The sequence below is a fragment of the Rhizobium sp. AAP43 genome (assembly GCF_001296045.1).
Classification (GTDB): Bacteria; Pseudomonadota; Alphaproteobacteria; order Rhizobiales; family Rhizobiaceae; genus Allorhizobium.
On sequence record NZ_LJHS01000037.1, the window covers coordinates 1 to 56,272 of the forward strand.

At 62.3% G+C, this 56,272-nt stretch carries 56 protein-coding genes; 25 read left to right on the forward strand and 31 right to left on the reverse strand.

What is annotated here, in order from left to right; all coding sequences use genetic code 11:
- Window positions 1-145 precede the first annotated feature (145 nt).
- The 3 genes from IP76_RS17610 to IP76_RS17625 all read right to left on the reverse strand — a co-directional run bounded on the left by IP76_RS17610 (window position 146) and on the right by IP76_RS17625 (window position 2,967).
- Window positions 146-1,264, reverse strand: a complete 1,119-nt coding sequence (locus IP76_RS17610) for a phage portal protein (RefSeq protein ID WP_197278378.1) — start codon at window positions 1,262-1,264, stop codon at window positions 146-148.
- Between the two features lie 588 nt (window positions 1,265-1,852).
- Window positions 1,853-2,158 carry a Dabb family protein gene (locus IP76_RS17620; protein WP_054159553.1) on the reverse strand — a complete coding sequence of 102 codons (306 nt, stop codon included), beginning with the start codon at window positions 2,156-2,158 and terminating at the stop codon, window positions 1,853-1,855.
- A complete protein-coding gene (locus IP76_RS17625) occupies window positions 2,155-2,967 on the reverse strand; it encodes a glycoside hydrolase family 19 protein (RefSeq protein WP_156318624.1) in 813 nt (270 codons plus the stop codon). The genes IP76_RS17620 and IP76_RS17625 overlap by 4 nt, the downstream gene beginning before the upstream one ends.
- A 210-nt stretch (window positions 2,968-3,177) precedes the next feature.
- Here IP76_RS17625 and IP76_RS23655 point away from each other — a divergent pair, with 210 nt between their 5' ends.
- Window positions 3,178-3,309 carry a hypothetical protein gene (locus IP76_RS23655; protein WP_306765491.1) on the forward strand — a complete coding sequence of 44 codons (132 nt, stop codon included), beginning with the start codon at window positions 3,178-3,180 and terminating at the stop codon, window positions 3,307-3,309.
- Between the two features lie 496 nt (window positions 3,310-3,805).
- Here the strand turns inward: IP76_RS23655 and IP76_RS17630 are convergent, their stop codons facing one another.
- The 11 genes from IP76_RS17630 to IP76_RS17675 all read right to left on the reverse strand — a co-directional run bounded on the left by IP76_RS17630 (window position 3,806) and on the right by IP76_RS17675 (window position 16,482).
- Window positions 3,806-4,162 carry an endonuclease domain-containing protein gene (locus tag IP76_RS17630; protein WP_054159554.1) on the reverse strand — a complete coding sequence of 119 codons (357 nt, stop codon included), beginning with the start codon at window positions 4,160-4,162 and terminating at the stop codon, window positions 3,806-3,808.
- Window positions 4,163-4,747: 585 nt separating this feature from the next.
- Window positions 4,748-6,214 (reverse strand): DNA-packaging protein, encoded by a 1,467-nt coding sequence (locus IP76_RS17635; RefSeq protein WP_245281497.1) that lies wholly within the window; start codon window positions 6,212-6,214, stop codon window positions 4,748-4,750.
- 252 nt (window positions 6,215-6,466) lie between these two features.
- Entirely contained in the window at window positions 6,467-6,913 is a 447-nt protein-coding gene (locus tag IP76_RS17640; RefSeq protein ID WP_245281498.1) for a hypothetical protein, read from the reverse strand.
- A gap of 106 nt (window positions 6,914-7,019) precedes the next feature.
- Window positions 7,020-7,478, reverse strand: coding sequence for a hypothetical protein (locus tag IP76_RS17645; RefSeq protein ID WP_054159555.1), 459 nt, complete (start codon window positions 7,476-7,478; stop codon window positions 7,020-7,022).
- Window positions 7,479-7,913: 435 nt separating this feature from the next.
- On the reverse strand, window positions 7,914-8,117 hold the full coding sequence (locus IP76_RS23170; RefSeq protein WP_156318625.1) for a hypothetical protein: 204 nt from the start codon (window positions 8,115-8,117) through the stop codon (window positions 7,914-7,916).
- A gap of 87 nt (window positions 8,118-8,204) precedes the next feature.
- Window positions 8,205-9,356 (reverse strand): GGDEF domain-containing protein, encoded by a 1,152-nt coding sequence (locus IP76_RS17650; RefSeq protein ID WP_245281499.1) that lies wholly within the window; start codon window positions 9,354-9,356, stop codon window positions 8,205-8,207.
- Between the two features lie 295 nt (window positions 9,357-9,651).
- Window positions 9,652-9,855, reverse strand: coding sequence for a heavy-metal-associated domain-containing protein (locus IP76_RS17655; protein WP_054159557.1), 204 nt, complete (start codon window positions 9,853-9,855; stop codon window positions 9,652-9,654).
- 121 nt (window positions 9,856-9,976) lie between these two features.
- The gene (gene cueR, locus IP76_RS17660; protein WP_054159558.1) at window positions 9,977-10,381 is read right to left on the reverse strand and encodes a Cu(I)-responsive transcriptional regulator; all 405 of its coding nucleotides are present in this window, start codon (window positions 10,379-10,381) and stop codon (window positions 9,977-9,979) included.
- 111 nt (window positions 10,382-10,492) lie between these two features.
- The gene (locus IP76_RS17665) at window positions 10,493-13,270 is read right to left on the reverse strand and encodes a heavy metal translocating P-type ATPase (protein WP_054159613.1); all 2,778 of its coding nucleotides are present in this window, start codon (window positions 13,268-13,270) and stop codon (window positions 10,493-10,495) included.
- A gap of 101 nt (window positions 13,271-13,371) precedes the next feature.
- Window positions 13,372-14,535, reverse strand: a complete 1,164-nt coding sequence (locus IP76_RS17670) for an ATP-binding protein (RefSeq protein ID WP_054159559.1) — start codon at window positions 14,533-14,535, stop codon at window positions 13,372-13,374.
- Between the two features lie 261 nt (window positions 14,536-14,796).
- Window positions 14,797-16,482, reverse strand: coding sequence for a PAS domain-containing methyl-accepting chemotaxis protein (locus tag IP76_RS17675; RefSeq protein ID WP_082352594.1), 1,686 nt, complete (start codon window positions 16,480-16,482; stop codon window positions 14,797-14,799).
- Window positions 16,483-16,890: 408 nt separating this feature from the next.
- Here IP76_RS17675 and IP76_RS17680 point away from each other — a divergent pair, with 408 nt between their 5' ends.
- The gene (locus tag IP76_RS17680; protein WP_054159560.1) at window positions 16,891-17,694 is read left to right on the forward strand and encodes a hypothetical protein; all 804 of its coding nucleotides are present in this window, start codon (window positions 16,891-16,893) and stop codon (window positions 17,692-17,694) included.
- A gap of 41 nt (window positions 17,695-17,735) precedes the next feature.
- Here IP76_RS17680 and IP76_RS17685 read toward each other — a convergent pair whose 3' ends face one another.
- Window positions 17,736-18,986 carry a GGDEF domain-containing protein gene (locus IP76_RS17685; RefSeq protein ID WP_245281500.1) on the reverse strand — a complete coding sequence of 417 codons (1,251 nt, stop codon included), beginning with the start codon at window positions 18,984-18,986 and terminating at the stop codon, window positions 17,736-17,738.
- 339 nt (window positions 18,987-19,325) lie between these two features.
- Window positions 19,326-21,560 (reverse strand): transglycosylase domain-containing protein, encoded by a 2,235-nt coding sequence (locus tag IP76_RS17690; protein ID WP_054159614.1) that lies wholly within the window; start codon window positions 21,558-21,560, stop codon window positions 19,326-19,328.
- Window positions 21,561-21,833: 273 nt separating this feature from the next.
- Here IP76_RS17690 and IP76_RS17695 point away from each other — a divergent pair, with 273 nt between their 5' ends.
- Window positions 21,834-22,301 (forward strand): YcgN family cysteine cluster protein, encoded by a 468-nt coding sequence (locus IP76_RS17695; RefSeq protein ID WP_054159561.1) that lies wholly within the window; start codon window positions 21,834-21,836, stop codon window positions 22,299-22,301.
- Window positions 22,302-22,354: 53 nt separating this feature from the next.
- Here IP76_RS17695 and IP76_RS17700 read toward each other — a convergent pair whose 3' ends face one another.
- Window positions 22,355-22,606: a hypothetical protein gene (locus IP76_RS17700; protein ID WP_054159562.1), complete on the reverse strand. Its 252-nt coding sequence runs from the start codon at window positions 22,604-22,606 to the stop codon at window positions 22,355-22,357.
- Window positions 22,607-22,970: 364 nt separating this feature from the next.
- On the opposite strand from IP76_RS17700, the gene IP76_RS17705 reads away from it, so the two are divergent.
- Complete coding sequence (locus IP76_RS17705) at window positions 22,971-23,657, forward strand: hypothetical protein (RefSeq protein ID WP_054159563.1); 687 nt, start codon at window positions 22,971-22,973, stop codon at window positions 23,655-23,657.
- 46 nt (window positions 23,658-23,703) lie between these two features.
- Here the strand turns inward: IP76_RS17705 and IP76_RS17710 are convergent, their stop codons facing one another.
- Window positions 23,704-24,597, reverse strand: coding sequence for an NAD(P)-dependent oxidoreductase (locus tag IP76_RS17710; protein WP_054159564.1), 894 nt, complete (start codon window positions 24,595-24,597; stop codon window positions 23,704-23,706).
- Window positions 24,598-24,910: 313 nt separating this feature from the next.
- Between IP76_RS17710 and IP76_RS17715 the strand changes: the two genes are divergently transcribed.
- On the forward strand, window positions 24,911-25,753 hold the full coding sequence (locus IP76_RS17715) for a DMT family transporter (RefSeq protein WP_054159615.1): 843 nt from the start codon (window positions 24,911-24,913) through the stop codon (window positions 25,751-25,753).
- Window positions 25,754-25,873: 120 nt separating this feature from the next.
- On the opposite strand, the gene IP76_RS17720 is transcribed toward IP76_RS17715, so the two are convergent.
- The gene (locus tag IP76_RS17720; protein ID WP_054159565.1) at window positions 25,874-27,154 is read right to left on the reverse strand and encodes a hemolysin family protein; all 1,281 of its coding nucleotides are present in this window, start codon (window positions 27,152-27,154) and stop codon (window positions 25,874-25,876) included.
- 373 nt (window positions 27,155-27,527) lie between these two features.
- On the opposite strand from IP76_RS17720, the gene IP76_RS17725 reads away from it, so the two are divergent.
- From IP76_RS17725 to IP76_RS17755, 7 genes are all read left to right on the forward strand, one after another.
- Complete coding sequence (locus tag IP76_RS17725; protein WP_054159566.1) at window positions 27,528-27,893, forward strand: type II toxin-antitoxin system RelE/ParE family toxin; 366 nt, start codon at window positions 27,528-27,530, stop codon at window positions 27,891-27,893.
- Entirely contained in the window at window positions 27,877-28,200 is a 324-nt protein-coding gene (locus tag IP76_RS17730) for a DNA-binding transcriptional regulator (protein ID WP_054159567.1), read from the forward strand. The genes IP76_RS17725 and IP76_RS17730 overlap by 17 nt, the downstream gene beginning before the upstream one ends.
- 113 nt (window positions 28,201-28,313) lie before the next feature.
- Window positions 28,314-28,793, forward strand: a complete 480-nt coding sequence (locus IP76_RS17735; protein ID WP_082352601.1) for a DUF3833 family protein — start codon at window positions 28,314-28,316, stop codon at window positions 28,791-28,793.
- Window positions 28,790-30,001, forward strand: a complete 1,212-nt coding sequence (locus tag IP76_RS17740; RefSeq protein WP_245281501.1) for an FAD-dependent monooxygenase — start codon at window positions 28,790-28,792, stop codon at window positions 29,999-30,001. The genes IP76_RS17735 and IP76_RS17740 overlap by 4 nt, the downstream gene beginning before the upstream one ends.
- 232 nt (window positions 30,002-30,233) lie before the next feature.
- Window positions 30,234-30,875 carry a TetR/AcrR family transcriptional regulator gene (locus IP76_RS17745; protein WP_054159569.1) on the forward strand — a complete coding sequence of 214 codons (642 nt, stop codon included), beginning with the start codon at window positions 30,234-30,236 and terminating at the stop codon, window positions 30,873-30,875.
- The gene (locus tag IP76_RS17750) at window positions 30,868-31,215 is read left to right on the forward strand and encodes a DoxX family protein (protein ID WP_054159570.1); all 348 of its coding nucleotides are present in this window, start codon (window positions 30,868-30,870) and stop codon (window positions 31,213-31,215) included. The genes IP76_RS17745 and IP76_RS17750 overlap by 8 nt, the downstream gene beginning before the upstream one ends.
- Before the next feature lie 188 nt (window positions 31,216-31,403).
- Entirely contained in the window at window positions 31,404-31,781 is a 378-nt protein-coding gene (locus tag IP76_RS17755) for a PH domain-containing protein (protein ID WP_054159571.1), read from the forward strand.
- 35 nt (window positions 31,782-31,816) lie between these two features.
- Here the strand turns inward: IP76_RS17755 and IP76_RS17760 are convergent, their stop codons facing one another.
- On the reverse strand, window positions 31,817-32,377 hold the full coding sequence (locus IP76_RS17760; RefSeq protein ID WP_156318627.1) for a hypothetical protein: 561 nt from the start codon (window positions 32,375-32,377) through the stop codon (window positions 31,817-31,819).
- A 226-nt stretch (window positions 32,378-32,603) separates the two neighbouring features.
- A complete protein-coding gene (locus tag IP76_RS17765) occupies window positions 32,604-33,473 on the reverse strand; it encodes an SDR family oxidoreductase (RefSeq protein WP_054159573.1) in 870 nt (289 codons plus the stop codon).
- Between the two features lie 117 nt (window positions 33,474-33,590).
- On the opposite strand from IP76_RS17765, the gene IP76_RS17770 reads away from it, so the two are divergent.
- Window positions 33,591-34,493 (forward strand): LysR family transcriptional regulator, encoded by a 903-nt coding sequence (locus IP76_RS17770; protein ID WP_054159574.1) that lies wholly within the window; start codon window positions 33,591-33,593, stop codon window positions 34,491-34,493.
- A gap of 209 nt (window positions 34,494-34,702) precedes the next feature.
- On the opposite strand, the gene IP76_RS17775 is transcribed toward IP76_RS17770, so the two are convergent.
- Window positions 34,703-36,619: a diguanylate cyclase gene (locus tag IP76_RS17775; RefSeq protein WP_054159575.1), complete on the reverse strand. Its 1,917-nt coding sequence runs from the start codon at window positions 36,617-36,619 to the stop codon at window positions 34,703-34,705.
- A 379-nt stretch (window positions 36,620-36,998) separates the two neighbouring features.
- Here IP76_RS17775 and IP76_RS17780 point away from each other — a divergent pair, with 379 nt between their 5' ends.
- Both IP76_RS17780 and IP76_RS17785 read left to right on the forward strand, forming a co-directional pair.
- Entirely contained in the window at window positions 36,999-38,912 is a 1,914-nt protein-coding gene (locus tag IP76_RS17780; RefSeq protein ID WP_054159576.1) for a potassium transporter Kup, read from the forward strand.
- Window positions 38,913-39,011: 99 nt separating this feature from the next.
- Entirely contained in the window at window positions 39,012-39,818 is an 807-nt protein-coding gene (locus tag IP76_RS17785; RefSeq protein ID WP_054159577.1) for a hypothetical protein, read from the forward strand.
- 36 nt (window positions 39,819-39,854) lie between these two features.
- Here the strand turns inward: IP76_RS17785 and IP76_RS17790 are convergent, their stop codons facing one another.
- The gene (locus IP76_RS17790) at window positions 39,855-40,487 is read right to left on the reverse strand and encodes a CatB-related O-acetyltransferase (RefSeq protein ID WP_054159578.1); all 633 of its coding nucleotides are present in this window, start codon (window positions 40,485-40,487) and stop codon (window positions 39,855-39,857) included.
- A gap of 402 nt (window positions 40,488-40,889) precedes the next feature.
- Between IP76_RS17790 and IP76_RS17795 the strand changes: the two genes are divergently transcribed.
- The 3 genes from IP76_RS17795 (at window position 40,890) to IP76_RS17805 (ending at window position 42,800) form a co-directional block, all read left to right on the forward strand.
- On the forward strand, window positions 40,890-41,189 hold the full coding sequence (locus IP76_RS17795; protein ID WP_054159579.1) for a GIY-YIG nuclease family protein: 300 nt from the start codon (window positions 40,890-40,892) through the stop codon (window positions 41,187-41,189).
- A gap of 482 nt (window positions 41,190-41,671) precedes the next feature.
- Window positions 41,672-42,259: a DUF1214 domain-containing protein gene (locus tag IP76_RS17800; protein ID WP_054159580.1), complete on the forward strand. Its 588-nt coding sequence runs from the start codon at window positions 41,672-41,674 to the stop codon at window positions 42,257-42,259.
- Complete coding sequence (locus IP76_RS17805) at window positions 42,252-42,800, forward strand: hypothetical protein (protein ID WP_054159581.1); 549 nt, start codon at window positions 42,252-42,254, stop codon at window positions 42,798-42,800. Before IP76_RS17800 ends, IP76_RS17805 begins: the two co-directional genes overlap by 8 nt.
- A gap of 146 nt (window positions 42,801-42,946) precedes the next feature.
- On the opposite strand, the gene IP76_RS17810 is transcribed toward IP76_RS17805, so the two are convergent.
- Window positions 42,947-43,162, reverse strand: coding sequence for a hypothetical protein (locus IP76_RS17810; RefSeq protein WP_054159582.1), 216 nt, complete (start codon window positions 43,160-43,162; stop codon window positions 42,947-42,949).
- A gap of 335 nt (window positions 43,163-43,497) precedes the next feature.
- Between IP76_RS17810 and IP76_RS17815 the strand changes: the two genes are divergently transcribed.
- Window positions 43,498-44,700 carry a DUF2336 domain-containing protein gene (locus IP76_RS17815; RefSeq protein WP_245281502.1) on the forward strand — a complete coding sequence of 401 codons (1,203 nt, stop codon included), beginning with the start codon at window positions 43,498-43,500 and terminating at the stop codon, window positions 44,698-44,700.
- 15 nt (window positions 44,701-44,715) lie between these two features.
- Here the strand turns inward: IP76_RS17815 and IP76_RS17820 are convergent, their stop codons facing one another.
- Window positions 44,716-45,063, reverse strand: coding sequence for a DUF1491 family protein (locus IP76_RS17820; RefSeq protein ID WP_054159583.1), 348 nt, complete (start codon window positions 45,061-45,063; stop codon window positions 44,716-44,718).
- 136 nt (window positions 45,064-45,199) lie between these two features.
- On the opposite strand from IP76_RS17820, the gene IP76_RS17825 reads away from it, so the two are divergent.
- Both IP76_RS17825 and IP76_RS17830 read left to right on the forward strand, forming a co-directional pair.
- Window positions 45,200-45,520 (forward strand): type II toxin-antitoxin system PrlF family antitoxin, encoded by a 321-nt coding sequence (locus IP76_RS17825; protein WP_054159584.1) that lies wholly within the window; start codon window positions 45,200-45,202, stop codon window positions 45,518-45,520.
- Window positions 45,513-46,004 carry a type II toxin-antitoxin system YhaV family toxin gene (locus tag IP76_RS17830; RefSeq protein ID WP_054159585.1) on the forward strand — a complete coding sequence of 164 codons (492 nt, stop codon included), beginning with the start codon at window positions 45,513-45,515 and terminating at the stop codon, window positions 46,002-46,004. The genes IP76_RS17825 and IP76_RS17830 overlap by 8 nt, the downstream gene beginning before the upstream one ends.
- Before the next feature lie 221 nt (window positions 46,005-46,225).
- On the opposite strand, the gene IP76_RS17835 is transcribed toward IP76_RS17830, so the two are convergent.
- The 3 genes from IP76_RS17835 to IP76_RS17845 all read right to left on the reverse strand — a co-directional run bounded on the left by IP76_RS17835 (window position 46,226) and on the right by IP76_RS17845 (window position 50,440).
- Complete coding sequence (locus tag IP76_RS17835; protein ID WP_082352596.1) at window positions 46,226-47,722, reverse strand: methyl-accepting chemotaxis protein; 1,497 nt, start codon at window positions 47,720-47,722, stop codon at window positions 46,226-46,228.
- A 134-nt stretch (window positions 47,723-47,856) separates the two neighbouring features.
- Window positions 47,857-48,921 carry a peptidoglycan-binding domain-containing protein gene (locus IP76_RS17840; RefSeq protein ID WP_054159586.1) on the reverse strand — a complete coding sequence of 355 codons (1,065 nt, stop codon included), beginning with the start codon at window positions 48,919-48,921 and terminating at the stop codon, window positions 47,857-47,859.
- Window positions 48,893-50,440 carry a HAMP domain-containing sensor histidine kinase gene (locus IP76_RS17845; RefSeq protein ID WP_054159619.1) on the reverse strand — a complete coding sequence of 516 codons (1,548 nt, stop codon included), beginning with the start codon at window positions 50,438-50,440 and terminating at the stop codon, window positions 48,893-48,895. The genes IP76_RS17840 and IP76_RS17845 overlap by 29 nt, the downstream gene beginning before the upstream one ends.
- Window positions 50,441-50,899: 459 nt before the next feature.
- Here IP76_RS17845 and IP76_RS17850 point away from each other — a divergent pair, with 459 nt between their 5' ends.
- Entirely contained in the window at window positions 50,900-51,388 is a 489-nt protein-coding gene (locus IP76_RS17850) for a DUF5330 domain-containing protein (protein WP_054159587.1), read from the forward strand.
- 253 nt (window positions 51,389-51,641) lie between these two features.
- Here IP76_RS17850 and IP76_RS17855 read toward each other — a convergent pair whose 3' ends face one another.
- The gene (locus IP76_RS17855; RefSeq protein ID WP_054159620.1) at window positions 51,642-52,250 is read right to left on the reverse strand and encodes a short chain dehydrogenase; all 609 of its coding nucleotides are present in this window, start codon (window positions 52,248-52,250) and stop codon (window positions 51,642-51,644) included.
- A 106-nt stretch (window positions 52,251-52,356) separates the two neighbouring features.
- Between IP76_RS17855 and IP76_RS17860 the strand changes: the two genes are divergently transcribed.
- Together IP76_RS17860 and IP76_RS17865 are read left to right on the forward strand one after the other, a co-directional pair.
- A complete protein-coding gene (locus IP76_RS17860; protein ID WP_054159588.1) occupies window positions 52,357-53,250 on the forward strand; it encodes a LysR family transcriptional regulator in 894 nt (297 codons plus the stop codon).
- 659 nt (window positions 53,251-53,909) lie between these two features.
- On the forward strand, window positions 53,910-54,260 hold the full coding sequence (locus tag IP76_RS17865; protein WP_054159589.1) for a hypothetical protein: 351 nt from the start codon (window positions 53,910-53,912) through the stop codon (window positions 54,258-54,260).
- A 193-nt stretch (window positions 54,261-54,453) separates the two neighbouring features.
- On the opposite strand, the gene IP76_RS17870 is transcribed toward IP76_RS17865, so the two are convergent.
- A complete protein-coding gene (locus IP76_RS17870) occupies window positions 54,454-55,098 on the reverse strand; it encodes a hypothetical protein (protein ID WP_054159590.1) in 645 nt (214 codons plus the stop codon).
- 262 nt (window positions 55,099-55,360) lie between these two features.
- Window positions 55,361-55,648 (reverse strand): hypothetical protein, encoded by a 288-nt coding sequence (locus tag IP76_RS17875; RefSeq protein WP_054159591.1) that lies wholly within the window; start codon window positions 55,646-55,648, stop codon window positions 55,361-55,363.
- Window positions 55,649-55,719: 71 nt separating this feature from the next.
- Here IP76_RS17875 and IP76_RS23360 point away from each other — a divergent pair, with 71 nt between their 5' ends.
- Entirely contained in the window at window positions 55,720-56,187 is a 468-nt protein-coding gene (locus IP76_RS23360) for a hypothetical protein (protein ID WP_197278377.1), read from the forward strand.
- Window positions 56,188-56,272 lie beyond the last annotated feature (85 nt).

Below are 56,272 nucleotides of genomic sequence, written 5' to 3' on the forward strand. Positions count from 1 at the left end.
TGGGGGGAGAGCAAGCGCGAGGCCAGCGGCGGCGGCCCCTCTCCCCCTTGTGGGAGAGGTTAGAAAATCGAGGGCTTAGCCCGAACAGGGCTAAACCTCAGATTTTGTTGGTGAGGGGATCAGCTCAGTTGCCACAACGCTCCCCTCAATACCCCACCGCCGCCCGCTTCTCCTCCTCCGTCAGAAACGCCGCTGCCCCCACCCGCGCCCAGAGCGCGTCGCGCTCGGCCACAAGCCCCGCCACCGCATCGAGGTCTGGCACCAGCGCCAAGGGCTCGCCGGTCAGGCGCCCGAGAAAGCCCGAAAGGGCCGCTGCCGTCCGGGTCACCAGCGGCAGCACGGTGAGGCGATAGAAGGCGCGGTTGGCCTCCTGATAATTGGCATAGGTGTTGTCGCCGGGAATACCGAGCAGCATGGGCGGCACGCCGAAGGCAAGCGCAATGTCGCGGGCCGCCCCATTCTTTGCCTCGACGAAATCCATGTCCTTCGGCGAGAGCCCCATCGCCTTCCAGTCCAGCCCGCCTTCGAGCAGTAGCGGACGGCCCGCCCGCATCGGGCCGGAATACCCCTCGTCGAGCTCCACCTTCAGCCGCCGATACTGGTCGGCCGAGAGATTGCCGCCCTCCTTCGGCTGATAGACCAGCGCGCCGGAAGGCCTTGCCGAATTGTCGAGCAGCGCCTTGTTCCAGCGCCCCGCCGCATTGTGCAGATCAAGCGCCACCTGCGCTGCCGAAAGCGGCGCAAAGCCCTCGTGGTCGTCAAGCGGATGAAAGATCTTCAGGTGCAGAAGTCCGTCCGGCGCGATCCGCCGCGCGGCCGTCCCCGCCCGGTAGTCATAAGCCTGCGGCCAGCCATCGGCACTCACCACCACGCTCACCCGGTCGGGCCTCAGAAGATGCAGCTCGGCGCTGCGCTTGCCCGGCGTTTCAAGTCCGATCGCCTCGACATAGGCATTGCCGGAGAGCATCAGATGCCCATAAAGCGCCTCGAGAAAATCCGCCCCGGTCATGGCCGCATTCGGTCTGGCCAGCAAAGCCAGCGCCGGATGTTCCGGCTGCTCGACGTCCCCGCGATAGGCGAGAAACACCATGCTGGCGGCCGCCTCCGACACCAGCCGCACACAGCGATGCGCCACCGGGTTCTTCATGAACCCTTCGCGGGCAAGCGCCGCATAAGATCGCCCCGTCCACCGCGCCTCGCCTTCGCCCGCAATCAGCGCAAGCGGCGTGCCGGCCATCGGCGCATAGGCCTTGCCTTCGGGCATGGGGGTTCGATCCGGGGCGGAGGCCCAGGGCAGACGGAAGGGGAATTTCATGAGGTGTGTCCTTGGTTGTCTGACCGGATGGTCGTGAATTCGGACGATTGGCTTAAGGCCAACTCTTGTTTATCATCCCAGGGTTGCAATCTGGAGCATGTCCAGCCGAAGCAGCGTCGCTTCGGCGTCGGACAATGCGGCAAAATAGAAAGACAGAGGAATCGAGGAGCATCCATGGAAGCGCCAAGAGACAGGCTGATGGTTCTGGTCCGCAATGAAACACAGAAACTGACAGCGAATTTCGTCAACACATGCGGAACGACCATGGTGGCCATCGGGGTCCTGACGCCCACGATCAATGCAATCTTGAGCGATCCAAGGACGCTGAGCCCGCTGGCGGTCTTGGGCTTTTCAACATTCGGCGTTATATTGCACTTGTGGGCACGGACATTTCTCTCTGACCTTGAGGAAGCACCATGATGGACATCACCGCCACCAGCGGTTTTTTCAACCAGGCCGGGCTTTTCCTGCTCGGCGTGTCCATCCTCGCCGGGATCTACCTCTTGCTGCGGTGGCGCGAGGGCCGGTAACCCACCCTCACACCCGCGCCGTCACCGCCGTCTCCACCGCATAATCCGCCGCAAAGCGCTCCTCGCGCAGCGGCTTCACCCGGCGAATGCTCTCCTCATACAGCGGATGCGCCTTATAGGCGGCGAGTGCTGCCTCGTCTTCAAACTCGCCATAAACGACCAGATCAATGCCCTGATCGAAACGGTCGGTCTTCACATTCGTGCCGATTTCCAGCCGCGTCGCGCTCGGGATTTCGGTCAGGATCGACAGGCCCGCCCGCACCGCCTCGAGGTTCTCGGGGCGCACGGTGAAGAAGACGATGTGGCGGATCATGGCGGCTCCGGAAAGTCCTGTTGCAGTGCCCGGCGCATAGCATCCCGCGCCGTCCAGCTCAATCGCTGAAGCCGCCCCATTCCGGCAAGGGATGTTCCGGCAAGGGATGTTCCGGCAAGGGGTGCTGCGGATGGAGATGTCTCGGATGGCGCAGCGCCTTTGCCCTCCGGCCTAGACACCACCAGCGCTGCCCGGATCGCCGCATCGAAGCGTTTTGCCGTCTCGGCAATCTTGTCCGCCCGGTCGCGGCCATTGACGATCTTGCGCGCGCCCGTCCAGTCCGTCGTCACCCCGGTGAAGAAATCCGCCAGCCGGAAGCCGGTAAACAGGCCCTCGCTCATCCCGACCACCAGGATCGTCGCCGCCACATCGAGCCTCAGCGCCAGATCCGGCGCGCTCACGAGATCAAGCCCGGTCACCCGGCTCATCCGCAGGTAATTCCGCCGATGCGTCAGCTGCACCAGGCCGCGGCCATAATAGCTGAGGCCGCTCTCATCGCGCCGCCAATAGGGCGTCGACACCGTCGGCATCTCGCCGGCGCGAAAGGCGCGTTCGAGCCGCGCCACCGCCTCCGCATCGCTGCTTGCCATCGTCTCGCGCACCGCCTGCATCGTGCCGGCCGTCTCGTGATGGGCGGTCGCCAGCATATAGGCCAGCCGGCGCGGATCGGAAAAATGCGCCGCACCCGGCCGTGTTCCGCCCGCCTTGGCGATGATCGCCTCGGTACCGGCGACCTGCCCCTGATTGAGCCGGCCGCCAAACACCGGGCCGCGCACGGCGTTAAAAAACACTCGGCCATCGATCCGCATGTTGCTCTCCTCAGATTTTTAGGGGGTTCTTCGAAGGGCGGCCCGGGCCGCGCCAAAGGCTCTTGAAAAAAAGCGCACGTTTAAACCGATTGAACGAAATTCAATCGTTTAGAGCTCGTTCCGTTCATATTTACAAAGATTTAACACTGTGGAACTTTCCGCTCACAACCACGTTTCGAGGGTCAGACTTCCAACATGAGGAGGGAAGAGATGCAGACCAATTCTTCGATCAGCCCCAAGACCGCAGCCCCGGCTACCATTCCGGCCCATGTGCTGGAACGCCTCGAAAGCGAATGGCGCCAGGTCCGCCAGCCGTCATCCCCGACCGGCACGCCGAAGTAATCCAGATCAAGTAACCGATCCACCGCATCGCCGTGATCAACCGGCACCCCGCCAAGGGTGCCGGTTTTTTTCGTTTGTGGGGGGGGCCAAGAAATTTCCCCTCACCAACAACGGGGAGAGGAAACGATGCCGCCTGCCCCGCGCTCCTTCTCCCCCCTCTGTGGGGGAGAAAGCGAAATCGAAGGCTTAGGCGAGCGCAAGCCGCCTAAACTTCAGATTTCGCAAGTGAGGGGACCCGTTCCGTTGGCACCAGCATCACCAATCCCCGCACCAACAAAATCTGAGGTTTAGCCCCCTCGGGGCTAAGCCCTCGATTTTGTAACCTCTCCCACAAGGGGAGAGGAGACAATGCCGCCCGCCCCGCGCTCCCTCTCCCCCCATGTGGGGGAGAAAGCGAAATCGAAGAATTAGGCGCGCGCAAGCCGCCTAAACTTCAGATTTCGCAAGTGAGGGGATCGGTTTCCCTGGCAGAGTTTGGGCGCGTGCTGCAGGCCTCTTACTCACCTGTATTCCGCAGCTCTGCCAGAATGTGCAGGCAAACCGCATCGATCCCGGTCAGCACTTCTTCATTCCAGAACCGCAGGACCCGAAATCCTTCAGCACGGAAGATCGCGTCCCGTCTTTCGTCATATCGGCTCTCGCCATGCTGCCCGCCATCCACTTCGATGATCAGCTTCGCATCGAAACAGACAAAATCCAGGATGTAACCTTTAAGCGGCACTTGCCGGCGGAACTTCGCGCCACCAAGCTTGCGATCTTTCAGCGCCTGCCAGAGCCGTGCCTCCGGTGCGGTTGGATCGGAACGCATGCCGCGTGCCCGGGCTCTGGCGAGCGCACTTGTAGGCTGGCGCATGGGGAACCTCCTCAGTGGGCGAGGAACGATATCGCAGAGAGTGAAATGCTAGCTGAACCGGCGCGCCGATCAAGATCGGTCTCAGCCGTCACACCCACAGAACTCATCCCCTCACCAACAAAATCTGAGGTTTAGCCCCCTCAGGCTAAGCCCTCGATTTTGTAACCTCTCCCACAAGGGGGAGAGGAGACGATGCCGCCTGCCCCGCACGCCCTCTCCCCCCTCTGTGGGGGAGAAAGCGAAATCGAAGAATTAGGCGCGCGCAAGCCACCTAAACTTCAGATTTCGCAAGTGAGGGGACCGGCTCAGTTGGCAATCCCCAACACCGATCCCCTCACCAACAAAATCTGAGGTTTAGCCCCTCAGGGCTAAGCCCTCGATTTTGTAACCTCTCCCACAAGGGGAGAGGAGACGCTGCCGCCTGCCCCGCAAGCCCTCTCCCCCCCATGTGGGGGGAGACTTCGGAGCCTTGGCCGAAGGCCTAAGCGCGTCGCCGCGCGAAGGCAGTTGAGAGGCTTGAGGCGCGCGCAAGCCGCCTAAACTTCAGATTTCGCCAGTGAGGGGATCGGTTCTTGAGGCCCCCCCTCACACACCCCGGATGCGCGGCTCACCCCCACCCTCCAGCATCAGCGCCGTCAGCGCCCAGACCAGCGCGTCCAGGCGGTCCGGCGAGCGGCCGTTGGCGAGGCCCTCGGGGCCGAAGTCGCACATCTGGTCTTCGAGGGCTGGAAAGCGGCCAGCATGCAGAACCCGGCCCTGCTCGTAAAGCGCGGCCACCGGTTCGGCGCGCAGATATTTGCCGCGTGTCGCCCGAACCGTCGTCAGCGGCAGCCGCATGTCCACGCTTTCCAGCATGGCGCGCACCATGTCGCCGCCCTGGTTGATTTCGGCCACCACCCGGTCGGCCTCGAAGCGGCGAAAGGTCGAAACCACGGCGCGGGCCCAGGCGGCCGCACTCGGCGCCTCGAGCGAACAATCCGCCAGCACCACTGCCTGGCCGTTTGCCTTCAACCCGGCGACCACGATGCCGCAACAGGCCTTTGCCCCGCCCGCCGGCGGATCGACGGCAACCACGATGCGGGTGAGCGGTTCGGCCAGCTTCACCACGATTTCGTCGAGCCGGGCGCGCTTCCACAGCCCGTCCGGCCGGTCCTCGATCAGCTCGCCATCCAGTTCCTGCCGCCCCAGCCGGGTGCCGCCATAGCGCTGCATCAGCGCGGCGAGAAACCCCGGCGCCAGATGCGGGGCATTGGCCGATGTCGCCATCCGCGTCAGCCGGGTCGCCTCATCCGCGATCAGCCGTTTCAACAGCGGCATTGGCCGCGGCGTCGTCGTCACCACCTGGCGCGGACGCGTGCCTAGGCGAAGCGCAAACTGCAGCATGTCAAAGGTCTCGTCGGCATGTTTCCATTTGGCCAGCTCATCGCACCAGGCGAGATGAAATTGCGGCCCGCGCAGGCTTTCGGGGTCTTCCGAGGAAAAGATCTGTGCAATCGCGCCATTCGGCCAGACCAGCCTGCGCCTCGAAATCTCCACCTCCGGCCGCAGGCGCCTTGCAATCCGCGAAAGCCCCGAGGCCCCGTCGATCATCACCTCGCGGGCATCGCCCAGCGTTTCCGCCACAAGCGCAATGCGCAGATCGGTCTTTGCCCCCGCCGCCATCACCTGGGCCTGCACCCATTCGGCCCCGGCCCGCGTCTTGCCCGATCCGCGCCCGCCCATGATCATCCAGGTCTGCCAGTCGCCCGGAGGCGGCAATTGCTCCGCCCGCGCCAAGAGCTGCCAATCGCGGGCGAGAAAGGCGAGCTCTTGGCGCGTGAGATCTGAAAGATCGACCAGTCCCGACGGCGAGACCCCTGTCACCGCAATGCCCGCAATGCCCGCCAGCGCCCGCGTCTCAGCGGACAGGCTGTCCGCGAGCGCGGCACCCCGCGCTGCCACCATGGTCACCCCCTGCGTGATCGCGCCCAGCCCCTCCGCTGCATCAGCCGCGATGGCGAGTGCCGTTCTCTGACGATCGCGCCCCAACCGCGCCAGAGATTTCGGCGTCATCGGCAATCTCCCTGGTGCATGTGGTAATAAGCCCGCGGTCCCTCTCCCCCCTTGTGGGGGAGAGTTCGGAGCCTTGGCCGAAGGCCAGAAATCGATCCAGTGAATCGATTTCAGCCAACGAAGGCCTGAGCGCGTCGCCGCGCGAAGGCAGTTGAGAGGCTTGAGGCGCGCGCAAGCCGCCTAAACTTCAGATTTCGCAAGTGAGGGGATCCGTTCCGTTGGCAATTCCCATCACCAATCCCCCCGCCCCCCTCAAGGCGGCCCCCGCCCCTCAGCAATCGCAACCGCAGCCGCAACACGCGCCGCAATCAGCGCCTGCACCTCGGCTCGCAAAATCTCCGGGTCACGCCCCTCCAGCTGCCGCTCCTCGGCCTCGGCCCGGTCGCGGGCTAGCTGGCGCATCAACGCATCGATCTTCTCCAGCGTGCGGACAATCAGCGCAATCGCATCGGTCGCCGCCTTGATATCGGCACGCGCCAGCTTCGCCGCCGCCTCGTCCGCCCCTTGCAAAAGCGTCTCGGCACTCTCGCGAAGCCGGCGAAACAGGTCGAACTGGGCCCGCATCTCGGTGGTGAAGGCGGACAAAAGGTCCTCGAAATCTGGCTCGGCATGACCTGACGCTGCCTTCCGTTCCGGTGCCATCCATTGCAAGTCAACATTGGTTGCGCCATCAGCCATGGCGATCAGGTCGTCGGTCATGCATTGAACTCCTTCGCACACGCCAATAGAAGAGATGCCGCAAGACACAGCGCTTGCGACACCGATATGCCGTTCCAGTGTGTGCAAGAGCGGATCGAATGCCGATCTACGACTTGGACCTGCGTCCAAATCGCTGGTCCTTCTTGGCATCAACGCCCGGCCTGAACAGATGACTTCCCTCGAAAGAAGACAAGGGGGCTCGCCGAGGCTTCAGACGGCTGAAAATGCAAGCGAACAACGATACCAGCAGCAGGAATCCGCTCAGCGGGACAAAGAAAAACATCCCGAGCAAAACCGCGATGTACGACATCGCCAGCTCAGTCTCGCTGAAAGCGCCTTGTCCCGCCCCCTGACCCGGCGAAGCCGTGTTCAGGAGCATGGGCAGCATCAACACGAGGAACAGAGCTGTCACGATGGTGGACACCAAAAGCATCCATCGTTGCGATTTCACGCTTGTGGTTCGGCTCATCACGAAACCAAAACCGGCACATACCATCAGGATGATAGCGGCAGCTGAGACAGGCGAATACTTGGCAAGCGCGTAGAGGATGAAGAGAATTTCCATACAATATGGTCCTGCACGACACGGCCACTTGGAAGCGGCAGAGGCCTCTAACCAATTCGCCGCCAGCCTGACCGCCGCAGCTTTCCGATCATGGCAGAACCCTATCAAACCACCGTCACGCCGTCAAGGATTATTTTCCTATTTCTGATATCCCACTCACATCACCCCTCATCCTGAGGCGCCCTCGCGCAAGCGAGGGCCTCGAAGGACCGAGGCCCCCGACATCGGGGACCCGCCAACCTCAGCGCCCGCAACCCAGCAAACCACCCGCCCTCGTCCTTCGAGGGTCGCTGTCGCTCCCACCTCAGGATGAGGGCTAACCGTGGTGCCCGCCGCCTGCCAATCTTGATACCGGTGTTGGCCGCCCCCTCCGCCAACGTTCCCCCTCACCCTGAGGCACCGGCACCGTCGGGCCTCGAAGGGCGAGGCTACAGTTTATGTGTGCGGCTTGTCACCATCGAACTCGGCCTGCCACTTCGCATAAGCCCCACTGCTAGGATTTGGAGCCAACGAGAACTGGACGTCCTTCATCAATTGAATAGCTTCATTCACAGAATGAGGGCGCCCAGAAACGGTAATTAATGCTGCTGCCAAGGTTGAGGATATCTGTTGCAAATGTTGCACATTATCCGAAGTCATACGGTAGCCTCCTACTATATATGAGAGAATATCAATATCAGATAACATCCATAAGTTGAAGGCAAATCTTGCTGTTTGTAGAGCATCTCACCCAGCCCGCGCCAGATTCCGCCCGGCCCGTTTCGCCTCATAAAGCGCGCGGTCGGCCTGTTCGATCAGGGCTTTCACGTCGCGGCTATGCCCGGTGCCGGCATAGCCGACGGAGACGGTGATATGGGACAGGCCGTCGGGTCGCGAGGGATGCGGCAGGCTGAGCGACCGCACGGCGCGCACCAGCCGGTCGGCCAGGAAGGCGCCGCCGGTCTTGACCTCGCCGGGCAGGACGAGGGTGAATTCCTCGCCGCCATAGCGGGCGGCAAAGCCTTGGTGGCGTTCGGCAAATTCATCCAGCGTGGTGGCAATGCGGGTCAGGCAGACATCGCCTTCCGGGTGGCCATACGCATCGTTATAGGCCTTGAAGTGATCGACATCGACCATCAGGAGGACGAGATCCTCGTGGCCGGCCAGAAGCTCCGGCAGGAGCTCGTCGAGATGGCGGCGGTTGGCGATGCCGGTCAGCATGTCGGTGCGGCTCATGTCGCGCAGCATGTTGCCCGCGCGCTCGGCCTCGTCCGCCCGGCTTTCGGCGTCATACTGGGCCAGATAGCCGCGGGCGCGCTGGCGCTCCGTGTGCCAGTTGCCGTAGAGCGTGAAAAACAGGCCGCTGACGATCTGCACGGTCACCGGGAAGATCAGATGCGGGTCGAGCCCCGGCTTCGTATAGACGACGAGAAGGGCTGCGGCGCAGGTCACGCCGGTAAAGGTCAGCGCATAGCGAAAGCGCAGCACAAGCAGCATGTTGCCGAAGAGCAGAACGAGCGGCAGCTCGCCGAGCGTATAGGCGGCATAGGGCGATTGCGAAATCGAGAAGAGCCAGAGCGGCAGCAGGCTCGCCCCCAGCATGCCGACCAGCAGCATGCGCTCCCGCCAGGCCAGGCTCATGCGCGGCACCAGCCAGAAGATGATCAGCGATCCCGGCGACAGCACCAGCAGGCGCATGGCCACCGTGATCGGCTGGATATCCGCCATCAGCGCGTAGCTGGTCAGGTTGTAGATGTTGTAGACGATCAGGCCGATCAGGATCGACTGGCGCAGATGGGTAATGCGATCCGGCCCATAGTCACGCTCATAGGCATGCTCGACCTCCGTCGGCATGCGCAAAAGCCAGTCCAGCCGGCCCATGGCGCGATCATGCAGCAATCCCAAACCCCAGGTTTTCGCAGTGCAATACCATCATGCACGTGCGAAGACCTTGGCAAGGCTTTCGTGAATCCATCCCTAATTTAGGTTGATCTTTTTTGGGAGAGCGGGGGATCACCCCAAAAATAAGTGGATAAGCCAGCAGAGACGGCGTGGGGGCCGCTGTCAGCCCCCTTTTCAGACCCTGCGTCAGGGCCGGTTGCAGAACCCGTTTTGGGGCCCGTTTCGGGGCCAGTTTCGGGGCGCGTTTCGGGGCGCGTTTCGGGGCCCGGACACAGCCGCCACAGCCTGCCGATCACCCCTGCCTGACGGGCGTATAGCCGGCCTCGCGGATCGCCGCTTCGGCCAGGCTCGCATCGCCCTCCACCACCGCCTTGCGACTGGCAAGATCAATGGTCACAGCGCTGCCCGGCAGGGCCTCAGCCAGTGCCTTTACAAGCGTCTTTTCGCAGTGGCCGCAGGTCATGTCATCGATCTGGAATGTGGTTGCCGTCGTCATCGTGTCTCGCTTTCCTGGCTCTTCGTCTTGTGTCTTCTGTCTTCTGTTTTATCGTGTGTTTTCCAGCGCATAACTGGCACCGGCCGTCCTGGTCATGTCGGGGCATCGCAAGCCCCGCGCCTCATGCCCCGCCACCTTTGCGCCCGCCGAGATCCGCAAGGATCGGGCAGTTCGGCCTGTCGTCGCCGTGGCAGCGTTCGGCGAGATGAAAAAGCGTATCGCGCATGGCCTGCATTTCGGCAATCTTCGTTTCCAGTTCGGCCACATGCGCCATCGCCATCGCCTTCACCTCGGCGCTGGCGCGGGCCTTGTCGTCCCAGAGTTTCAACAGCCGCTCGGTCTCCTCAAGCGAAAAACCGAGGCTGCGCGCCCGGCGCACGAAACGCAGCCGGTTGACCACGTCTCCATCATAGACCCGGTAGTTCGACGCGGTCCGCCCGGCCGGCGCAATCAGCCCGATGTCCTCGTAATAGCGGATCATCTTGGCCGAAACGCCAGAGGCGCTGGAGGCTTCACCAATGTTCATGCGCATTCTCCTCATCTCGTTCGGCGGCAAACATTTCTCCCCCGGTGGGGCAAGCGGAGACAGCAAGATCGGCGACACCCGCTCTCTCCTTGAGGGGGAGGTGATGGCCCCTCACCCCGTCACCCTGGCCCTTTTCAACCGGAGCGCATTGCTGAGCACGAACACGCTGGAAAGCCCCATGGCGGCGGCGCCCAGCATGGGCGAGAAGGTCACGCCAAACGCGGGATAGAGTGCGCCGGCGGCCACCGGGATCAGCGCGACATTGTAACCAAAGGCCCAGAACAGGTTCTGGCGGATATTGCGCATCACGGCATCCGAGAGTTCCACCGCATGCAGCGCGCCCATCAGGTCGCCGCCGACCAGCACGACATCGGCACTTTCAATCGCCACATCGGTACCGGTGCCAATGGCGATCCCGGCATCGGCGGTGGCCAGCGCCGGCGCATCATTGATGCCATCGCCGACAAAGGCCACGCGCCCACCTTTGGCCTGCAAGTCCTTGATTGCCTTCACCTTGCCCTCAGGCAGCACTTCGGCCACCACGGCGTCGATGCCGGTCTCGGCGGCAATATGGGCGGCCGTCACGGCGTTGTCGCCGGTCACCATCATCAGCTTCAGACCCCGGGCTTTCAGCGCCGCAATCGCCGTCTTGCTGGTCGCCTTGATCGGATCCGCCACCGCAATCGCGGCGGCCAGTTTGCCGTCGATCGCGACATAGAGCGGGCTTGCCCCTTCATCGGCAAGACGGGTCATTACAACTGTGAGACTGGAGGCAAAGTCCCCCTCTGGCCTGCCGGCCATCTCCCCCACAAGGGGGGAGAGACCGTGTGGCCGAGCGTCGGCGGAGACAGCCCCTCCCCCTTGTGGGGAGGGGTTGGGGAGGGGATTTTCTGAGTGACCATGTGGCATCACCCCCAACTTCACCATGAACCTATCAGCACCAGCAGAAACCCGCCGCCCGTCGACCACACCCGTCACGCCAAACCCGGCAACAGCCTCGACATTCTCCACCGCCGAAAGCGTAATCCCCCGCCCTTCCGCCGCGCGTAGAATGGCATCGGCCAGCGGATGCTCCGAGCGGGCTTCCAGGCTTGCCGCCATCCGCAGAACCTCCTCCTCCGCAAAGCCCTCAGCGGTCACGATCTCCGTCACCTCCGGCTTGCCGGCGGTGATCGTGCCGGTCTTGTCCATCACCAGCCAGTCGATGCCGGCGAGTGTTTGCAGCGCCTCGCCCTTGCGGAACAGGACGCCGATTTCGGCTGCGCGCCCGGTGCCGACCATGATCGAGGTCGGCGTGGCGAGCCCCATGGCGCAGGGGCAGGCAATGATCAGCACGGCAACGGCTGCCACCAGCCCATGGGTATAGGCGGGTTCCGGCCCGAGCAGCAGCCATAGGAAAAAAGTCACAACGGCGATACCGATCACTGCCGGCACAAACCAGCCGGTAACTTCATCGACCAGTTTCTGGATCGGCAGCTTGGCCCCTTGCGCCTCCTCGACCATGCGGATGATGCGCGACAGCATCATGTCCGAACCGATGCCGGTCGCCTCGAAACGGAAGGAGCCGGAGCCGTTGACCGTACCGCCGATGACGGTATCGCCCGGCCGCTTTTCCACCGGGATCGGCTCGCCCGAAATCATCGCCTCGTCAACGGCGCTTGCCCCATCCAGAACACGGCCATCGACCGGAATGCGCTCGCCGGGCCGAACGATCACGGTGTCGCCCAGCATCACCTCAGACAGCGCCACATCCCGTGTTTCGCCATCCCGCTCGACCCGTGCCGTCTTCGCCTGAAGCCCCGCCAGCTTGCGGATCGCTGCCCCCGTCCGACCCTTGGCGCGGGCTTCCAGCAGCCGGCCGAGCAGGATCAGAACGACGATGACGGTGGCCGCTTCATAATAGACATGGCGGGCGTCTGCCGGCAGAAGCGCCGGCGCAAAGGTGGTGACCAGCGAGTAGAGATAGGCCGCGCCCGTGCCGAGCGCGACCAGCGCGTTCATGTCGGGCGCAAGCCGCACAAGCGCTGGCAGACCCTTTTGATAGAAGCGCCGGCCGGGACCGGCCAGCACCGCCGTCGCCAGGGCAAATTCCAGGTAATACAGCGTGTTGCCGGGGAAAATTCCCATCAGCTGATGATGCAGCGGCGGATAGAGATGCGCGCCCATCTCGACCACGAAGAGCGGCAGCGTGAGAATGGCAGCCAGGATGACATCGCGCTGCAACCCGGCGATTTCGCGGGCTTTGCGCTGGCTGCGGGCATCCGCCGCCTGTGCTGTCGGATCCGCCACAGGATCGGCCGATCCGGCGTCTGCACCTTGCATGCCAGGGACCGTGGCCGCACCGGAGATGGCGGCACCGCCACCCTTGCCGCCAACATTGCCGCCACCCTTGCCGCCGAAGCCTGCGCCACCTGCCGTCTCAACCCCGGCGGAGCCGGCCAGATGCGCGGTATACCCGGCCTTCTCCACTGCCGCCTTCATTTGAGAGAGTGCGGCGACCCCGCCGAGCACCGTCACCACGGCTTCGCCGGTCGCCAGATTGACATTGGCCGTCTCGACGGATGGCACCGTCTTCAGCGCCTTTTCCACCCGCGAGACACAAGAAGCGCAGGTCATGTCCTCGATCTCGAGCCGGATCGTCTCGGGCCGCGCCTCGTAGCCGGCCTTGCCGATCGCGGCGACGAGAGCTGCGGCCGAAAAGCCCGGCCCCGGCGTGACCGACAGCGTCTCGGCGGCATAATTCACCGTGCTCATCTCGACCCCCGGCACGCTGGCGGCCGCCTTTTCCACCCGGCGCACGCAGGACGCGCAGGTCATGCCCTCGACGGGGATCAGGATCGGCGCGGCTGTCGCCACCGGGGTCGTCTTCACTTTGGACTGCATGTTCATGGCGATCACCTCTGCCATGATAGATGGACCTTCCCATCATGGGAGGGTCAAGGGGCAGAGGGTGATTTTTTTGATCAGGCGGCGGGTCTGAGGTGATCCGGCTAGCCTTGGCGTCGCATGAACTCCGCGAACAGCGGGACGGTAAAATCCAGATATCCGTGGTCAGTACTGTAGATCATGCCTTTGGTGATAATACTTGACCGTACAGGTCCCAGCGATTTTTGGGTCCGGGCCATTGCCTCAGCAATGTCTGCCATGGCGTATGGTCCGTCTCCGAGACCTGCCATGCATTTTACAAATTGAACCTCCGCTTTCGTCAGACGATCAATCCGCACCTTGAAGAAGCCAGCGTCCAGAAGCGCCAGCGTTTCCGAGTAGGCGTGTTCCGCATCGGCTAGGCTGATCTCCGGTCCTTCCGCGTTGTTCCAGACGACAGACGCCCATTCCTGCAGAAAGAATGGGTAGCCCTTCGTGCGCTCCACAATGAGGTTCAGAGCCTCCTGTGCTATGAGCGCCTCTTCGTCAACAATCGGCTTTTCTATCGCTTTGGCGGCGGAAAGGGGATCAAGAGGCCCCACCGGCGGATACTGAAACAGTCGCTCGGCATAGGATTTTGCCTCGCCTGCCAGCCGGGCAATTTGTGGAAGACCCGCGCCGACGAGAAGGACAGGCAGGCCCTCCTGTGACATCCGGTGTATAGCAACAATCAATGCCGACAGGTCGGCATCGGACAGGTATTGCACTTCCTCAATGAGGAGCACCCAGCCCCGTCCGGCAGCTTCCGCAGATTTGCCAATTAGTGCAAACAGATCTGGCAGATCATATTGCAGATCGCCGGTATCGGCCAAGCCGGGCTCAGGTTCCACGCCGACTTCGACGCCTGCTATTTCAATCTTGAAGATCGATGCAAAATTTCGAAGTCCGCTCAGGCCACGATTGGCAATCTGTTTCGCCGCCTGCACGCCAGACAGCGACCTTAGCACTTTTCGCATTTCCGGATAGATTAGGCGAGCGAGGCTTTCTCCCTCCGGTGCCTCAACTCTTGAAGCCAGAAGTCCATCTTGTTCGGCATTTCGTCCGATTTCGTTGAGGAGCACTGTCTTTCCCGTGCCGCGCAAGCCAAGCAGCATAATCGAACGCGCGCTTCTGCCCTTCAACGCCCGTCCGCAGGCAATCCTTCCCGCTTCGAGGATCGCATCTCGCCCCGCAAGTTCGGGAGGGCGACTTCCCGCTCCCGGCGCGAAAGGATTACGATATGGGTCCATGTCCAGCCCCCGACGCTCCAATAATCTCTAGCGAATGCTAGGAATAACTAAGAAAAATGTCTAGTTTTTTCTAGACTTCACTAGCTGTCAGAATTCGGACGCCTACGCTTCCCCCCAGACACACCAAAACCGCCGGACCTGGGGCAGTCCGGCGGCTTGGCTTGATGAAACAGTCTCTGCAGTAAACGGTGTTCAATACAGTCTAGGGCATCAAATCTCTCGACCGGCAGTGGTCCGCCGGTCGAAGGGCGGTGGCGCGGCTCAGGCGGCGCGGGCGAACGATGTCGGCTGTGTCTTTGCCGGGGTATCGCCGATGTTGAACTGGCCGAGCAGCGCGAAGAGCTGCTGGGCCTCGCGGGCCAGGCTGAAGGCGGCGGCCGTGGTTTCCTCGACCATGGCGGCATTCTGCTGGGTGCCCTGATCGATCGTGTTGACGGCGGTGTTGATCTCCTTCAGGCCGACCGACTGCTCCTTCGACGCCTCGACGATGGCGGCGACATTGGCATCGACCTCGGTCACCTGCCTGACGATGTCTTCCAGCGCACGACCGGTTTCGCCCACGAGATTGACGCCGCTTTTGACATGTTCGTTGGAGGCGGTGATCAGGGTCTTGATCTCCTTGGCAGCCTTGGCCGAACGCTGGGCGAGTTCGCGCACTTCCTGGGCCACCACCGCAAACCCCTTGCCGGCTTCGCCCGCGCGGGCGGCTTCGACACCGGCATTCAGCGCCAGAAGATTGGTCTGGAAGGCAATCTCGTCGATCACGCCGATGATGTTGGAAATCTCGGCCGAGGAATGTTCGATCTTGCCCATGGCATCGACCGCCTGGCCAACGACATGGCCGGAATGTTCGGCGCTGTCCTTCGTCCGGCGAACCAGCTGGCCGGCATCCTGGGCGCGGTGGCTGCTGTCGGAGACGGTGGTGGTGATCTCTTCAAGGGCTGCTGCCGTCTCCTCGACGGACGCCGCCTGCTGTTCGGTGCGCTTGGCCAGCTCGCCCGAGGCCGACTGGATCTGCTGCGAGGCAGCCGCGATCGTGCCGGCATTGGTCAGAATGGTCTGCAGGGTTTCGCGCAGCTTGCCGGAGGCCAGATTGAAGTCCTGCCGCAGCTTTTCCAGCGCCGGCAGGAAGGGTTCGGAAATCGGACGGCTGAGATCGCCCTCCGACATCGCCTTCAGCGACGCCGCCAGCCTGTCGACATTGCCGACGCGTTCGGTGACATCGGTGGCGAACTTCACCACCTTGAAGACGCGGCCGTTCATGTCGAAGATCGGATTGTAGGTGGCCTGGATATGAACCCGCTTGCCGCCCTTGCCGATGCGCAGATACTCATCGGAAAAGAACTGGCCGGCTTCGAGTTTAGCCCAGAATTCGCGATAGGCATCGCTGCGGACATAGTCCGGCTCGCAGAACATCTGATGGTGATGGCCCTTGATCTCGCTTTCCGAATAACCCAGTGTTTTCAGGAAGTTCTCGTTGGCCGCCAGAATTTCACCCTTGGGCGTGAATTCAATCACGGCCTGGGCCCGCGACAGGGCCGCAAGCTTGCCGGCATCATCGGCGCTCTGCAGTTTTGCTGCGGTGATGTCGGTCGCGAACTTGACGACCTTGAATGGCCGTCCGCCGCGCATGACCGGATTGTAGGACGCCTCGATCCAGATCTCGCGCCCGCCCTTGGCGATGCGCTTGTACTGGCGGCGATCGAACTCGCCGCGCGAAAGTCGGGCCCAGAAGGCGGTGTAGTCGGCACTTGAAGCTTCTGCCGGATCGACAAAGAGGCGATGGTGCTTGCCGATGATCTCCGACAGGCTGTAACCGACCGCCTGACAGAAGTTCTCGTTGGCCGTCAGGATCTTTCCATCCAGACTGAACTCAATGATTGCCTGCGAGCGGCTCATCGCCTCCAGCACTGCGCCCGCATCCGAACGGGATCCAAAACCCAACATCCATCATCCTTTCGTGTTGCGGGCCTCCGGAAGCTTGATGCTCCATGAATATAACCCGTACAATTTGATGGGATAATATTCGCCTATCGACGTTAACGCATCGTCAGTGAATTAGCGGGATCGAAGGCTTTTTCGCAGGGCAAATCGACCAAAAAGCGCGTTTTTTCGATCACTGAGCAAATGCCCAGGAGAACACAGAGCGTTCAGTGGACCTTGGGCCCGCACCTTGCACCATGCCATGCCTGCTCTTCCTCACGCACTGGCCTGTTCGGCCTTGAACAGCGTCCGACGCTGAAATGCTTGAGAATCGCGCCTCCCCCTGCCACTGTCCGCCCCAGTGTCGGGCGAGGTGTCCGGCGGGCTGAACCGCTGCCCGTCCCTCCCTAAAACCCTGGAAGATCCGAGGCCATGATCGCTCTTTTCCGCAACACGCCGATTCTCGGCGCCATCCTTGCCCAGGTGGTGGCCCTGCCGGTGGTCGCCGCGGTGACGGGTGCGCTCTCGGGACAGGTCGAGCGGCTGGCACTGATTGCGATCGGCATCGTGCTGCAGGGACTGATCGCAGCGCTCCTGTCGCGGGTACTCGGCCTTGCGCGCTGGTGGCTGCTCATCGCCTTTCTCTTTCCGCTTGCCATGGCGCTGGCGCTGTCGGCCGGGCAATTGCCGGCCTGGCCCTTTGCCATCGTCTTTCTCGTGCTGGCGCTGGTCTTTTCCAACACCGCCCGGGGCCGCGTGCCGCTTTATCTCACCAATGGCGAGACGGCGTCCGTGCTGAAGCGGCTGATGGTCGAGCGGGGGGCCACGCATTTTACCGATCTCGGCTGCGGGCTGGGCGGAGTCGTGCGGGCGCTGGATGGCGAGGGACGACGGGCGCAGGGCGTGGAAAATGCGCCGGGCCTCGTGCTTCTCGGCACGCTGATCTGCGCGCTGACCGGCCGTGGCCGCATCCGGCGCGGCGATCTCTTCCGGGCGGATCTGTCCGGCGAGGATGTGGTCTATGCCTTCCTGTCGCCGCATCCGATGGCGGCGCTCTTTGCCAAGGTCGAGACGGGCATGAAGCCGGGCAGCCTGTTCGTTTCCAATAGTTTTGCCGTGCCGGATCGCGATCCCGACGAGATCTGGGAATTGTCCGACCGGCGCGGCACCAAGCTCTACCTCTATGAAATCACCGGCAAGGCCGCGACCGAGGCCAAGGTGCCGGCTTCCGGCTGAGGCGATAGCGGGCGTGACGGCGCGCCGCCCGACTTTGCGCCTCAGGCGACGACGCGGGTTTCTTCATCTCCGGCCTGCGGCTCGACCACCGGATGGCCGTAGATCGGAAAGGTCACCTCTTCCGTCTCGGCAATATCGACGCGCCAGCTGTTGCGGCCATCGGCCTTGGCAGCATAGAGCGCACGGTCGGCCCGTTCCATCAGCCGCTCGAAGGCGCTGGTGCTGGCAACAGATCCGGAGGTCACGCCGATGCTGATCGTGACGTGGCGGTTGCGGTCACCGGTAAAGTCATGGGCGATGCCGAGCTGGCGCACCGAGCGGCGCAGGCTTTCGGCGATCTGGGTGGCGGTATCGGGCGTGGAGCCACTGATGATGGCCAGAAACTCCTCGCCGCCATGGCGGGCGAAATGCGCATCGACCGGCAGGGCGCGGCGCATGGCCCGCGCCACCCGCTTCAGGCACTGGTCGCCGGCACCATGGCCATAGGCATCATTGAAGGCCTTGAAGTGGTCGATGTCGACGACGAGCAGGATGGCCTTGGCCGCATCGTCAGGCGCTTCGTTGCGCAGCCTCAGCAGTTCGAGATCGGTGCCGCGCCGATTGGACAGGCGGGTCAGCGGATCGGTGACGGACAGGCGCGCGAGATCCTTGTTCTGGCGCGACAATTCCCGCTTCAGCGCCTCGTTCTCCGAGGCCTGGAGGTAGCCGATACGGCCCTCGACCTCGAGATGGTGGCTGACCAGCAGCGTCATGACCACGGTCGGCATGTAGACGACAAGATGCTGCACGATATAGCCGAGCGAGACCCCTTCCAGGAAGAAGATGGCCGAATAGTTCAGACAGAAGGTGAAGATGCTGGCCCGCAGCGCCGGGCGGAAGGGCGAGGCGGCTGCCAGCGTGATCGCCATCTGGAAAGTGGATGCGGCATAGAAATAGGTGAGCACGGCCGGGCTGTCGCTCGCCAGCATGATCACGCACCAGGCGATATTGGCAAACATGGCCACCAGGATCGCCGCGATTTCCTTGCGTTCGATCGGGTGATCGCCGGAGAGATAGAACAGCAGACCGATGGCCAGCGGCAGGACGATGCCGAAGCGCAGCACGGCGCCGAGCACCGCCACGTCGCGCAGCAGGAAGAGGTCGAACAGATAGCAGCCGAGATAGAAGCCGAGAACCGTGATGACCGCCGTCTTCAGCATGTGCGTGCGAAGGGGTGCGCGGTGGGTGAGGAAAGCCGCATTCTGCTCCGGCGTCATGCGGGGCATTGCGGGGATACCGAGCAATCTCTTCATGGAGATCCAATCACCGATTGAAAAATAATCGTTCAAAACCTGTAGCCACGCTAAAACCGACCCCCTTAATTTGGGGTGAAGGCTTTGTACCATTGCGGGAAACGCGGGCGCTTCGCAAGCGCTATGGTTTACTGATCGTGAATTTGGCAGATCCTGCCCGCCTCGTCACGTGACAGGCGTCTCAATTCAGGATTGGTCCTTCGTCTTTCGTCGCAGGTTGCGCGGTGTGAGGCTGCGGAGGCGTGGTGAGATCCGGTTGAACTCTCGAATCAAGTGGGCCACGACGCAGCGAATCGCGCGCCCTCCCGCCCTCGGCATGGTGCAGGACCGGTCGGGTGATCAGTTGGAAACGGGGATGGCCGCACCGGTCGCAGGGGTCGCACCCCCCGCAGGGGTCGCACCGGTCGGGGCTTCCTTCGGGCCAAGGGCGGCCGTATCGGCAGGAAGCGAGAGCGGCGTTGCGGATTTCAGCCTCTGGCCGAGCTCGCGGATCATCCGGGTCGATTGCGAGGACAGCGAGCGGGGCCTGACCAGCGTGACCAGGGGCTCGCCGGTTTCGCTCACCGCCTCTTCCGGCTTGGCTTCCTTTTCCGGCATCGGCGTGTCGATGCCGAAGATCGGCTTCAGGTCGATGCCCTGATGGGCATAATCCATCAGCTTCTTGAAGGTCATCGCCGGAAGCGAGCCACCGGTCATGTTGTTCGACGAGGTGTAGTCGTCATTGCCGAACCAGACGGCGGCCGTGTAGTTGCCGGTGTAACCAACGAACCAGGCGTCACGATAGGCCTGGGTCGTGCCGGTCTTGCCGGCGGTCAGGACCCCATCGACGGCGGCGCGGCGCGCCGTGCCGATATAGGGGATCTTCGACATCATCTCGTTCATGTAGATCGCGGCCTGTTCGGTCAGGATCTGCTCGGCCGGCGGCTCGTCGCGCTCGAAATCATAAAGCACTTCACCGGCATAATTCATGATCTGCGCCACGCCGTGGCGGCGCGCGGCGCGGCCGCCGGCCGGCAGAACCGCATAGGCGGTCGCCTGGTCCATGACGGTGACTTCGGCCGTGCCGAGCGGAATGGTCACGTCCTTCTTGATCGGCGTTTCCACGCCCATGGCCTTTGCCGTCTTGATGATGGCGTCGATGCCGAGCTTTTCCTTGGCGAGGCGCACGGGGATGGTGTTGATCGATTTCGCCAGCGCCGTTTCCATCGTGATCCGGCCGGCATAGCTGCGGCCGTAATTCTGCGGGCTCCAATTGCCCCAGGAGACCGGGCCGTCGGTGACCACGGTCTGCGGCGTGTAGCCGTTCTCCATGGCGAGCGCATAGGTGTACATCTTGAAGGAGGAACCCGGCTGGCGCAGCGCCCGCGTGGCGCGGTTGAACTGGCTTTCGCCATAATCGCGGCCGCCGACCATGGCGCGGACGGCACCGCCATTCTCGATCATGGCCAGCGCGCCCTGCTTGACGCGGTAGCTTTCGCCATATTCGCGCAGGCTCGAGGCAACGGCTTCTTCGGCCGCCTGTTGCAGGCCAAGATCGATCGTGGTGCGGACGACCAGCGTGTGGTCCTTGAAGCGGGCGGCGATGCGCTGCACCTCGTCAAAGGCCCAGTCGAGGAAGTAATCCGGCGCTTCCTTCTCATCCCGGTCGATGACGGTGGCCGGGTTGCGCCGCGCCGCCACCACCTGGCCCTCGGTCATCAGCCCGCTCTGGACCATGTTGGTCAGAACGTCATTGGCGCGGGCACGCGCCGCCGGCAGGTTGACATGGGGCGCATACTTGGCCGGTGCCTTGAACAGGCCGGCGAGCATCGCGGCTTCGGCGAGCGAGACCTCGGTGATGTTCTTGCCGAAATAGAATTGCGAGGCGGCAGCCGCCCCGAACGTGCCGCCGCCCATATAGGCGCGGTCGAGATAGAGCGACAGGATTTCCTTCTTCGACAGGTTGGCTTCCAGCCAGAAGGCGAGGAAGGCTTCCTTGATCTTGCGCTCGATCGAGCGCTCATTGGTGAGGAAGAGGTTCTTTGCCAGCTGCTGGGTCAGCGTCGAGCCGCCCTGGACAACGGAGCCGGCGCGGGCATTCTCGGTCATGGCGCGGGCAAGGCCGAAGAAATCAATGCCGACATGTTCGAAGAAGCGCCGGTCCTCCGTCGCCAGAACCGCCTTGACCAGATGGTCCGGCAGCTCATCGACGGGCACGGAGTTTTCATGAATGATGCCGCGATGGCCGATGAAATTGCCGTAGCGATCAAGGAAGGTGACGGCGAAATTGTCGTGGTTGCGCCAGTCCTTCTTGGTCTCCTCCAGCGCCGGCTGGGCCAGCGTCAAAAGCACGACCGTGCCGGCGGTGCCGAGCGTCATGGCTTCGCCGGCAATCTCGAAGCCGAGTTTCTTCAAGCCGCGCACGCGGAAGCGGCGGAAGAAGATGGTGATTTCTTCCCAGGTCTCGGCGAGATTGTAACCGGCATTCCAGAGCGTCGAGTCGAGCCAGCTGTCGATGCGCAGCAGCACATGGCGCTTCAGCCGTGCCGCCTTTTTCGCTGGCGGCCGGATCTCGGGTGCCGTCATCTTCGGCATCTCATCCTGTGGCTGATCGTCTCCGGACACAGTCGCTCTTCCTGAAATAAATCAATTCCGTCCCTTGACGCGACGGCCGTTAGGGCTCAGGAGCACCGAGACGACACGGCAGCCGACTTTGCATGAGTGATGGTCGATTTGCCGAAAAAGGACAAGCGCAATCGCGCACAATGGCTAATGCACGCGGCCTCCGGCACGCGCTTTTGCAGACGGCGTTGCGGCCATGCCACCGCACGCGTTGCGATCATGCAAACCACCCAGTAGAACGAAGCGATGACCGAACAGCCCTTCTGGAAGACCAAGACGCTCGCCGAAATGAGCAATGCCGAATGGGAAAGCCTCTGCGACGGCTGCGGGCTCTGTTGTCTCAACAAGCTCGAAGACTGGGACACCGGCGAAGTGGTCTTCACCTCGGTCGCCTGCAAGCTGCTCGACGGCGACAGCTGTCGTTGCTCCGACTATGAGAACCGCCAGGCCACCGTGCCCGACTGCATCCAGCTGACCCTGAAGGGCCTGCGCGAGATCCAGTGGCTGCCGCCGACCTGCGGCTATCGGCTGATCGACGAGGGTCTTGATCTCTACTGGTGGCACCCGCTCGTCTCCGGAAGCCCGGAGACCGTGCACCAGGCCGGGATTTCGGCGCGCGGACGGACGATTTCCGAAGAGGGCCTCGATGTCGAGGATCTGGAGAATTACGTGGTCGACTGGCCGATGCGGGTCGGGGAACAGGGCCGGAGCTGAAGCGCGGTCCGAGTGAAGCTTGGGCGGCAACGCCACCTCGCCCCCTCGTCCGGTCAGTGTCCGCGTCTGGGCGGCGGGGTCAGCACCTGCTCGACCTCGACCGCGAGATTGCTGCGGGCGGCATGGTCGAAATCGGCAAAGCCGAGATAGGCCGCATGCGACCAGGAAATGCGGCCACCGAGCACGGGCGCATCGATCGACGAAATCAGCCGGCCTTCCATTGCCACGTCAAAAGACACGAAGCGGCTGCCGCCAAGGACGGTTTCGGCGATATTGCTGATATGAATGCGTGGGGTGGCGGCCATGCCACATCTCCTCCGAATGTCGGGCAGAAAAACCCTTTTTATTTTGGAGTATATCCATAATCCTTCATGAGCTTACGTAAGGAAAGAGGGTGACCCTCACTTTTTAGAGGATTACGTTCAAAGGTTGTGGATGACGGTTAAAGGCCGTGTTGATGGCGGGCGCTTGAGCGCTCTGTCATCCCCAGATGGCCAGGACCAGCCATTGCTGGGCCTATCTGCCCGCATCACGGGAAAGCGCTGGACAGCCAGGGGCCTGGCGATTGCCTGGCGCTGACGTCCTCGCCCATACTCTCCGCCTCTGTCGCGCCCGCCGGCTCAGCCGGTTTTGACCGCGCCCGCGACGGCCATGAGGAGGTTTTACCGAATGCCAAAGCTGCTGGACATTGTGATGACCAACAGGATGCCGTCTGCGCAGCATTTTTACGTCTTTCAGCAGCCGGCCGTCTTTGCCACGGATGCGCCGGTCATGGCGACCTGCCTGTTTTCCAGCGAGCTGGGCAGCCTGTTCGACACGGGTGCCGTGCTGGTCTGCCAGATACAGGCGCAGATTTACCTCTCCATGCAGGTCGGCAAACCCGGATCCGGCGGGCCTTCCTTTTCCCGCCGCATGCTCTCAGCGGATGCGGGATCAAACCCGAACAATGCCGTGGAGGTGAACATCCTGCCGATGGGCCTGAAGATGCCGTATCACGACCCCTCGGTTCTTCCGGGCTGTTTCCGCATCCTCCTGCCTGACGCAAGCACTCCCGATATCGGCCTTCCCGACATCAGCCCGGATCAGGCGCTTTTCATCGGGCAGGGTCAAGGCATCGACCCGTTTGGCAGCCCCATTCTATCCAGCTTCGTCATGGCACAAGGCATGCGCCAGATTGAGTGCAAACCCTCGCAGCGCTTCTATGTGCGGGCGGGTGGCCCCCGGCGCATGCCCGGCGATGTAATCGATTTTGACGCCGAAGTGGGGGCAGCGGCCGAATGCGATTTCAGCGCGGGGGCAAGATCGGCCCGCGTCGATCTGGAGCCGGATGGACGCTGGACGACGCGGATGGAATGAGGTTCGGGGCGCAAAACCGCATTGCAGTTTTGCGCCCCGATCTGCCTCAGACTTTTACGTATTTGCGCCAGTCGTGCTCTTCCCGGAAGCCCAGGACATCGCGGGCCTTGGCGTTGGACAAGGGGGCGGCAAAGCCGTCGAGATCGCCAGTGATCGGCGTATTCGGCGCGTATTTCGCCAGGAATTCGCGGGTGGGCATGGTGGCGGTGATCGTGTCGTTGACGGCGTTGAAGACCTGGAAGCCGAGCCCGTCCTTTTCGACGCAGAGATGGACGATCTGGCCGAGATCGCGGGCGTCGATATAGGACCAGGCATTGCGCTTGCGGCATGGGGGATCGGCGAGATAGCCGGGAAACGCGGCATAATCTTCCGGCGCAATGACATTGCCGATCCTGAGGGCATAGACATCAATGCCGTAGCGCATGGCAAAGGCGCGCGCCGTCTTCTCATTGACCACCTTGGACAGGCCGTAGCTGTCCATCGGATCGGTGTCGTAATCCTCGGTCAGCGGGAATGCGTGGTAGTCCTTGTTCCCCTCGGCAAAGCAGACGCCATAGGTGGTTTCCGAGGAGGCGATGATGACCTTCTTGATACCGAGCTTGGCGGCGGCCTCGATGACATTATAGGTCGAGACGGTGTTTTCGATGAAGGTCTGGTTGTCAGGGTTCATCAGAATGCGCGGCACGGCGGCGAAATGCACGACCGCATCAACCGGCTTCGGGCCGCCCGCCTCTTCATAGCCGTCATAGCCGAAATGGCAGGACAGCGCATTGAACACCTGTGCGCCATCGGTGACATCGGCAAGGAGCGTATGCACGCCCTCGACATCCAGCACGGCGCGGTCGACATTCAGCACCGAGTGGCCTTCTCCCAGAAGATAAGGCACGACATGCCGCCCCGCCTTGCCGCTGCCGCCGGTAAACACGATCCGCTTGCCCATGATGATCCTCCCGCATGGATTGATGTTGTCGGATGACCAGATAGCGCGGATCGGCCAGGAGTGGTAGGGGACGGCTGATGTCGTGCTTGCGGGCATCCGGGTCTTGGGCGCAAGGCGCAGGACAGGCGAGAGGTCAGGCAAGGTCCTGTTTGCGCCCTCGTGTCGGTTTTGCGCCCGTCATCTTCGACCTTCGAACGTTGACACAGCTTGGCGGCGGGGTCCTATAGTCTTGGCCCCTCCCGAGTCCCCACTCCAACACTGAAAGCCCACCCCATTGGATAGCAGTCGGTCGACCGCCAAGGCGGCAGCATGGATGGTGACATCCGTGTTGCTTTTGCTCCTCATGTCCGTTTCCGGTCGCGTTGTCACCCGCGACATCAATGTCTTCCAGGCGATGGAAATGCGGTCCGTCATCGCCTTTTTCATGCTGCTGCCCCTGGTCTATCGCGAGGGCGGACTTCGGGCGATGCGCACCGAAATCCTGCCGCGGCATATCGGCCGCAACCTCGCCCACTATGTGGGGCAATATGCCTGGCTGATGGCGCTGACGATGATCCCGCTGGCGCAGGTCATCTCGATCGAGTTCACGGCGCCGATCTGGGCTGCCTTTCTGGCCGCCTTCTTCCTGAACGAGCGACTGACATGGCGAAAGGGCATCGTCATCCTGTTCGGCCTTGCCGGCGTTGCCTTCATCGTGCGCCCGGGCGTCGCCCCGCTCAATCCGGGGCATCTGATCGTGCTCGGTGCCGCCGTCGTCTTCGCGATCTCGTTCATCGCCACAAAGGCGCTGACCCGGCGTGACAGTGCGACCAAGATCATTTTCTGGATGCTCGTGGTGCAGTCGATCGTCGGTCTCGTGCCGGCCCTCAACGTCTGGACCTGGCCATCGGCCTCGACATGGCCCTTTATCGTCCTGCTCGCATTTTCCGGGTCATTTGCCCATTTCTGCATGGCGAAGGCGCTCTCCCATGCCGATGCGACCGTCGTGATGCCGATGGACTACCTGCGGGTGCCCCTGTCGGCCCTGATCGGCTATCTGCTCTACGCCGAGGCGATCGACGGCTTCACCGCCGCCGGCGCCGGCCTGATCCTGGTCGGCAATCTCTTCAACCTGCGGCGGCCGAATGCCGGGAAGATTGAACCGACGCCCACGTGACGGAGGGGCAGCCGGATGGGAGTGGCTGCTGCACGCAGGTTTAGCGGCAGGCAGCCGTTCTCGGGTCAAGGCTTGGCGTGGCCCGTCATTCCGCCATGTCAAGCCGGCCGGCTGAGGGCGTTACTCCGCCTGGCGCCTGACGATCAGCTTGTCGACGCGGCGGCCGTCCATGTCGACGACTTCGAAATGCCAGCCGTCGACGGAAAAGCTTTCGCCGAGCGATGGCAGGTGGCGCAGCGTTTCGATGACGAAGCCGGCGACGGTTTCGTAGTCGGGTTCGCGCTGGAAGGTGAGGCCGATTTCGTCGGCGAATTCGTCGATCGGCATCCAGCCGGAGACGAGCAAGGAGCCGTCGGCGCGGGAGACCATGGCGGGTTCGCCGGTTTCCTCGTCTTCGAGCACGCCGGTGATGGCTTCCAGCACGTCGCCGGAGGAGACCACGCCTTCGAAATGGCCGTATTCATCATAGACCAGCACCATGCGGGCGGGCGCCTTGCGCAGCTGCTCGATGACGGTGAGTGCGGAGGAGCGGTCCGAAACGACAGGGGCCTCGCGGGCCAGCGCCAGAAGATCGACCTCGCGGCCTTCCAGCCAGGCATCGAGCGCATCCTTGACGGCGACGACGCCGACGATCTCGTCCGATGTGCCATTGCGCAGCGGCAGGCGCGAGCGCTGGGTGTGGCGCAGCTGTTCGCGGATTTCGGCCGGATCATGCTCCAGATCGATCACCTCGACATCGCGGCGCGGCGTCATCAGGCCACGGGCGGTGCGGTCGGCCAGGCGCATGACGCCGGAGATCATGTCCTGTTCGCCCGCCTCGATGACGCCGGCGCTATGCGCCTCGGCAATCACAGTGCGGACTTCCTCATCGGTCATCTTTTCTTCCGACTGGCCGGACTGGCCCAGCAGCGCCAGCACCAGCTTGCCGGAGGCATTGAGCAGCCAGACCAGCGGCAGCGCGACGCGCGACAGCAGCGCCATGGCGGGCGCGACCTTGACGGCGACGGCTTCGGGGGCGCGCAGCGCAATCTGCTTGGGCACGAGTTCGCCGACGATCAACGAGAGATAGGTGATGGCCACAACGACCGAGCCGACGCCGAGACCGTTTGCGAGCGAGGCCGACAGGCCCTGCAGCTCCAGCCAGCCGGCCAGACGGCCGCCGAGCGTGGCGCCGGAAAAAGCGCCGGAGAGGACGCCGACCAGCGTGATGCCGATCTGCACGGTGGAGAGGAAACGGCCGGGATCCTGGGCAAGGCCGATGGCGATGGCGGCACCCCGGCTGCCCTGATCGGCGAGAATTCGAAGCCGCACCGGGCGCGAGGAGACGACCGCAAGCTCCGACATGGCAAGGATACCGTTCAGGAGCGTGAGGAAAACAACGATAGCAATTTCAGTAAACACTGTGGGTCCGTTTGATGGGTCGAAGCAACGCGCAGCTTCCCGCCGTGCACAGCCGGGAATGCCGATGAGCCGGCCGCTCCCGCGGGAGGTACGGCCCGAAAGATGATGGCGCCGCGATCCCGTCGATCTGCGACCAGTATAGGGGGAGCGGCGGGCCGGTGGCAAGGCTGCGACGGGACGTTGCAATGTCTGGGGTGTGAAACCGGTGTTTTTCAAGGCGTCTGGGGGGCGGGAACGGGGGTGCCGAGCTACCATCATGAATTGCATTTCCAGCAGATTCGCGCAATTTGTGCGCAGGGTGGCTTGCCTGATGACAAAGAACAGAGGCTGTCGCTGAGGCTTGAGAAGGATAGCACCAAGTGCTATAGTCGCGATGCGGGAGAGAGTGTTCAAAACGGCATGGTTCGACAAAGCCGCACGCAAGGCGGGCCTGTCCGACCGCATCTTGTTGGAGGCCATTCGCAATGTGGCTCTCGGACAGGCGGACGATCTGGGCGGCGGTGTCTTCAAGAAGCGGCTGAACGACAATCGCCACCGCGCAATCATTCTGGCGAAGGCCGATGCATTCTGGGTGTATACCTATATTTTCGCAAAGCAGGACCGTGCGAACATCGATGAGGGCGAATTGCAGGCTTTCCGCAAGCTTGCTGCGCTCTATCGGCAGAAGACCGCAACGGACCTCGAAGCCGAGCTTTTGACCGGCGCGCTGAAGGAGATCTGCCGTGACGAGCAGGGTTGAGTACAAGTCCGATGCCTTTGAGGCGATCCATAGCGCCGTGGAGGGCATGTTTCAGGCCGGCACCATCGACAAGCAGACGATGCGCAGCTTCGATCACAGCTGCCTTGCCATCCCACCTGACATGTCGCCTGCCGAGATCAAGGCGCTGCGGGAGGATAACCGCGTCAGCCAGCCAGTTTTTGCTCGCTACCTCAACACCAGCGAGTCGACCGTGCAGAAATGGGAGACGGGTGCGAAGCGGCCGAGCGGACCAGCGCTGAAGCTTTTGTCGCTCGTGCAGAAACACGGGATCGGCGTGCTCGCCTAATCCTAAGCTCACCCCCTCACCGCCTGCCCTCGTTCCCTCCGCTGGAACAGAACCGCCGTTCCCCGTGTTTCCCAGCCGGATCCGGCTCACTGCCGGACACTATGGAGGCGCGCGTGAAACTTGACGATTTTGCACAGAGGCAACCGGCATTCATTCTCGAAGAGTTCTTCACCGGGCCGATCCGGGGATGGGGCGTGACCATCGGGCGGCTGGGCGGGTTCCAGAACCGCTTCACCATCGATGCGCGCGGCGCGTTTGATGCGGAAGCCAATGTGCTGACGCTGAAAGAGGACTATTTCTTTGACGACGGCCATTCCGACAGCCTGAGCTGGACGATCCATAAACGCAGCGAGACCCGTTACGAGGGACGCGAGGCGCTGATTGACGGGGCCGCCGATGGCGAGCAGGCCGGATCGGCCTTTCGCTGGACCTATGCCCGCGACGTGCCGGCGGCGGACGGATCGAAGACCCGCTTCGGCTTTGAAGACTGGTTCATCCTGCATGACGAGAGCCATCTCTCCGTGCATGCTTCGCTGACCAAGCTCGGGATTGAGGTGGCAACGATCGAAGCCTTTTACGAGCGGCTGAAATGAGCGCGCGCAGGATCAGACGGCGCGTGCTCATCACCGGCGCCAGCATTGCCGGGACCACGCTTGCCTGGTGGCTGGAGCGCGCCGGTTTCGACGTCACGGTCGTCGAGCGCGCGCCGGAATTTCGCGATGGCGGCCAGAATATCGACGTGCGCGGCGCGGGACGCACCGTCTTGCAGAAGATGGGGCTGGAAGCAGCCGTGGCCGCATCCGGCACCGGCGAGACCGGCATCCGCTTCGTCGACGCAAACAACGAGACCGTGGCGACCTTCGACGTCGACGAGATGGGTGCGGACGGGCCAACGGCGGAGCTGGAAATCCTGCGTGGCGATCTGGCGCGGCTGCTGTTTGAAGCCTGCGGCGATCGCGTGGCGTTTCGCTTCGGCGACCGGATTGCGGCTGTCGACGACGGTCCTGACGATGCGGACGTGACCTTCGACAGCGGCCGGCGGGAACGTTTCGATCTCGTCGTGATCGCCGAGGGCGTCGGCTCCTCGACGCGGGAGCTGCTCTTTGCCGGGGAAAACGACCCGCGTTTCCTTGATGTGATCATGGGGTATTTCACCCTGGCCAAGGGCCCGACCGACGAGGACCATTGCCGGATTTTCACCGCCGGTGAAGGTCGCAGCATCTGGCTCCGGCCGGACAATCACGGCACGACACGGGCGATCCTTGTGGTGCAGAAGGCGCCGGAAGGCGAGGACAATCTGTCGCCCGAGGCGCAGAAGGCCTTTCTCACCACGCGCTTTGCCGATGCCGGATGGGAGGCTCAGCGGGTGCTGGAGGGGCTTTCGACCACGGAAGACCTCTATTTCGACGTGCTGCGGCAGGTGCGGCTCGATCACTGGTCTCGCGGCCATGTCGTGCTGACCGGAGATGCCGCCTGGTGCGCAACGCCAATTGCCGGCATCGGCACGACGCTTGCGATCATCGGCGCCTATGTGCTGGCTGGCGAACTGGCGACGAAGGCCGAGCTTGGCAGCGCGCTTCGCGCCTACGAAGACAGGATGCGGCCCGACGTGGAAAAGGGCCAGAACGTGCCGAAGGCCGGGCCAAAGTTCCTGCAGCCGCAGACCCGCTTCGGGGTCGCGCTGCAGCATGCGGTGCTGAAAGTGGCAGCACTGCCGGGCATCAAGCCTTTGCTGGCCAAGGCAATCGCGTCACGCTCGGATGATGTCGAGCTGCCGGATTATGCGGTGGAACGCGGATGATGCCGTGCTTGGGGTGCGTTTCCAGGTAGGCGGGCCGCCCCCTGCCCTTACCCTTCTGTTTGTCAGCAGCTTTGCGCCGCAAGCCGAAGGTTATCCCGCCTGCCCTTCCCTTCCCTGCCCTGCCTTGCCTGCGGCGAGTGGGCGCAGCTTGCGGGCGATGCATGACTTGACTGGTACGGTACAGTACCATACCAAATGCGCAACAAGGCTGGAACGGCTCAAGGGGGCGTGGATGGCTGTCGAGCATCGGACAAAGAAGGGCGAGGACCGCATTCGGGCGCTGAAGGAAGCGGCAACCGACATGTTTCTTGTCGAGGGCTATGAGGCGGTGTCCGTCGACGGGCTGATTGCGCGGGTCGGCGGGTCGAGACGCAATGTCTATGATCACTTCGGCGGCAAGGAGGGCTTGTTTGTCGAGGCGATCACGGCCCTTTGCGAGGAGCTGGGCGAACCGTTACGGCTGCTGCAGGTCGAGGGACGCGATCCGCAAAATGCCCTCACCCTCTTCGGGCGCAAGATCGTCGAGATCGCGCTTCAGCCACGCACCTTGGCGCTGCACCGGCTGATGATTGCCGAAGGCCGTCGCTTCCCCAGCCTTGCCCAGTCGATCTGGCATGCCGGCCACATGAATGCGCAACGCATTCTGACCGGCTGGATCGAGGATGGTCAAAAGGCGGGCCTGCTCCGCCCCGATATCGAGGCCGCACAACTGGCTGCCGACTTCATCAGCCTGACCACGGCCGATGTCCAGCTGAAGGCGTTGATCGGTCTCAAACTGCCCTCTCCATCGGACATCGACGCCATCGTCCGCCATGCCGTCTCCGTCTTTCTGATCGGCGCGTTTCAAACCTATCATGGATCCAAGAATGTCTAGAGTGAACTGGCTCTCCGTCCTCAACTGGCTGCTGGCCGCCTTCTTCGCCATTGGCGCCTTCGGCAACATGTTTGCCTCCGAAACCATTCTGGCCGACTATCAGCGCTGGGGTTATCCCGCCTGGTTCCACTGGGTGACGGGAGCGGTGGAACTTGCATCCAGCCTGATCCTCCTCACCCGCTTTCGCCTATGGGGCGCGGTTCTGGGAAGTTCCGTCATGGCGAGTGCCGTGGCGACGGTGGTTTATCATGGCGAATATGGCCATGCCGTGCCGCCGCTGGTCGTGCTTGGGCTCTGCCTGACGGCTGCCGCGCTATTTGCACGGCAAGGCAGGCGCTGAGCGAGGTGCGGCGGAGAGGATTGCCACCAGACCCGCCCTTGTAATTGCGCCCTTGTAATTGCGCCCCTGTGCTTGAGCCCCTTGTGCTTGCGCCCTTGTCCTTCAGCGCTGGCCCTAAGCCCTTGCCTTAAGCCCTTGTCTCGGCACAGCTTCGACCCCATGTCTCCCGGAGACAAAGGAGACACAGAATGGGACTTTTCGACGGTTTGCTGGGGCATGGATCGAGCGTCGATCCGGCTGATCTTGCCAAGCGCCTGGATGGAGTGCTGATCGAGGGTGAGGCCGTGGGGCTTGCCTTCAAGGTGATCCGCGACATTTTCGTCTTTACCAACAAACGGCTGATCCTGATTGACGTGCAGGGCATTACCGGCTCGAAGGTCGATTATACCTCCGTGCCCTACCGGTCGATCACCTGCTTTTCTGTCGAAACCGCCGGCACTTTCGATCTCGACAGCGAATTGAAGATCTGGATTTCCGGCACTGCGACGCCTGTGACCAAGACGCTGAAGAAGGGCACGGATGTGCGCGGTATCCAGCGGGCGCTCGCAGCAGCAGTTTTGAGGTAGAGGGGGCTGGCGTCCTGAGGTGAGGCCCTCAGGTGTCACCCGCCACCGTCCCCAGCGTTGACCGGCAACCTGTCCTTGGCTAACCGAAGTTCCCGGCGCAGTGTTTTCGCCTGCACGGTTCGCGGCTTCATGATGTAGCTGGAGCTGCAATCGGACGGGAACAGGGTCATGACCGCTGCCGAACCTGCGGCGGTCGATGCCGCTTCGGCTGGACTTGCGGTGGAGGCGCGGCGATTGAGGACCAAGAGATACTGGCCGGGTTCGAGGGTCTCGGCTACACCGCTGACGCCGGTTTCCCACGTCACATGCAGCTGTCGCGCAGCCGCCCCCCAGAGGATTTGTTCGGTGACGACATCAAAGGATGCCGAGGACATGATGCGCACGTCCTTGTGGCGTGGAAGAAACTCCGGACCCAGGGCGGCAAAGTCTTTCATCAACTCGACCTGCCGACGCTCCCTCTCGAAATCCCTGATCCCTTGATAGTTGGACACGGTACCGATCACCACCGCATCAGCCTTGAGGACCTTCTCTACGTTGATCATTTGAGGCATAGGATAGGCAAAAGCGACGCTCGCATGGCAGAACATCGCCAGCACGAATGACCCAATCTTTACATTTTTTCGCATTGGGTCACCCTGGGCAGCAGAGAAAGATGTTTCGGTCGCCACCCTAGACTAGGCATGGCCCAGGCGAACAATCAACTCAAGCGCGCATTAACATATCATCGCTCGCGCTTTTCCGTCAGTCGCTCCTGCATGGTCCGGGCCATGGCGAGCGACGTGAAGGCACGTCGCTCGTGTCTGCTTGTGGCGTCGGGTGGGATCAGCCTGTCTTTGCCAGGCGTTCGGCAAAGGCCTTGTAGCTGTGCAAGGGGCGGCCGAGGCGCTTCGTCAGGCGCTCGACGTCGCCGTCTTCCGGGATCATGCCGTCGCTGACGTAACGTTCGGCCATGAGGCGCATTTCATAGGCCATCCATTTCGGCATGAAGGAGGCCATCTGCGCTTCGAAGCCGGATGGGTCATCGCCGCCATAGGCGATGGGGCGGCCCAGCGCTTCGGTCCAGAGGGCGGCGAGGTCGTCGCCGGTCAAGGTGTCCGGCCCGACCAGATTGAGGGTCTCGCTTTGCAGATGCCCGTCTGCCTGATCGCGCCGCACCAGTTCGATCGCCGCCACTTCGGCAATGTCGCGGACATCGATCATCGCCACGCCCTTCGACCCGATCGGCATTGGATAGACGCCGTAATCGGCGATCACGTCGCGGATCATCACATCATTGTCGAGGAAATAGGCCGGGCGCAGGATCGTGGCGCTGAAGCCCATGGCCGCGATCATGCGCTCGGCACCGGATTTCACCGCGAAATGCGGCACGTTGACGAAGTGATCGGCGTGCAGAACCGAGAGATAGACGACGCGGTTGACGCCCTGTTCGCGGGCAATGTTGAGGGTGATCAGCGCCTGGGTGAACTCGTCACCGGCCACAGCATTGAGCAGGAAGAGCGTTGTGATGCCCTTGAAGGCCTGACGTAGGGAATCGATGTCGAGGAGATCGCCCTTGGAAACTTCGACCGCGGCTGGGAAATCGGCCTTGGCGGGATCGCGAACGAGGACGCGGACGGCAGCCTTGCGGGCGAGGAGCTGCTCGACGACGTGGCGGCCAACGCGGCCGGTGGCACCTGTAACGAGGATGGTCATTCTGTGTTCTCCGAAGTGCTGGATTGGTGTTGGTTGGTGTTGACGGCTTGACTATCGCTGACCCACAGGTGATCCAATAGACCGATAATTTGGACAGACCGTCTCACAGGTGGAACAATGGATCTGCTGGCGCTTGCCGATTTCGTCTCCGTTGCCCGGCATGGCGGCTTTGGCCGCGCCGCGCGCGCCACCGGGCGGCCGAAGGCGACCCTGTCGCGGCGGGTGGCCGAACTGGAGGCCAGCCTTGCGATCCGGCTGTTCGAGCGCGGGGCCAGGCGCCTCGCGTTGACCGAGGAAGGCCGGATGCTGCATCAGCGGGCCGGTGCGCTTTTGGCGGAAATCGACGAAACGGCGGCCGCGATCACCTCTGGCGGGCGGACACCGCGGGGGCGGCTGAAGATCAGCGCGCCCCTTCTCTTTTCGCAGACGGCGATGGGCAGGCTCGTCGCCGGATTTGCGCTGCGCTATCCGGAGGTCCGGCTGGAGGTGACCACCGAGGACCGCCCGGTGGACATGATCGAGGAGGGCTATGATCTGGTGATCCGGGTCAATCCGCCTGATGATGAGAGCCTGATCGGGCGCGTTTTCCTGCGTGACGGGCTCGTGGTCGTGGCGAGCCCCGCCCTGCCCCGCCCTGCCGAGGGCGCGCGCGTGCCGGTGGTGCTGCGCGGCGCGGCTGGCCAGGCCGGACAGTGGCGGATGATAACGGCGGACGGGCCTCTATCGCTGGCCATCGATCCGGTGCTCAGCCTGTCATCGATGACCATGGTGCGCGATGCAGCGCGGATGGGTGTGGGTGCGGCCAGGCTTCCCACCTCGCTGGTCGCCGGCGACATCGCGGCCGGCAATCTGGTTCTCTGGGGTGAGGTGGAGGGACCGGAAACCCGGCTCTGGGCACTCTATCCGTCGCGACGGCTGTTAAGCGCCCGTGTGTCTGCCTTTCTGGACTATCTGAAGGAGGCCTTTCCCGAAGGGCGTTCCGAGGAACTGGCGGCCTATATCGCCAAGGGCCAAGACTAGACGATGTGCGGTGAAGACGGGCTCACCGCATATCGGCTCTCTTCTTGATCTGGCGCAGTCTCCGGACGAGAAATCCGAATTGGATCTCACTGGATATGCGCGAGGGGGCGATGCCCGGATACGTGCCGGGCCATGATTGTCCGGCATGCGGTTTCGACAGGAGATCCATGCCAAGCTGGGGGACGCTTCCCCCTATCGCTTGCTGCCGCTTATCGCTTGCTGCCGCCCGCCGAGCTCTGCTCCACCACGGCCTCCTCTTCCCAGGCGCGCACGGCATCGCGGCCGGAGGCCTTGGCGCGGTAGAGTGCCTCGTCGGCCCGGTTGATAAACTGCGTGCTGGGCACCTGTCTTGCCAGCTTGCCGATGGTGGCCACGCCAATGCTGACGGTGACGACGCCCTTTTCGCTGCCGGTATGGGGGATCTCCAGCGCCCGGATGCGCATGCGCAGATCATGCGCCATGGCGATGGCCGCCTCTTCCCTTGTATTGGGCAGGATGAGCGCCATTTCCTCGCCGCCATAGCGGGCGGCGCGATCGCCGGGGCGGCGGGCGACGGAGCGGACGGCCAGCGCCACCTGGCGCAGGCAATCATCGCCGGATGTGTGGCCATAGGTGTCGTTATAGGCCTTGAAGCGATCGACATCGATCAGAAGGATGCTGAGGCCGGCATCGGTGCCGATGCAACGGGTCATCTCGGTGGACAGGGCGGTGTCGAAGGCGCGGCGATTGAGGAGTTCGGTCAGGCTGTCGGTCATCGCCATTTCGGCGAGTTTTTCGTTGAGGTCGCGCAGTTCCTGTTCGTCGCGCTTGGCGCGGGTGATGTCGGAGCAGACCACGAGGCAACCGCCGTTCTCCGAAGGGGTGGTGCGGGACTCGACCCAGCGCCCATCTGCGAGCGGGAACTGGACCGTTCCAGGCTGGCGCAGGCGCGACATGGCGTTATCGATGAAGCTCTTGGCCTCGACTGGCGGAATGCCGGTGATCTCGCCGCGTTCCATCGCCGCCTCGAGGATCTGGCGTGCGGGCATGCCGGGCACGCGCATATCGGCGGTCAGCGGGAACATGGCGCGATACTGCTCGTTGCAGAAAATGACCTTCATGTCCGCATCGAACATGATCAGGCCATCGGCCATGTTGGAAAGGGCGGCATTGGCCCGCTTCTCGCTCTCGGCCAGCGCCGAGGCGAGTTCCTTCTTTTCGGTCAGATCGCGATTATGGGTGATCAGGCCGATCAGCGTGCCCTCGTCATCGCGCAATGCCGCTTTCAGCGTCGACAGCGTGATCTCGCCGCTATCCGGCCAGACGATGATCTGCTCGACCGTCTTGGCGTCGTTGCCAGCCAGCACGTCGAGTTCGTCGGCGCGGAATGTATCGGCAATTTCAGGCGGATAGAAATCATGGTCGGTCTTGCCGATCAGATCCTGTTCCGATGCCACGCGCATGAGTTTCGCGGTGGCCGGATTGACCATGACGAAGCGACCGTCGGGATCCTTCACATTCATGCTTTCCGGCAGGGAGCGGATGACCGCCTCATACATTTTCAGCGTTTTTGCAAAGTCGCGGCGGCGCAGTTCGGCGAAGACGGCCATGGACGCCAGAAAGGTTGTGACGAAGACCGTGCCGATCCAGATACCGGCGGCCTGATGCAGAGCCTCGGTGAGATGGTTTTGCGGCATGATCAGAAGGACAATCAGATTGCCAAGGCAGATCAGCGCGGAAAAGGTCAGGAGTTCGCGATAGGTGGCAAGCCGGCCGGCGAGCCACCATGCGCCGGCCACGCCGATAGAGGCGGCCAGGATAATGATCGCAACCCCGGCGCTGGCCCCAACCCCGCCCAACCACAGGCGAAAGGCGCCGGCCATGACAGCGGCCACCAAAGCACCGGGCCAGCCGCCGACGAGGCCGGCAATCGACAGGGTGATGGTTCTCAGATCAATATAGATGCCCTGCTCGAACTCGATGGGGCGCGCCATGACCAGCAAGGTTCCGAAACCGAAGAAAAAACCAAGCTTGATGCGCTCGACAAACGGTTTTCGTGCGCGCCCCTGGGGCACGTTGGTCCAGGCCAAGATCGTGAAGAGGATGATGGCACAATTGGCCAACACATGATTCCAGACCGCTTCCACCGCATTTCCTACCGCATGACGTTAATTCAGCCACATTAGCGGCAACTCACAAACCAACCGTTACAGTGCACCGGTTAAAACTCCATCCCCAGTTATCCTAGGTGTAACCTTTGGCCTTCCGCCGGGTTTTCCGTTTTGGCGCGATTGTGCAGAGCCCGGCGCGCCGAGGCGGACAAGACGGGGTGGATATTGCTTTCTGTCGCGACCGGCGCTAGGTCACCTGCCGCGCATGGCGGCCGGGATTGCCCAAGGCCCGTCATTCGGCATTCGTCACTTGCCGGGCAGCGGCGGACACGCTGACAGAACGTCGCGTTTGTCTGTCGCGCGGATCTTGTGATAATCGTTGCAGTGCAACACTGCGCCCGTGCCAGGAGATCGCATGACCGCCTCGAATGCCGCCGGATCGCCCGTTCAGTCGGAAAGGCGGAAATTCTTCTCGCTTCTCCTTGGCAGTATCGGCGTCGTTTATGGCGATATTGGTACGAGCCCGCTTTATGCCTTCCGGGAATCCCTGCGCCCGTTTGCGGCAAACGGCATTCAGCCCGATCATGTCATCGGCTTGATTTCGCTCATGATCTGGACGCTGACGGTGATCGTCACGTTCAAATATGTGCTGTTTTTGCTGCGCGCCGACAATGACGGCGAAGGCGGCACGCTGTCGCTTCTGGCGCTTTTGATGAAGAAGAACCTGCGCTCCATGCCGGTCCTGTTTTTCGCGGGGCTTGTCGGGGCGGCGCTGTTCATCGGCGACGCCATGATCACGCCGGCCCTGTCCGTCATGTCGGCGCTTGAGGGCATGAAGCTGGTGACGCCGGCCTTTTCGGACTATGTGCTGCCGCTGTCGGCGGTGATCATGGTGGTGCTTTTCGCGGTGCAATCAAAGGGCAGCGCGGCGGTTGCCAAGTTCTTCGGCCCGATCACGGTTGCCTGGTTCCTCGCCATGGCCTGGGGCGGCCTCATCCATATCGGCGACGACTGGACGATCCTGGCTGCCCTCAATCCCGGCAAGGCTCTGTGGTTCATCACCCATGCCGGCTGGGCGGGTGTGATCGTGCTCGGCGCCGTTTTCCTCACGGTTACCGGGGCGGAAGCCCTCTATGCCGATCTGGGACATTTTGGCCGCAAACCGATCAGTGTCGCCTGGTTCATCCTGGTCTTTCCGGCACTGGCGCTGAACTATCTCGGCCAGGGCGCGCTTGTGCTCAGCCATCCGACCGCGATCGACAACCCGTTCTACCTGCTCTATCCGGACTGGGCGCTGCTGCCGATCGTGATCCTTGCCACGATGGCGACGATCATTGCCAGCCAGGCGGTGATTACAGGCGCCTTTTCGCTCGCCCGCCAGGCGGTGCATCTCGGCTTCCTGCCGCGCCTGATGATCAAGTTCACCTCGGAGACCAATACCGGGCAGATCTATGTGCCGGCGGTGAACATGATCCTGTTCATCGGCGTGATCGTGCTGATCTTCTCCTTTGGCGATTCCGAATCGCTCGCCACCGCCTATGGCATCTCGGTCACCGGCGCGATGGTGGTGACGACGCTGATGTCCTTCCAGTTCCTGCGTTCGGTCTGGGGTTTTTCGAGCTTCCGGGCCACCGTGCTGCTCTTGCCGCTGATGGTGATCGAGAGCGTCTTCCTCGGCGCCAACCTGCTCAAGGTGCATGACGGCGGCTGGGTGCCGCTGGCGCTTGCCATCGTCATCATGATGATCATGTGGACCTGGACCAAGGGCTCGAAATATCTGCGCGACAAGATCGCCCGCAACGACATTCCGATCCACACCTTCATCGACTCGCTGGAAAGCTCGATCGACCGGCAATCGGAAAGCGCCCCCGTCGTGGTGCCCGGCACCGCCGTGTTCCTGACCAGCGTGCCCGACAAGACACCGGCCGTTCTCCTGCACAATCTCAAGCACAACCACGTGCTGCACGACCAGAACGTGATCCTGACCATCTGGACCCAGGACAAGCCCTATGTGCCGGATGCCGACCGCGTCGAGATGATCCGGCTTTCCAAGCGCTTCATCCGGCTCGACATCACCTTCGGCTTCATGGATGAGCCGAATGTTGCCCGGGCGCTGACGCTCTGCAAGAAGAAGGGCTTCAAATTCGAGATCATGCAGACCTCCTTCTATCTCGGCCGCCGCAACCTGATCGCCATGCCCGGCAAGGGCCTGCCCTGGGGTCAGGAGCATCTCTATATCGCGCTGGCCGATTTCGGCATCGACCCCTCCCGCTACTTCAAGCTGCCGCCGAACCGGGTGGTGGAACTGGGCGAGCAGGTGGCGATCTGAGGGGCGTGGGGTGTCCGGCTTGGGGGCGGCGATGCCCTTATCAAAAGTCGTGACACCACTGCTTACGCGCGGTTAAGGTGATCGTGATTGGGTGCGGCCATGATCGACACACTCGCACTATCCTTCATCTGCGCATCGCTTCTCCTCGCTCTGATCAGCCCTTTTCTGCCGCAACATCTGATGTGGCGGGGGCTGTTTCTTGCCGGCCTCGCCTTTATGACGGGCTCGGTGCTGACGGGGCCTGTGCATTGGTCCAACCGGGATCTTGGCTATGCGATCACCTTCGCTTTTTTCGGTTATTTCTGCGGCGCCATCGGGATCGTCGTCACCATTCGGGTGATCATCGAGGCAATCTACCGCCATGTCCGCCGCCGCCAAAGCGAACGCAAGCCCAGGACCAAATGGGTCGATCTCGTGATCGCTGTGGCGATGGGCGGCGTGTCGGGTCTGCTGCTGCTCCACCCCCTGGCAGCATTGACGGGCGGCCATTCCGGCGGTCTCGCGCTGGATCTTGTGATCGGCTGCACGGCGGCAGGGATTGCCGCCTTTCTCGGCTGGCGGCTCAGGGGATATTTCGACGTCGGAGGTGCCAGTGCCGCGCTGACGATCGCCATGATGTCTTTTGTCGGTTCCGCGCAGACCCAGTCGATCATCGACCATGCTAGCGAGCTTGCGAACGGACGCGCCTGGTGTCTCACCATGCCGACAAAACCGGACAGCACGGTCACAAGATCAGACCTCGGCTTCTACGCCCTGCCGAAAGGCAAGAGTTCACCGCATCTTGTTCTGGTGATCGAGGGCGAGAGGGACATGCTGCTCTGGTCGATCCGTCGCCAGGCTTTCGGTCGAGGAAACATCGGGCTCGACACACACTGCGATCCTGCCAAGGGGCATGAGGCTTTGTGACGGCGATCCGGACGGATGGCTCACACTCGTGGGGTGTCAAGCCGTGCGGAGTGCCATCAGGTCCCCGCTTTCCAGCGCGCCGAGATTGGCCTCGATTTTCTCAAGGGGCCAATCCCACCACGCGATCTCAAGCAGTTCGCCGATGACTTCGGCGGGATAGCGCATCCGGATGATCCTGGCCGGATTTCCGCCAACGACGGCATAGGCAGGAACGTTCGCGGCGACCACAGACGCCGCAGCCACAATCGCACCGATACCGATCTCCACTCCGGGCATGATGGCAGCGTCGTGGCCGATCCAGACATCGTGCCCGACGACCGTGTCGCGCACCGGCAGGTCTTTGTAGCCGAAGGTCTCGGGTTTGAAGATGCGGAACGGGTATGTTGTGAAACCCGTCATCGGATGATTGGCCGAGCTCGTGATGAAGTATGCGCCCCGCGCAATCTGGACAAATTTGCCGATGACGAGCCGTTCACGAACGCCGTGCCCCAGATAGGGGGCCAGTATCTCGGCTGTATCCTCCGGCTTTCCCGCATGCGTGAAGTAACTGTAGTCGCCAACATCTATCCGTGGATGGCTGATGACATTCTTCAGGTAAACGGTATCCCGATAGAGGGCTCCGCCCGGCAAGGTGATGGGGTGAACGGCGTTGACATCAAGCAGGGGCACTGAGAACACCTTTTACAATGATGACGGGGCGAGCAGACCCGGAGGATATGTCCGGCTGGAAACGGAATCCAACGCACACACCAAATGCATTCATGAATAGTTTGAATGACGCGCGCCACCACCCGCCCTCGCCCTTCGAGGGTCGCTTGCGCTCCCACCTCAGGGTGAGGGCTGGTCGTTATGCCCGCCGCCGGCCAATCCTGAGCCTCGCGCTGGCTGATACCGCATACGCCAACACGTCCCCCCATCCTGAGGCGCACGCCAACATTTCCCCTCATCCTGAGGTGGGAGCGTCAGCTCCCCTCGAAGGACCGAGGCCCCGGCACTTGGCACACCAAAAAAGGAAAAGAGATTCAGTTGCTTTCCAGACAAATGCGCGCAATGATTGCGCCAGGAGGGCTTATGGAAGTTACGGTATACATTCTGCGGTGCCGCGACGGATCATATTATACGGGGCTCACCAAGCAATCGATCGAAGCGCGAGTGTGGGAACACAATGCCGGAACCTTCGGTGGTTACACGGCGCAGCGACGGCCGGTGGAGCTGGTCTTTACCGAAGTCTATGACCGTATCCTGGACGCGATTGCGCGGGAGCGGCAGATCAAGGGGTGGAACCGCACGAAGAAGGAGGCGCTGATCGCCTATGCCTATGAGGCACTTCCCGACCTTTCGCGGCGGGGACGTGTAAAACCGATCGATTGAAGCCACCCTGCGTGCCACCCGCCCTCGTCCTTCGAGGGTCGCTGTCGCTCCCGCCTCAGGATGAGGGCTGATCGTTGTGCCGTTTGCCTCAAGGGTGAGGGCTGGTCGTTGTGGCAATCACGTTTCCCCTCATCCTGAGGCGCTCGGCGCAGCCGGGCCTCGAAGGACCGAGGCCTCCGGTTACGCCCGCAACGGCGGATGCAAGCCACCCGCCCTCGTCCTTCGAGGGTCGCTGTCGCTCCCGCCTCAGGATGAGGGCTAACCGATGTGGCTCCCGCCTCAGGGTGAGGGCTGATCGTTGCGGCTCCCGCCTCAAGAATGAGGGCTGAGCGTTCTGCGCGCGACCTCCGCTTAAGCGGAAGCTTAAGCCACGGCCTCTCCGCCCTCAAAACTTCCCTCCTTCCCGAATCAGTGATACCCGTCGGGACCGATAGTTCCCTGCGGTGATCCGCCGCCTCGTGCCACCAAGGTTTTGCCAGAGCGTGCTCCGTGTTCCCCTCATCGTCGCCTTCACGCTTCTCGTGGCCTTTGCCGGCGGGATCCTGTCGGCGCTGTCGATGCTGAATGCCTCGGTCGGCTTCGGGGCGATCGATGTGTCGGGGTGGCGGGCCTATCCGGCGGCGCAGACGCTGGCAGCCGATCCCTATGCCAAGGCGCATCGGGCCAAGGCCGGGCTTTTGCTCTATGGGTCGGCCGAGGGGCTGCAGTTTACCGCCACACAGGATTCCAAGGGGCTGGCGCTCACCGGCACCTGTTCCTACAAGATGAGCGGGCGCACACCGGCTGCCCGCGCCTGGACGCTCTATGCGGCCGATGACAGCGGCCAGCCGCTGACGGCGGGTGAAAACCTTCCGGTGGCGAAGAATTCCCAGACGATCCTCAGGCGCACCGACGGCACCTTCGACATTCTGGTGTCGAAGACGGCGCAGGCGGGCAATTGGCTGGCCATTCCCGATACCGGCTCGTTCCAGCTGGTGCTGACGCTGCTCGACACGCCAGCGGCGGCCTCGACGGGGCTCACCGGCCTCGACATGCCGGTCATCGATGCGATCGGGTGCGGCAATGAGTAAACTCGTCTATGCGCTCCTGACCGGCATTATCGGGGCGGTGCTCTTGCACATCATCATCATTCTCGGCGTGCCGCTGTTTACCGGACGGGACGCCTATACGCGGGTGACGGCGGAGGGGCAGCCCTTTGTCTTTCATCCGCTCTCGGCGACCGAGGATGCCGTGGGGCTCTCGAGCCGCAATCCCTATCTCAGACTGGCCGTCTGCCATTTCGACATCGGCACGCAGCCGCTTTCGCTGACGGCAGCCGGTGGCGTCGAATTCTGGTCGATGGCGATCTATGACCGCGATGCGAATGAAGTGTTTTCGATGAATGACCGGACCTCGGTGGCCGGCGATCTCGACGTGCTTCTGGCAACGCCGGTGCAGGTGGCGCAATTGCGCAAGACACCGATTGCCGCCCTGGCCCAGACCATTCTGGTCGAGCATCGCGGCACGACGGGCTATGTGGTGCTGCGCGCCATGGTGCCACAGCCAAGCCTTGAGGCCGAAGCCACGGCCTTTCTGGCCGATGCCGAATGCCTGCCCTTTACCGGGCGCTGAACGGCCTCGTTCCTCCGACCGTCAACTGGCGACCCTCAACTGGTACCCCTCAGCTGGTACCCCTCATGGGCAAGGACGCAAGCCTTCCCGGGCCTCGTGACGGCGGCCGGGTGAGCCGGACTTTCGCGTGCCGTCTCAAGCATCCATCAGGCGGGTGCCGGAAGGGCGGGCAAGGTCGGCAATTCGACGCGGGTCCAGGCGGGTTCAGCCCCCAAGCGCTCGTAACGAATGCCGGTGAAGAGGAGGATCTTGGCCTTTGCACCGGCCTTGGGCTTTGCCCTGGCACCGGTGTCCGGTCCTGCCGAGGACGCAGACCGTCGTGTTTCGCACCGCCGATCGGCGATCCTGATGATATCCGCCATGCTCGTTCTCCTTTCATCAAGAAAGATCGAGAGGGATGAGGGGGTTCATCTCACCCTGCCCCTGTCCCAAGGGGCCCGGCACAGCCCGGTTCATGTCGCGGATGGATGGCCACGGACCGGGATCACTTGCGCCTTTCTCAAACGCTCCCGTTTCATGGATCAGCCCGTGAAACGGGGTATGCACTATCAAGAATATCCGAATTTTCCGAACTATGTGGCGAATCGCCTGATCTGGCCATCCGCCTTGATCGAGGAAGCCATAGGTTAGTTAACAGCCTGCTAACAATTTCGTTCTAAAGTGAGGCGTATCTGTATTGCGTTGGAGTGCGTGGCTCGTGAGCGAAGAATTCAGGGAACTGGAACGGCCGAGCCGCGCGCGGAACAAGGATGTCGTTCTCATGGCCACGGTCACGAGTTTTCAGGCGCTTTCCCACCCGGCCAAATCCGAGCTTCGCCAATTTGCCGAGCTGTTCCAGCCACTGTTTGCCGGCTCCTCGCTCGAGGCCCGGCGCGACGCGGTGGCGGCCCTTTCGCAAAGCCCCAATCTGCCGCTCTCCATTGCCGCCTTCATCGCCTCGCAGCCGATCGCAATTGCCGCGCCCTTCCTCGCCTCTTCGCCCGCCCTTTCCGATGACCTGCTGATCATGATCGCCCGCACGCAAGGGGCAGACCATGCGCGCGCCATCGTCAAGCGCGACAAGCTCTCGCCGACCGTCATCGACACGCTGGTCGGGCTTCGCCACAGCGAGGGCAAGCGCCCCGAGCAGCCGGCAGCCGAGATGGCGCAGGCGACGACATCCGAACCGGCCGGCCGCGCTGCCGCCGCACCACTGCCGGGCGTTCGCCGGACCGAGATTGTCACTCCGGACGGTGCGCAGGCGTCTGTCGACACCGACCGGCTGGGGCGCGAAGAGGCGCTGCGCCAGACGATCAAGACGCTGGCCAGGCGCGACCTGCCCGAGAGCCAAGACCGGCTGGGCCGCTTTTCGATTGGTGCGGTGCAGGCCGCCCTTCTCGTGCGTTTTGCCCGCAGCCATGAAGGCGGGCTGTTCTGCACGACGCTTGCCGATGTGCTCTCGTCCAGTCGCTGGCTTGCCGAGCGCATCCTGATCGACATTTCCGGCCGTCAGCTCGCCACCACGCTGGTCGGCGTCGGCATGGAGACGGCCGATGCCGTGTTCGTTCTGAAGGCCCTTTATCCGCATCTTGCCCGCATGGCGAAACGGGACGATGGCCAGCAGGACGGGGCGGCGAACGGGGCGGATAGCCGCGCCGTGCGGCTGATTGCCGATATCGAGCCCGGCCAGGCGGAGGCCCGCATCGACAGCTGGCTTCGGGCCGACCGCTACACCTTTGGCGAACCGCTCGCCACAGCCGACCGTTTTCCGGCAACGGAGCGGGTGGCGGCCAATGGCGGGAACGTCACCGGCGAGGCCGGCCTGCCGGCATCCTTGTCCGGCCACGGCCCGTCGCATGGCAATCGCCGCCCCGTTGGCGACGACCATGGCCGCCAGGTGCTGCGCGCCCGCAAGCGCTAAGGGCTTCGCGCCGCGTCACTTTGCGGTGGGCGCCAGGTCCAGATAAGTGCCGATCGCATCGACCTCGATTTCGACCAGCCAGAGATCACTGTCGAACTTCATTTCCCGCGCAATCACATCAGCGACCGCCTCCGGTTCGGCGCGGGATAGCCGCTCCTCGAACAACCGGTCGTCACGCGCCTCAGTCTCAATCATCGCCTGGGGTGCCGGGCCATATAGCGTCTCCAACCCATCGCGAAACCGCTGGCGCACGAAAATCGCGCCGGAGGCTTCCGCGCCCTTGTGGACGACGGCAGCATATCCGCCATCGGAAAAGACGCGGCGGGTGAGAGCGGAGACGAGGATATCGGAACGGATGCGCATACGGGTTTTGTAGGGCATGCCAGGTGGGAGGGGAAGTGGGGTGTGGGGTGACGCGACCGCACCGACAATGCATTTGCATTGCCCGTTGCCAGGACAATGCAAATGCATTATCTACAGATCATCTAGGAGATCCGACATGGGTGCAAAACCGACATTTTCCGTGGATGCCACGATCACCGCGCGTGGCCAGACCACTGTTCCCTCTGCAATTCGCAAGATGCTGGGCGTCGAACAAGGTCACATCACGTTTACAGGCATGTCCGATGGCACTGTCATCATCGAGCCCAAAGTCGACAAAAGCCATGTCGATCCGGCCATCGGCGCTTTCCTGCAGTTTCTGGAAAAGGATATTGCCAAGGGCAATGTCGTACCACTTCAGCAGACCCTGCTCGACGAGCTCGACGACTTGCTGGGCGACGCTGACGTCGACATGGACGCGCCTCTTTCCGATGACTGACGTCAAGATAAACGGATGGACCATTTATCTGCACCCACTTTTCATCACGGCATTGCGCAGCTTGATGGACGAAGTCCGGCACCAGCGCGCGGCAGACCCTGAAAACTATAAGCAAAAACAGGCTTTCAAGCGTCTTGCCGCAACGAGAAAAATGGCATTCATCGATATTCCTTCAGATCCGACAGATGCCAAGTTCCGGCAGGGCGACACGCTGGGTGACAGCTACAAGCACTGGTTCCGTGGCAAATATCTGCAGCAGTTTCGCCTCTTTTTTCGCTACCACGAAAAAGAGAAGGTGATCGTGCTGGCATGGGTCAATGACGACGACACCAAGCGGGCCTATGGCAGCAAGACCGATGCCTACAAGGTCTTTTCAAAAATGCTGAACGACGGCAATCCACCCGACAACTGGGCTCAGCTGGTCGAAACGAGCCGAACGGCCACAGACAAGGCTGGAGACCTCGTCTCCACCGGCAAGCCCTAGGATTGTGATTTCCCACATCGTCCGACGCCGAAGCGATCTCGCTTCGGCTGGAAATGCTCCAGCACATCTGAAGCTTGACGGGTTGAACGCTCATGCTGGCATTCCCTGCCCACGGTAATGGGCAACCTCGATCTCATCGACCCGCTTACACGTCGCCGCGATGTCAAAACGGCCCTGCTATCGCAGGCACCTCAGGTGCGGGGAATGTTGCCGATCCTCCCTCACACCTTCACCGCCAGCCGCAGGCCGCCCCAGTGGCGGCCGTTGATGGTGATGGGGGCGGAGATGTCTTTCATCAGGACGAAATTGCCGCCGCCCATGTCGCGGCGGTAGGTCTGGACGAGGAAGGGGGCGGTGGAGCGGCCGGCGGCAAGGCCGACGCGGTCGTTGAAGATGCGGCGATTGCGGCAGTTGGCGGTGTTCCACACCGTATCGCCGGGGCGCTGGGGACTTGAGAATTTCCGGTTATGGGTCGGCAGGTAGCCATTGTTGTCGACCGCCGCGCAAAAGCCGATACGGTCGGAACTGGTGGCCACAGGTTCGAGAATGGCGGGCAGGACCTGATCGGTGAAATCGGTGAAGCCAGTCATCATCTGCACCGGATCGGTGCCCGGGATCGGGCGGTACTGGCGGTCAAAGAGATCGGCCATGCGGATGCGGCCGGTCTCGACGGCGCGCTCGAAAGTTTCGGAAATCCTGGCGGCGACCGAGACGGCAGTGTCGATCCAGTCGCTGTCGACGGTGCGGATGCCGGCGCTCGCGGTCAGCTGGACCAGCGTTTCCGAGAGGCCGACGACCTTGTCGATGCGGGCGGCCGTTTCCTGCAGCTGGTGATCGGACTGGCGCACTTCGCCGGACATGGCATTCAGCGTCAAGACGAATTGCGCGCATTGGCGGTCGACCGTCTCGGTGGTGCTGGAGATCGACGAGGAGCTGTCGAGGATGCGGGTGATCACCTGCTCCATGGCGCTGAAAGACTGGTTCATCGCCTGCGAGGTCTGGCGCACATCGCGGGCGCTTTCCGTGGCTCCGCGGCCAGCTTCGGTCAGGCGGGAGATCTTCTGGCGCAGCTCATTCAGCGTCTGCTGGATGGCGCCGGTGGCCTGCGAGGTCTGCAGCGCCAGCGCCCGGACTTCGGCTGCGACGACGGCAAAACCCTTGCCGGCCTCCCCTGCCCGCGCCGCTTCGATCGCCGCATTGAGGGCGAGAAGATTGGTCTGGCGGGCAATGGTGCCGATCTCCTCGGCGACCTTGTCGACCTCGGACAGCGAGCGGGCAAAGGTGCCGATCTCCGTGCCGATTTCCTCCGATGTCGAGACCATGTGATCGATCTTGCCGACGGCGCCGGTCAGGCGCGTGGCGCTGTCGCCCAACATGCGGCGGGCTTCGCCTGCGGTCTCATCCGTCTCGCGCAGGGCCGCGGCCACGGTGCGGTTGTTTTCGGAAATGGTGATTGCGGTGCGGGTGATTTCATCAAACGTGCTGGCATGGCTGCGCGAGACCTGCGCCACATCCTGGATCGCGCCGCCGATATCGACAATATCGATGCCGAGGCTGGAGGCCTCCTTCGCCAGGCGCTGGACAATGTCGCGCAGCGCGGCAGCATCAACTTCCAATGGCACCGGGGACCATTCAACCGTGTGATCCGGGACTTGCGGCGCCAGCGGGTCATGGCCCCGATCCCGGTCATCCGCCACATGATGCAAGGCGACGTTCATGAGCATCCTCCTGATGCCAAGTCGCGACAATAGGACCCTAGAGTCGCGCTTCGGCATTACCCAAACGGGGATGGTAGGCGTGCATGCTTAAAGAAGCATTTATTATGCAAAGCTAAAAAACAGTAAACCGGAGGTCACAAGGCGCCGATGTCGCGGAGCTTCTTGAGCACGGCCTGGCTGGGTTCGCCGGTGATCGGCAGCTGGTAGTGGCGCTCGAAACGGCGGATGGCGGTGCGCGTTTCCTCGCCCGGCATGCCATCGATGGTGACATCCTTATAGGCCATGTTGGACAGGCCGCGCTGGATTTCCATGACGAGGCCCGGATCGTAACTGGCCTGGCTGATCGGCGGCGTCTGGGCGGGGGCCGATGCCTCCCCCGTGACGGCACGCGGCGGCACGGGCGCGGCAACCAGGGCTGTCGACGGTTTGGTTTCGGCCGGTGCTGTCACTGCGGCCGGCTGCACGGCGGCGGCGGGCTTTGGCTCGGCGGCGGACCTGGGCTCAGCGGCGGACTTGGGCTCGGCGGTGACGGGGCGGCGCGGCGGGTTGGTGACGATTGTCGTCTGCGCCTTGCGGATGGCGGCGGCCACCGGATCCGTGTCGGCTTCAAGACCGGTGAGATCGGACGGACGCTGGGCGGGGACTGCGGCGGTAAAGCCGGTTTCGAGTTCCAGCGCTGCCATCAGTTCCGGGCTGACGAGGCCGTTTGCCTCCATGCCGGCGGATTTCTGGAAGAGCGCAATGGCGGTTTCGGTGCGCGGGCCGATCACGCCGTCCGGCTCGCCATCATAAAGGCCGCGTGCGATGAGGGCCGCCTGGACGCGACGGATCACTTCCGCCGTCTGATCGGCTGCGGCTGGCAGTGCTTCGGCCCCCTCGCCTTCACGCTCGATGCGGAAGGTGGTGACATTGGCCGGGTCATGTTCGGTGAGCAGCGTGCTTTTCTGGGCACCGGCAAGGGCGGTGAAATCGCCGGCGTCACGGGTGCGCAGGAAGGGCGACGGATGCTGGCCGGGCTGATACCACAGGGCATTGGCGGCGACCGTGCCGAAGACGACGCCGAAGGTGGCGACGCCGCCAACGAGACGCGGATAACGAAGGGCAAGACGCCAAAGCGCGCCGCCGGCGGCCAAAACGAGGCCGAGAAGCCGGCTCCTGGCCGGCGTCTTCTCAGGCGATTTTCGCTTTCGCTTCGTCATTCCCGTCCGTTTTCCCGCTCTGGGCTCCCATCATGTCAGTCTTGGCCAGGCGCGGCGGGAACTCGACCATGGTCTCGTCTTCACCGGACAGCTGCACGGCGCCAGAGCCATCGAGCGGCAGGACGATCGTGGCGACCGTGCCTTCCCCGGGGCGGCTGGCGATGGAGAAGGTTCCACCATGCAGGGCCGTCAGTCCCTTTACCAGCGAAAGGCCGAGACCGGAACCCTCATAGTTTCGGTTGAGATCATTCTGAATTTGCGTGAAGGGACGACCGAGCATGGCTATCTTGTCAGCCGGGATGCCGATGCCGGTATCGCTGACAGACAGCACGACATTGGCGCCCTGGCGGGTGGCATCGATGGTGACGACGCCGCCTTCCTCGGTGAACTTGATGGCATTGCCGACGAGGTTGATCAGGATCTGGCGCAGCGCCCGCTCGTCGGCGACAATATCGCCCAGACCACGCGACAGGCGGCTGGTGAGCTTGACGCCCTTTTCGGCGGCCTGCAGCGATAGCATGCGTTCGCAGGCGATGACGGCGCCATCGACCTCGAAGCGCTCGAGCTGGAGTTCGTAGCGGCCGGCCTCGATCTTCGACATGTCGAGCATGGTGTTGACCACCGACAGAAGATGGGCGCCGGACTGGCGGATCAGCTGGACATATTCGCGCTGGCGATCGGTTTCGAGCTTGCCGAAATATTCGCCGGCGAGAATGTCGGAAAAGCCGAGAATGGCATTGAGCGGCGTGCGCAACTCATGGCTGACGGCGGCGAGAAACCGGCTCTTGGTCTCATGCGCATCGATCGCCTCATGCTCCTTTTGGCGCATGGCATCGCGCATCTTCAACTCGCTCTCGATGTCGAGGATCTGCGCCTGGACGGCCTGGAGCGTGCCATCGTCGCGGCGGATTGCCGTCATGTCCATGCGGACATTGAGGAACTGGGTCTGGGTCAGGCCGAGCACCGGACGATCGAGACGCAGATCGATGACGACGGCATCCGCCCCCTGGCGCAGGGCATCAAGGCTCTGGGCAAAGGCAAGGCGATCCGAAACATGGACATGTTCGACGAAGGGGCGCAACAGCGGCTCGCGCAGGAAGGCCAGATAGATCTCGCGATCCCGGCCGCCGGCGGCGCGCACCATGCCGGTGTGGTCGAGCGTCAGGAAGAGGCCCGGGCAGGCTTCATATCCATGGAAGGGATTGGGCATGTCCGGTTCACCCGCTGGCTTTTCCGGGGCTGTGAGGCGGCGTCCGGCGACAAGCGCGACGCAGGCGAGCATGAAGAGAGCCGAAGCGAGGCCGACACCGAGGGGAAGACCGGCCGCGAGGCCGAAGACGGAAGAGAAGAGAGCCGGCACAAAGACCACGGCCGGCAGGAAGCCGAGCGTCAGGCGACGCAGGATGACGATCTCGGCCTGGTCCATGGAGCGGCCGGCGGCCTGACGCGGCAGGCAGCGTGCTGCAATCCCGTCCAGCAGGGCAGCCATCTCATCCGACATCTTACGCAATACAACCACGCCAGGATTCCGCGACCGGTTCACTTCACATTTCACAGCCGAAGATAGCGCCGGCGCGCTTAAAGAATAGATAAGGCGAGGCCCCGGAAACCGGCGGTTGGGGGGCATCTGACCCGATTCGGGACAGCGAAAAGGGCCTTTGCGGTTTATGGTTAACGGGGCGTAACTGCTGATTTTCCTAGAATTTTAGCGGTCGCGTTAATATTTGACCGAGGAGACGCCGCAGGAAAGCGGTGGATTTCCTGACCTCTGCCACAAATATGCTTAATCGCCGGCGGCAGATTGGTGCCTTGTCGCGCAGAGGTTGAGCGACAGTTTGCATTTTAATCAAATTCGCTTCGAATCCGACCGTCTTTTGAAAATCGATCTTCGCGAATCAGGGCTTAGGTAAAGGGCACAAGTTCGGGGCAAACCCGACGCCATCCGGAACAGACCGGAAAACAGGGTATTGGTGACGACATGTGGTTTCTGATCAAGGGAACGTTCTATTGCACGGTGACGCTGGTGGCGCTCTCGTTCCTGGCAGCGCCGCCGCATGAGGAAGCAGACGGCGGTTCGCGGCTGGAAATCGGCGATGCGTTTACCGCGGCTACCGGCGCCTATGAGTATGTCGCCTCGCTCTGCGTCGAGCGGCCCGAGGTCTGCGAAAAGGGCATGGAAACCTTCCAGGCGATCGGCCAGCGGGCCCGCGAAGGCGCGCTGGTTGCCTATCAGATCCTCGACAAGCAGTTCACCGACACGGAAGAGAGCGAGAGCGCGACAGCAGACGCCGCTCCGGTACGCGCCCCTGCCCGCACCAACGGCAGCATCGAGATCGTCAAGCCGAAGGTGACGCCGGCGGTGGCTGCCGCTGAATTCGAAGAGCCGATCACCACCGGCACCGTGGTGCCGAGCGCCCGACCGCGCAACCTGCCGCAACCCTATCGCAAGCCGAGCCAGACGCCCTGAACGGAGCCCTGAACCTGACACACCGGCCCCTGACTTCAGAGCGGCCATAAAGAGAATTTCGAAGGGCGCTCCCGCCCTTCCCCCGAGCTTGCATCCGGCTGGCCATAGCCGGATGCCTGTCTGCCTGTACCAAACTGCTGATCGGCACATGCCGGGCCGCGAGGAGCAATCCTCGCGGCTATTTTTTTGTCGGTGGGGATCACAGCGACAGGGCCGACGATCGGCGACCCCTGACTGCCGCGTTCCCTTTCTTTCAATGACCAACCCGGTAGACCCGACCGGTCTGCACGCCTTCGATGCTGCGCCGATAGGCCATGGCGACACGCGCGCCCGGCACGCTGTCATAACCGGGGAAGAAGGGGCCGAAGCGCTCGATCGATTCCGTCAGGACCGTCGGGCTGACGGCATTGATGCGGATGCCTCGCGAAAAATCGCAGGCGGCAGCCCTGACAAAACCTTCAATCGCGGCGTTCGACGTTGTGGCGTGGGCGCCTTGGGCAATCGGCTCGTCCGCGGCGATGCCTGAAGTCAGCGTGATCGAGCCCCGGTCATTGAGGGAATGCTGGCCGATCAAGGCGACGCGCACCTGACCCAGCAATTTATCCTGCAGGCCTGTGGCGAAGTCTGCGGCTGTCATCTTTTCGATCGGCGCCAGGATGACATTGCCGGCAGTGACGATGATGGCGTCGACCGGTCCGGTTTTTTCAAACAGCGCAGCGACACTGTCATCACTGGCGATATCCGCCTGATAGTCCCCCTGGCTGCGCCCGACGCGGATCACTTCGTGCCTGCCATCCTGGCTAAGGTCTTGCAAGACGGCGCGGCCGACATCGCCACTGGCGCCGATAAGAACGATCTTCATTGATGACTCCTTGTACATTCGGATCTGAACGGCGCCACTGTTAAACGAACTCTGAAGGCGATAAACATGGCTTGCATTCGTTGTTTGCGAACCGATGGTTAGGAATATGGATAAGCTGCGCGCCATGGAGACCTTCGTGGCCGTTGTGGATGGCGGCAACTTCACCGAGGCGGCACGGCGGCTTGATATGTCGGCGGTGATGGTTGGCAAATATGTGCGCCATCTCGAAGATCGCCTGGGCGCGCGCCTGCTGGAGCGCACCACACGACGCCAGGGGCTGACGGATGCCGGTCGTGTGTTTTACGAGGATGCCAAACGGGCGCTGGAATATGTGCGCGTGGCCGAGACATCGCTGGAACGGCTGCGCGCATCGCCCTCCGGCACCTTGCGGATCAGTGCTCCGATCACCTTTGGCGCCTGCGTCATCGCGCCCTTGGTCGCGACATTCCAGCAGCAGTATCCGCTCGTGCATGTCGAACTGGAACTCAGCAATCGCATTGTCGATCTGATCGACGAGGGATTTGACATGGCGATCCGCATTGGCGAACTGGGCGATAGCGATCTCATCGCAAAAGCTTTGACACCGTATCGCATGGTGATCTGCGGATCGCCTGACTACCTCGCCCGCCATGGCTATCCGGAGACGGCGCAGGATCTCAGCGCGCATCACTGTCTTTCGCATAGCGTCTGGAGCCGGCATGGCGCCTGGACACTGAAAGGCGCGGATGAGGTGCCGATCACCATCTCCCCCGTCTTCCAATGCAATGATGGCAACGCGCTGCGCATGGCAGCCCTTGCGGGGGCGGGATTGTTGCTCCAGCCGCACGTTCTGGTGGCCGAGGATCTCAAGGCCGGCAGGCTGGTGTCCGTGCTTCAAGATTACGTGCCCGAACCGCGAATGGTGCATATCGTGCGCCGACAAGACCGGCGCCCGCTGCCAAAGCTCACGGGTTTCATTGCGCATCTGCTTGCGCATGTGGGGAAAGAGGGGGCGTCGTGATGGATGCGGGCGGTCGGATGGGCGGTGCGGGGTTGGGCGGGGAGCGGTGGGGGCTGGAAGCGTCGTTACGGCGAACATGGTTTGACGCGTGACGCTACCCTCTTGCAGTCGCCAGTTCACGATTGCAAAACGACCGCTCGTGCCGCAACACCGAATAGACCTTCCAACTTTGCTGACATCACATGACGCGCTCACTCACCAAATATGCTTGTCTCGACTGCCAGCGGGTTTTCAAGCGGAGAGCGGATGCGACGCAGAAAGTCTGCCCACGCTGCGCGGGGCTCACCTACCGGACTGGCTCAGATTTTCGTCCACCCTCAGCCGGTGACAAGAAACGTTGGGCGGTCGCGGCATTCCTGATCTCGAATGGCTTTCCTTACTATCGGCTTGGCCTGCAGTATCCGACGACACTCAAAGAGGCGAGGCGTTTTGTCGACGACAATGCTTCACTGGCTGTAGACATGGACGCGAACAGGACTGTACCGCTTCATCTGGCACGAGACCGTGCGGTTTGATCAAAGTTGCGGCCTGCCTGGATGCGCCAGACGTTCATCGGCATTGCCCGAGCGGGATGAGAAACGCGCGCAGCGTTCTGAGGATGGGAACGCGAGGCTGCATTCGACCAGTGAATTCCGAGGGTAAACAGACGAGGAGGCAACATGGGCAAGCCAAGTTCGAACGAAAAACAACGGATAGCCGAGATTATGGCTGCGGCTCGTGCTGAGGACTGGGAGAGGTACGCCTTTCTGACGGATCGGCCATTCGCCAATCCGGCATCCATGAAAGAACAGTTTGAGGATTCCTCGCGGCTTATCCGGGCTCTTTCTTCGGTGCCCCGACCGGACGTGGAGGTAGGAACCAACGAGGACGATAGCCGAGTGATCTTCGCCAAGATCGCTTTAGACGACCCGGCTGAAAATCCCATCCTGCTGACTCTCCACAGCACGTCAGAATGCGCCGACGCCGTTATCAGCATCTGGACGTTCTTTCAGGAGATAGGCTTCGACTAGAGCATTTCCGGTGATCGCGGGATCACCATAAACGCGCTAGGCCCTTGTTTTGACCGCATTGTCCGACGCCGAAGCGATCACGCTTCGGCTGGAAATGCTCGATGCACCTAAGCAACTGAATTGCCTAGTCGAATGAGATGTCGCCCATGTCCAGCGATGGTGACGTCGCATCCTGGCCCGGAGCGGACGCTTGTTATCCGCAGTCGAGCTGGCGAAGATATTCTTCACCGCTGATCGTCGTCCAGCCATCGCTTGGGAAACGTTGAGAGTCGAGGTCATCCGTTGAGAAATAGGCTCCGAAGAAGTCACATGCAGGTTCAAGCAAGGCAATTCTTCGTCTTAGATCATCGCCGCAGTCGGAAATTTGATCTTCGAGTGCCTCCTGGTTCTCATTATCCATCAGGAAAGGGATCCGTAGATGTCCCATGGAGATATCGAGAACCGGATAACTGGGTTCGGCGCAGATGCCGACCATCACCTTTTGCGGATCCCATAAACCACTCCGCAGGTAGCCCGAAACCGAGGTCCCGATCATCGGGAAATCGTTGCGCATGCGAACGTAGCGACTAAAATTTGTCATCCTCCCCTTATGGGCACCCACGGTACAAAGCTTGTAGGCGTCCAACCCATAGGGCGGCTCTGGTTCGAAGGATAATTCGAGACCGCCAGGATAGCGCCAATACAACGGCACCGGCTGGTCATACGCATTGGTTATCCACCGCCTCGGTGGCCCAAGCCTCTCTGCGATTTGCAGGAGCGGCGTGCCAAACTGGAGGAATTCAATATTGAGCGACCTCAAACTCTCTTTGAGCGAGAAGACGACTGGTTGTTTACGCATGGTGACCTTTTGATGGTTCACAAGACTGTGGAGGACTCGCTTGGGATGGCCTGATGTCCGCACTTGGCGTCACGTCCACCCCTCTTGCAGCAGCCCTTGCTGCGGCTGCCTGTTTGCCTCTGCCAAACTGTTATCGATGTCTACCGGGCCGTAAGGAGTGATCCTCGCGACATTTTTTTGGGGTGTTGGGGAAGGCGGCTTTGGGACGCACACCAGGGGTTGGTGACGTTGTATTGCGTTTCGGTGATGTCTGCCTTTGGCCCTAAGCCGCCATTGGTGGCGTACCGTTTGTTTGAAGCGTCAACATGGCATCCCGAATGTCGGAGTCGGTGTGGAGATACCTTCCTGGTGATTCCCCGAGGTCGACGCCATACAGGAACATTATGCCGCCCCATATGACCTCAGTGTCGGCCGCTGGAACGAACATCAACGAGCCAACTTCGCGGAGCTGAAGCATCTCAAAAGCCCAGCGGTCGGCGGCGTCGCGTGTCATTCGACGCTCCAAGACGTCGTCGAAAATCCTACACACGTCTTCACGTGATAGCTTCATATTTTCTTTCCGCAAAGATGTCCAAACCGTTAAGCTAAGCGAGTGTGCCGAGAACGACAAGCTGCACGACATTGTCCGATGACCGCAATTGGCGCAAAACACACGCCGCCATCTCCCCGTATCCAAAACAATCTTGTCTCCAAAACGACCGAAGCTCTACATCATTTGGTCACGGATGGTTGCCACAAATCCAGAATTCGCGCATAGCGCGCATTTGGGGAGACGGGTTCATTGTGCATGGTTGGAGTTGGAGTTTATTCCTGGCCTTCGCCTTGTTCCCTTACACGGTCGGTTTCCTTTTGCTCTGCTTCTGGTGGCGCTTGGAGTCGATGTTGCCGGCCTGGGGCGTGGCGTTTGCGTTTGCCGCCTTGGCATCACTGAGCGTGGGGCAGTCGGACGGGCTTGAAGCGGGCCTCGCCTCTATACTTCTGCTGTTTTTCATCATCGGCGCGGTGAGTGGCGCTGTCGCAAGCGTTCTGATCAATCGGGGACGGGCGTCGCAGTGGCGCCTCGGCAACACCGAGCGGAAAGAGAAATGACTTCGCGAGTCTCGCATTGTAAAGATACAAGGCGAAGGCCTCGTTGTTGTGCGCCTTTGCCAGGTAGGTTTTGAATCTCGGCTCG

Coding starts and splice junctions, on each gene's coding strand:
- IP76_RS17715 (WP_054159615.1), top strand. CDS start 24,911: ATGGTGACATCCGTGTTGCTTTTGCTCCTCATGTCCGTTTCCGGTCGC.
- IP76_RS17805 (WP_054159581.1), top strand. CDS start 42,252: ATGAGTAAACTCGTCTATGCGCTCCTGACCGGCATTATCGGGGCGGTG.
- IP76_RS17620 (WP_054159553.1), bottom strand. CDS start 2,158: ATGATCCGCCACATCGTCTTCTTCACCGTGCGCCCCGAGAACCTCGAG.
- IP76_RS17855 (WP_054159620.1), bottom strand. CDS start 52,250: ATGAAGATCGTTCTTATCGGCGCCAGTGGCGATGTCGGCCGCGCCGTC.
- IP76_RS17610 (WP_197278378.1), bottom strand. CDS start 1,264: ATGCCCGAAGGCAAGGCCTATGCGCCGATGGCCGGCACGCCGCTTGCG.
- IP76_RS17780 (WP_054159576.1), top strand. CDS start 36,999: ATGACCGCCTCGAATGCCGCCGGATCGCCCGTTCAGTCGGAAAGGCGG.
- IP76_RS17810 (WP_054159582.1), bottom strand. CDS start 43,162: ATGGCGGATATCATCAGGATCGCCGATCGGCGGTGCGAAACACGACGG.
- IP76_RS17870 (WP_054159590.1), bottom strand. CDS start 55,098: ATGCGTAAACAACCAGTCGTCTTCTCGCTCAAAGAGAGTTTGAGGTCG.
- IP76_RS17670 (WP_054159559.1), bottom strand. CDS start 14,535: ATGGACCCATATCGTAATCCTTTCGCGCCGGGAGCGGGAAGTCGCCCT.
- IP76_RS17820 (WP_054159583.1), bottom strand. CDS start 45,063: ATGCGCATCCGTTCCGATATCCTCGTCTCCGCTCTCACCCGCCGCGTC.
- IP76_RS17840 (WP_054159586.1), bottom strand. CDS start 48,921: ATGACGAAGCGAAAGCGAAAATCGCCTGAGAAGACGCCGGCCAGGAGC.
- IP76_RS17710 (WP_054159564.1), bottom strand. CDS start 24,597: ATGGGCAAGCGGATCGTGTTTACCGGCGGCAGCGGCAAGGCGGGGCGG.
- IP76_RS17865 (WP_054159589.1), top strand. CDS start 53,910: ATGGGCAAGCCAAGTTCGAACGAAAAACAACGGATAGCCGAGATTATG.
- IP76_RS17685 (WP_245281500.1), bottom strand. CDS start 18,986: ATGAAGAGATTGCTCGGTATCCCCGCAATGCCCCGCATGACGCCGGAG.
- IP76_RS17640 (WP_245281498.1), bottom strand. CDS start 6,913: ATGACCGACGACCTGATCGCCATGGCTGATGGCGCAACCAATGTTGAC.
- IP76_RS17750 (WP_054159570.1), top strand. CDS start 30,868: ATGTCTAGAGTGAACTGGCTCTCCGTCCTCAACTGGCTGCTGGCCGCC.
- IP76_RS17785 (WP_054159577.1), top strand. CDS start 39,012: ATGATCGACACACTCGCACTATCCTTCATCTGCGCATCGCTTCTCCTC.
- IP76_RS17655 (WP_054159557.1), bottom strand. CDS start 9,855: ATGACGACGGCAACCACATTCCAGATCGATGACATGACCTGCGGCCAC.
- IP76_RS17725 (WP_054159566.1), top strand. CDS start 27,528: ATGCGGGAGAGAGTGTTCAAAACGGCATGGTTCGACAAAGCCGCACGC.
- IP76_RS17835 (WP_082352596.1), bottom strand. CDS start 47,722: ATGAACGTCGCCTTGCATCATGTGGCGGATGACCGGGATCGGGGCCAT.
- IP76_RS17680 (WP_054159560.1), top strand. CDS start 16,891: ATGATCGCTCTTTTCCGCAACACGCCGATTCTCGGCGCCATCCTTGCC.
- IP76_RS17625 (WP_156318624.1), bottom strand. CDS start 2,967: ATGCGGATCGATGGCCGAGTGTTTTTTAACGCCGTGCGCGGCCCGGTG.
- IP76_RS17690 (WP_054159614.1), bottom strand. CDS start 21,560: ATGCCGAAGATGACGGCACCCGAGATCCGGCCGCCAGCGAAAAAGGCG.
- IP76_RS17770 (WP_054159574.1), top strand. CDS start 33,591: ATGGATCTGCTGGCGCTTGCCGATTTCGTCTCCGTTGCCCGGCATGGC.
- IP76_RS17700 (WP_054159562.1), bottom strand. CDS start 22,606: ATGGCCGCCACCCCACGCATTCATATCAGCAATATCGCCGAAACCGTC.
- IP76_RS17695 (WP_054159561.1), top strand. CDS start 21,834: ATGACCGAACAGCCCTTCTGGAAGACCAAGACGCTCGCCGAAATGAGC.
- IP76_RS17875 (WP_054159591.1), bottom strand. CDS start 55,648: ATGAAGCTATCACGTGAAGACGTGTGTAGGATTTTCGACGACGTCTTG.
- IP76_RS17665 (WP_054159613.1), bottom strand. CDS start 13,270: ATGAACATGCAGTCCAAAGTGAAGACGACCCCGGTGGCGACAGCCGCG.
- IP76_RS17795 (WP_054159579.1), top strand. CDS start 40,890: ATGGAAGTTACGGTATACATTCTGCGGTGCCGCGACGGATCATATTAT.
- IP76_RS17825 (WP_054159584.1), top strand. CDS start 45,200: ATGGGTGCAAAACCGACATTTTCCGTGGATGCCACGATCACCGCGCGT.
- IP76_RS17645 (WP_054159555.1), bottom strand. CDS start 7,478: ATGGAAATTCTCTTCATCCTCTACGCGCTTGCCAAGTATTCGCCTGTC.
- IP76_RS17745 (WP_054159569.1), top strand. CDS start 30,234: ATGGCTGTCGAGCATCGGACAAAGAAGGGCGAGGACCGCATTCGGGCG.
- cueR (WP_054159558.1), bottom strand. CDS start 10,381: ATGAACATTGGTGAAGCCTCCAGCGCCTCTGGCGTTTCGGCCAAGATG.
- IP76_RS17755 (WP_054159571.1), top strand. CDS start 31,404: ATGGGACTTTTCGACGGTTTGCTGGGGCATGGATCGAGCGTCGATCCG.
- IP76_RS17740 (WP_245281501.1), top strand. CDS start 28,790: ATGAGCGCGCGCAGGATCAGACGGCGCGTGCTCATCACCGGCGCCAGC.
- IP76_RS17630 (WP_054159554.1), bottom strand. CDS start 4,162: ATGCGCCAGCCTACAAGTGCGCTCGCCAGAGCCCGGGCACGCGGCATG.
- IP76_RS17860 (WP_054159588.1), top strand. CDS start 52,357: ATGGATAAGCTGCGCGCCATGGAGACCTTCGTGGCCGTTGTGGATGGC.
- IP76_RS17765 (WP_054159573.1), bottom strand. CDS start 33,473: ATGACCATCCTCGTTACAGGTGCCACCGGCCGCGTTGGCCGCCACGTC.
- IP76_RS23170 (WP_156318625.1), bottom strand. CDS start 8,117: ATGACTTCGGATAATGTGCAACATTTGCAACAGATATCCTCAACCTTG.
- IP76_RS17705 (WP_054159563.1), top strand. CDS start 22,971: ATGCCAAAGCTGCTGGACATTGTGATGACCAACAGGATGCCGTCTGCG.
- IP76_RS17850 (WP_054159587.1), top strand. CDS start 50,900: ATGTGGTTTCTGATCAAGGGAACGTTCTATTGCACGGTGACGCTGGTG.
- IP76_RS23655 (WP_306765491.1), top strand. CDS start 3,178: ATGCAGACCAATTCTTCGATCAGCCCCAAGACCGCAGCCCCGGCTACC.
- IP76_RS17675 (WP_082352594.1), bottom strand. CDS start 16,482: ATGTTGGGTTTTGGATCCCGTTCGGATGCGGGCGCAGTGCTGGAGGCG.
- IP76_RS17635 (WP_245281497.1), bottom strand. CDS start 6,214: ATGACGCCGAAATCTCTGGCGCGGTTGGGGCGCGATCGTCAGAGAACG.
- IP76_RS17830 (WP_054159585.1), top strand. CDS start 45,513: ATGACTGACGTCAAGATAAACGGATGGACCATTTATCTGCACCCACTT.